Here is a 57,671-nt window from a genome sequence, read left to right on the forward strand (position 1 = left end):
GTCCCGGCGGAGCGCCGCTCGCTGGAGGACATCGCCACCCCGCTGTCCACCGTGGACCCCGCGGACGCCTGATCCGCTGGTCGCGTGCGCGGGGCGCCCCCCTCTTCGCGTCCGTCCGGCCGGACCGGCGCCGGGCGGGGCACCGGCGGACGGGGAGAGCGGGGCGCCGGGGTGGTGAAGGGGGCCAGGAAGGGCGGGCGGAACGGCGTCACGACGGCTCGCCGAACGTGCCGTACTCGGGAACGCCGGCCGGCCGGTAGACGCTGACGACCACACCGGTGCCGGTGGTGTCGCTCCGCACCAGCCGCAGCGCGGCAGGCGCCGCGCCCTCGGGGAACAGGCGGCGGCCCGCGCCCAGCACCACCGGGTACGTCAGCAGCCGGTACTCGTCGATCAGGTCGTGCCGCATCAGGGTGTGCGCCAGGTCGCCGCTGCCGTGCACCTGGAGCTCCCGGCCGGGCTGCCGCTTCAGTTCGGCCACGCGGCCGGGCAGGTCCTCGGCGACGACCGTGGTGCCGGCCCAGTCGGCGTGGTCCAGGGTGCGCGAGGCCACGTACTTCGGCAGCCGGTTCAGCGGCCCGGCGATCGGGTCGTCGGGGTCGGTGGCCCGCGGCCAGTAGGCGGCGAAGATCTCGTAGGTGCGGCGGCCGAGGAGGAAGGCGTCCGCCTCGGCGAACCAGGTGGTGACGGCCTTCCCCATGTCGTCGTCGGCGTAGGGGACCAGCCATCCGCCCTGCTCGAAACCGCCGCTGCGGTCCTCGTCGGGCGCGCCGGGGGCCTGCATGACGCCGTCCAGGCTCACGAAGGTGGTCAGGGTCAGTCGCATCGGTGTGCTCCTCCCGTCTCGCGGGCCCGCCGGGGGTGCGGTCCCTCACCGAGTACGACGGCAGCCGCGCCCGGAACTCATCGCTCCGGGACGCCACGGCGACGGGAGGAGCAGCGGTCCCGCCGGCGTCAGTAGACGGCGAGACCGTAGGTGCTGAGCACCTCGTGCACGGGCAGGTGGTACGCGCTGCCGCCGGCGGCGCAGTTCGAGCCGCCGAGGACGAGCCCGAGCGCCACCGTGCCGCTGAAGCCGGGCGCGCCCGCGTCGCCGGGCTCGGCACAGTCGGTGGCCCGGAAGGCGCCGTACACGATGCCGTCCGGGAACTGGATGGTGACGTTCACGGCCTGCACCACGCCGCAGCGCAGGCCGCTGGTACGGCCGGCGTGGCACACGTTCTGCCCCACGCGCGGGGCGGCGGAGCCGGTGATGTCGACGTGGTCGCCTCCGACGGTGATCTCGCCGGGGAAGGACACCTCGGGGTTGGTGTACCGGATCAGCGCGGCCGTGCCGGGCCCGGGGAGGCCTCCGCCCGCGGTGCCCACCTCGACCGTGCGGCCCGCGTCGGCATACCAGGTCGAGGCGCCCTCGGCACAGGCGCCGAGCACGATGCCGTAGCGGGTGCCGCTCGACGAACGGGCGTTGAACCCGACCTGGCACGCGCCGCCGTGATCGCCGTACACCGTGTCGCCGCCCCGTACGGCGTACTGCTGGACGGCGTTCTGGTCCTGCGCGGCGCTCGGCCCGGCCGACAGGGCCAGTGCGCCCAAGGCGGCCAGCAGCGCCGTCACGATCCGTCCGTGTCCTCTTCCGCTTCTCATCCGCGCCTCCACTCGATTCCGGTCACCCGGGCATTGTGGAGGGCGGGGCCGCATCCGCCCAGAGCGCGGCGGGCCGAACCCGCCCTGCTGGAAGGGGACTTGCCCGGCAGGCGGCCGCTACGACCGCCGGTCGGCGGCTCGCCGCAGGTCGTCCCAGAGGCGGCGGACCCGGGGTTCCAGCTCCTGAAGCGGCCCGTCGTTGTCGAGGACGACGTCGGCGACGGCGCGCCGGTCCTCCCGGGTGGCCTGGGCGGCCATCCGGGCGCGGGCGTCGGACTCCGGCATGCCGCGCAGCCGGACGAGCCGGTCCAGCTGCGTCTCCGGCGACGCGTCCACGACCACCACCGTGTCGTAGAGCGGGGCCAGTCCGTTCTCGGCCAGCAGCGGCACGTCGTGCACGACGACCGCGTCGTCCCCGGCCGCGGCCTCCAGTTCGGCGGAACGCGCGGCGACCAGGGGGTGGACGATGGCGTTGAGGGCGGCGCGCCGTCCGGCGTCGGCGAACACGAGGGCGCCGAGCTTCGGACGGTCCAGTGTGCCGTCCGCGGCCAGCACGTCCGGGCCGAACTCGGCGACCACGGCGTCGAGTCCGGGGGTGCCGGGCTCCACGACCTCCCGCGCGATGCGGTCGGCGTCGACGAGCACCGCCCCGTAGGACCGCAGCAGCCGCGACACCTCGCTCTTGCCCGCTCCGATCCCGCCGGTCAGTCCCACCTTCAGCATGCGGGCCAGGCTATACGGCGCGCGGCGCCAGCTCCGCCGTCAGGTCTCCCACGGTGACCCGGTCAAGGCCGGAGTCGTCCGCCGGACCGGGGAAGAGCCGGTACGCCGTGCCGGCCGCGTCCGCGGGCAGGCCGGGCACGTCCGCGTGCACCAGGGCGCAGAACAGGCGAGCGCCGGCGGCCACCGCCAGCGCGGGCGCCTGCCGTGCGCCCGCGGCGACGGCGTCGGGGGCCCACCGCTGCCGGACCCGGTCGGCGAAGGCGTGCACCGTCTCCCCGGCCCGGCGCCGGTAGACGTGGTGCGCCGTACCGTCCCGCACCACCACCTCACCGCCGTCCCGGAGGCGGGCGGCGGCCCGCCAGCAGGCCAGGTCCCACAGCGTGACCCGGGAGCCGTCGCCGAACACGTCGTCCAGCGCGCGGGCCAGGGCGCCGAGCCGGTCGCGGTGGCGCCACACGTCGTCCCCGGGGCCCTGGCCGGCCAGGGTCACGTCCGTCCAGCGCGCGGTCCGCTTCTCCACGTCGACGGTCATCGGCATGCTGATCTTCGCGTCGCCGTCGAGGTCGAAGCGCTGCCGCACGGCGCGCGGGTCGTACCGGGCGTTCTGCGGAGCGGACGCCGCGGCCCGCGTGCGGCTGCGGCGGGTGCGCCGGGGGGTCCCCGCGGACTGGTCGTCGGCGGCTTCGAGGCGCATGAACCCGGCGAACGCGTCGGGGAGTTCGTGGAACGGCGTGTCGGTGAACGAGAACACCACGACGACCAGATGGCGGGCGCCTGCCCGGGCGAGCCGCGGCAGGTCCAGGTCCACGTACTCGGTCGCGCCGTGCGGGGCGGGGGCCGAGGTGAAGTCGCCGGAGTGCAGGGCGGCGGCCCCCGCGTAGGAGAGGTGGGTGTAGTCGCAGAGGCCGAGGAAACGCCGCTCCGCGTCGTAGACCGCCACGGACAGGTCGAGGTCGACCCGCAGACCGCGCGGCTGCGTCCAGTGCAGGAACAGCCGCACGCGTTCGCCGTGGCCGGGCATCGCGAGTGCGCTGCCCCGCGGGATGTCCACCAGGGCCGCGGAGCCGCCCCTGGTGGCGGACGGCAGCGGGACGCGGTCGAGGGCGGCGTCCAGCACGGCCGTGTCGTAGTGGGCGTCGGCGCCGGTGCCGACGGTGTCCGCGGCGGCGAGGCGGTCGAGGAGTTCCCCTTCGAGGAGCGCGCACAGGTCGCCGGCCATGCCGGGGTCGAGCGGCAGCCGCCGGTCGGGCGCGGTGTACGCCTTGGCGACGCTGCCGCGCGGGAAGTACACCCGGCGCGGCGCCTCGTCGGGCGCCGCCGGCCCTACGGTGGTGCCGTCCGTGTCGCGGGCGCGGCGCAGCTCGCCCAGGGCGCCCAGCAGCGGCCCGGGTTCGGCACGCGGCAGGGCGGTGGCGAGGGCGTCCACGAGAGCGTCGGGGACCGAGCCGGCGGTGAACGTCGCGATCTGCAGCAGATGCCGCAGACGGCGCAGAAGTTCGCCGGGCCGCGCGGCGAGCAGCCGCGCGGCCCGCTCGACGTCGTACAGGGCGAGCGCCGCCTCGACCCGGCCGGCCCAGGTGACCGGGCGCAGCCGGTCGCCGACGCGGCGGACGTGCCGGGGATGGGCGGCGGCCTCGGCCAGCAGCACGTCGGCCAGCGGGTCGCCGTCGCGGAGCACGGTGCCGCGCAGCGTGGCGAAGGCGAGAGCGCCGCGAGGGTGGCGCGCGGCGTACTCGAAAGGGTGCAGCGACTCGGCCGCGCGCTTCCAGAGCCGGGGGTGCCGGCCGAGGTCCTCGACGAGCGAGGCGAGGGGCAGCCCGTCGAGGACGGAGAGCAGCAGGCGCCGCAGCGGGCGCGGCAGGGAACGCATCCGCAGCGGCGGCGCGAGCAGGTCGGGGTCGGCACACGACCGCACGCACAGCAGCCTCAGCACGTCGGTCGCCGTGTCGAGATGGGCGCGCAGGAGGGGTGCGAGGCCGGTGGGGTCGTGGGCGCCCGTCAGCAGGGCGTCCAGCGCGAGGGCCTTGCTCTCCCGGAGCGGTATCGCGCCGGGCATCCAGGACGTGTCGCCGTCGCCGGCGGCCATGGCCAGCAGCAGGCGGAGGTCGTCGTGGTCCTGCGGCGTGAGCGGAGTCCGGCGGGCGAGAAGACCCGCCAGCTCCTCGCGCGCGGCGGCCTCGCGCGACGGCGCGTGGTGCAGCACCCGCAGGACGGCAGGCGGGCCGGCGGCGTCCGGCAGGGCGACGGCGCGCGGGTCGGTGGGGGTGCCGGTGGGCGTGACCTGCAGGCAGACGGGGCAGCAGAACCACTCGCAGCACTCCTCGCAGCAGGCGGATCCCTGCGTCCGCCAGCAGCGGTCGCACACCAGATGGCCGCAACCGAGGAGGGAGGAGACGCCGGGCACGACGGCCGCGCAGGCCATGCAGGGCTGGTCGGGCAGAGCGGCGAGATGGGCGCGCACCCGGCGGGTGAACAGGCCGTGCGCCTCACCGCGCGGCGGCCCGTGGGGGAAGTCGCTGAAGAGCGGGCGGTGGGTGCGGTCGGCGCCGAGCAGGGCGTCGACGCCGGCGAGGAGCCGTCCCCCGGTGTCGGCGAGCGGGGTCTCCGGGAGGCGGGACAGCGCACGGCGCAGCGCGGCCGTCAGCACGTGGCCGCGCTCGGCGAGGTCCGCCTCGAGCGCGGTGAGACCCTCGGCCCGCCGCCGCTCCGGCGCGTCGGGTACGGCGGGCGCGTCCGGCGCGGCGGGTACGTCCGGCGCCGCCGGTGCGTCCGGCGCGGCGTGGGCGGGAGCGCGGTCGCCCCCGGCCGCGACGACCACGGCGCCCCGGCGGCGCAGCAGCAGTGTGTCGATGTCCTCGGCGCTCACGGCCGGCCCCCGTCCCTCGGCGTGCGAGGCGCGGGGACGGAGAGTGGGTGCGCTGGATTCCTTACCGATGGGATGAAGAAGGAAGCACACCGCGGAGCCGTCCCCGCGCAGGTCCCGACTATGCCGCGGGAACCACCGGGCCCGCATCCGGTTTTCGTACACGGAGGCGGCCGGGGGCGCGGGGGATCAGGCCTCGCCGGGGCCGGGGTCGTCGTGCCGGCCGGGTCCGCCGCTCGCGTCGTGCTCGGCGAGGAAACGTTCGAAGACCTCGCCGAGTTCGTCGGCGGAGGGCAGATCGGACGGCTCGGCGACCAGGTTGCCGCGCGTCTCGGCGCCGGCGACCGCGTCGTACTGCTGCTCCAGGCCGCGCACCACGGACACGAGTTCCTCGTCGCCCTCGGCGAGCTGACGCTCGATCTCGTTCTGCGTGCTGAGCGCGTCACCGCGCAGCGCGTGCGCGAGGTCGGGCAGGACCAGGCCCGTCGCGGAGGTGAGGGCCTCGACCACGACCAGCGCGGCGTCCGGGTAGGGCGAACGGGCGATGTAGTGCGGCACGTGCGCGGCGACGCCGAGCACGTCGTGGCCCGCCTCGCCCAGCCGGTACTCCAGCAGCGCGGCGGCGCTGCCGGGGACCTGCGCCTCCTCGAAGAACGGCTCCGGGCGGGCCGGGACCAGGTCGGTGCGGTTGCCGTGCGGGGTGAGGCCGACCGGCCGAGTGTGCGGCACGCCCATCGGGATGCCGTGGAAGGTGACGGCGAGGCGCACCCCGACCCGGGCGACGATCTCGCGCACGGCCTCGGTGAAGGTCTCCCACAGCACGTCCGGTTCGGGACCGGACAGCAGCAGGAACGGCGCACCGGTGCCGTCCCGCAGCAGCTTAAGTTCCAGGGTGGGCCTCTCGTACGCGACCCACCTGTCGCGCCGGAAGGTCATCGCCGGACGGCGCGAGCGGTAGTCGGTGAGGCGGTCGGCGTCGAAGCGGGCCACAGTGAGGGGCTGCTGCTCGTCCAGCAGCCGCTCGGTGATCTGCCCGCCGGTGTCGCCGGCGTCGATGAAGCCCTCGAAGTGGTAGAGGAGGACAAGCCCGGAGGTGTCCCCGCCGCCGATGATCTCGTCCACGGCGCGGAGGCCGTCCGGCTCCCACTCGTACAGGCCCTTGGGTTCCAGCACGCTCAGCTCCTTGTCGACTACGTCCGTGCCAACGCGTGGCGGCACGTGGTCATTCCCGAAAGGGCCGGGACCTCGGGGCGACCGAAAGCGGCGTGGCCCGCACCTCCCGGGGGAGGTGCGGGCCACGCCGTGCGACGTGCGCGTCAGCGGCGCGCGATCAGCTCTGGCCGCCGGCCAGCTTCTCGCGGAGGGCCGCCAGGGCCTCGTCCGAGGCGAGGGCGCCGGCGTCGTCGGTCGACTCCGAGGAGTACGAACCGCCGCCACCCTGGCCACCGCCCTGCGGGGTGGGGGCGCCGCCGGCAGCGGCCTCGGCCGCGGCCTGCTCGTCCGCCTCGCGGGACTTGATGACCTGCGCCTGGTGCTGCTCGAAGCGGGTCTGGGCCTGGGCGTACTGGCCCTCCCACTCCTCGCGCTGCTTCTCGTACCCCTCGAGCCAGTCGTTGGCCTCGGGGTCGAAGCCCTCGGGGTAGATGTAGTTGCCCTGGTCGTCGTACGACGCGGCCATGCCGTACAGCGTCGGGTCGAACTCGACCGCGGTCGGGTCGCCGCCGAAGGCCTCGTTGGCCTGCTTCAGCGAGAGGCTGATGCGACGGCGCTCGAGGTCGATGTCGATGACCTTGACGAAGATCTCGTCGTTGACCTGGACGACCTGCTCCGGGATCTCGACGTGGCGCTCGGCCAGCTCCGAGATGTGGACCAGGCCCTCGATGCCCTCGTCGACCCGGACGAACGCACCGAACGGCACCAGCTTGGTGACCTTGCCGGGCACGACCTGGCCGATCTGGTGCGTGCGGGCGAACTGCTGCCACGGGTCTTCCTGTGTCGCCTTGAGCGACAGGGACACGCGCTCGCGGTCCATGTCGACGTCCAGGACCTCGACCGTGACCTCCTGGCCGACCTCGACGACCTCGGAGGGGTGGTCGATGTGCTTCCAGGACAGCTCGGAGACGTGGACCAGACCGTCGACGCCGCCGAGGTCCACGAAGGCGCCGAAGTTGACGATCGAGGAGACGACGCCGGAGCGCACCTGGCCCTTCTGGAGGGTGGTGAGGAAGGTCTGGCGGACCTCGCTCTGGGTCTGCTCCAGCCAGGCACGGCGGGACAGGACCACGTTGTTGCGGTTCTTGTCCAGCTCGATGATCTTGGCCTCGAGCTCCTTGCCGACGTACGGCTGGAGGTCGCGGACGCGGCGCATCTCGACCAGGGAGGCGGGAAGGAAGCCGCGCAGGCCGATGTCGAGGATGAGACCACCCTTGACGACCTCGATGACGGTACCGGTGACGATGCCGTCCTCTTCCTTGATCTTCTCGATGGTGCCCCAGGCACGCTCGTACTGGGCGCGCTTCTTCGAGAGGATCAGTCGGCCTTCCTTGTCCTCCTTCTGGAGGACGAGGGCCTCGATCTCGTCGCCGACGGCGACGACCTCGTTCGGGTCGACGTCGTGCTTGATCGACAGCTCGCGCGAGGGGATGACGCCCTCGGTCTTGTAGCCGATGTCGAGCAGGACCTCGTCCCGGTCGACCTTCACGATGACGCCGTCGACGATGTCGCCGTCGTTGAAGTACTTGATCGTCTCGTCGATCGCGGCGAGGAAGGCTTCCTCGGAACCGATGTCGTTAACCGCAACCTGCGGGGTGGTCACGGTGGCTTCGGTGCTGCTCGTCATGTGGAAAAGGGCTCCGGTACGGACAGTGAGTCGTAGGTACTGCTACGCCGAGAGCCCGTATCGCACCGCATGCAAGCCAGCCGGACAGCCAATGAAGGACCTATGTACCGAGGGGACATACAACAGATGCGAGCGCGACCTGCTCCGTCTGAGGTCCGCAGGCCCGCAGCGCAACTTGTAGCATACGGGCGCCGCCGGGCATGGTCAATGCGCGAACGAGTACACCCGGGGCCTAACGGACCAATCCGGCGCACACCCGTCACGGCCCGCGCCGGAACGGCGTCGCACCGCCCGCTCCGGGACCGTTCCCGGACGGCTTCCGCAGCACACTACGACGACGGACACGATGATCCAAGAGAACGAACCCGAGGCGATCCGGCGCGTCGCCGGCGCCGGCGAGAGCAGCCGCGCCAGCCGCGGCTGGTGGGACGACAACGCCGACGACTACCAGCGCGAGCACGGCGGCTTCCTCGGCGACCAGCAGTTCGTGTGGGGCCCGGAGGGCCTGGAAGAGGCCGACGCGCGGCTCCTCGGCCCGGCGGGCGCGCTGCGCGGCCGTGCGGTGCTCGAGATCGGCGCGGGCGCGGCGCAGTGCTCGCGCTGGCTGGCCGCCCAGGGTGCCCGGCCGGTCGCGCTGGACCTCTCTCACCGCCAGCTCCAGCACGCGCTGCGCCTCGGCGGCGCGGCCTCCGCCGCGGGGAACGGCATGCCCGTTCCTCCGGCGGTCCCCCTGGTCGAGGCCGACGCAGCCGCCCTGCCGTTCGCGGACGGGAGCTTCGACCTGGCCTGCTCGGCCTACGGCGCGCTGCCGTTCACCGCCGAGCCGGTACGGGTGCTGCGCGAGACACGGAGGGTGCTGCGCCCCGGCGGACGGTTCGTCTTCTCCGTCACCCATCCCGTGCGCTGGGCGTTCCCCGACGAGCCGGGCCCGGAGGGCCTGACCGCGACGTCCTCCTACTTCGACCGCACGCCCTACGTCGAGCAGGACGCTCACGGCCGCGCCGTGTACGTCGAGCACCACCGGACGCTGGGCGACCGGGTGCGGGACGTCGTGGCGGCCGGCTTCCGGCTCACGGACCTGGTGGAACCCGAGTGGCCGCCGGGGAACCGGCAGGAGTGGGGCGGCTGGTCCCCGCTGCGCGGGCGGCTGCTGCCCGGCACGGCGGTCTTCGTCTGCCACCGCGACGACGACTGAACGGCCGCGGAACCGCCCCGGGAACCGGGGCAGCAAGGGCGCTGCGCGGAGGACCGGGAGGGCGCTGGGAGACTGGGGCACGTGCTGCGTACCGACGCCCTCGACCGCCTTCCCGTGCGGGACTGCCTGCCCGCCCTGACCGACGCGCTGGACGGCCACGGCACGGCGGTGCTCTGCGCACCCCCCGGCACCGGCAAGACCACGCTCGTGCCGCTGCACCTCGCGGGGCTCCTCGGACCCGCCGGCGCGCACCCGCCCGCCCGGCGAGTGCTGGTCGCCGAACCGCGCCGGCTGGCCGCCCGGTCCGCGGCCCGCCGGATGGCGTGGCTGCTCGGCGAGGAGCCGGGCGGCACCGTCGGGTACACCGTGCGCGGGGACCGGCGCGCCGGGCGCCGTACCCGGGTGGAGGTCGTCACCACCGGCGTACTCCTGCAACGCCTCCAGCGCGACCAGGAACTCGGCGGGGTGGACGTCGTGCTGCTCGACGAGTGCCACGAACGGCACCTGGACGCCGACACCGCGCTGGCCTTCCTGCTCGACGTGCGGGCCGCGCTGCGGCCCGGGCTGCGGATCGTGGCCGCGTCCGCGACCCAGGACAGCGACGCCTGGGCGCGGCTGCTCGCCACCCACGACGAGGCGACGGACGCGCCGGTGGTGCAGGGCGCCGGCCGCCCCTTCCCCGTCGAGGCGCGGCACGCCGCGCCGCCCGCCGCCGTCCGGCCGTCGCACGGCACCTGGGTCGACCCGGCCCTGCTGCGGCACGTCGCGGCCACCGTGCGGCGGGCGCTGACCGAGGTCGAGGCGGGCGACGTGCTGTGCTTCCTCCCCGGTCTCGGGGAGATCGGCCGCGTCGCCGGGCTGCTGGAGGGCTGCGGGGCCGAGGTGCTGCAACTGCACGGGCGGGCGCCGGCCTCGGTGCAGGACGCGGTGCTGCGCGGGGGCGGCACCGGCGGCGCGGACGGCGGTACCGGCGGCGCTGCGGAGCGGCGCGTCATCCTCGCCACGTCGGTCGCGGAGTCCAGCCTGACCGTGCCGGGCGTGCGGAGCGTGGTCGACTCCGGGCTGGCCCGCGAGTCGCGCACGGACCACGCGCGCGGCCTGGGCGCCCTCACGACCGTGCGGGTCTCACGGGCGGCGTCCGCTCAGCGGCAGGGCCGGGCGGGCCGCGAGGCGCCCGGCGTCGTGTACCGCTGCTGGGCGCCCGCCGAGGACGCGGGGCGCCCGAAATGGCCCTCGCCGGAGATCGCCGTCGCCGACCTGACGGCCTTCGCGCTGCACGCCGCCGCCTGGGGAGAGCCGGACGCCGCCGGCCTGGCGCTGCCCGACGCACCGCCCCCCGGGGCGATGGCGGCGGCCCGCGAGACGCTGCGCGCCGTCGGCGCCGCCGGCGAGGACGGCCGGGTCACCGAACGCGGCACGCGCATGGCCCGGATGGGAGTGCACCCGCGCCTGGCACGGGCGCTGCTCGACGGCGCCCCGCGGGTCGGAGTCCGGGCAGCGGCCGAGGCGGTGGCGCTTCTCAGCGAGGAGCCGCCGCGCGACTACGGCGACGACCTCGCGGACGCGCTGCGCACGGCCCGCCGGGGGCGCGACGCATACGGCGCACGCTGGGCGGCGGAGGTGCGGCGCCTGCGTGCCGCGCTGCGAGCGGCGGACGGCACGGACGGGCGGGACGCGGGCCCGGAGGCGGACCACGAGCAGGGCGGTCCCGTCGACCCGCGGCAGGCGGCCGGTCTGATCGCGGCGCTCGCGCACCCCGAACGGGTGGCGGCGGCGCGCGGCGGACGCAGCTGGCTGATGGCGGGCGGCACCCGCGCGGAATGCCCGGACGGCTCACCGCTGCGCGGCGCCGGCTGGCTCGCGGTCGCGGTGGCCGACCGGCCCGTCGGCTCGCCGGCGGCCCGGGTCCGGCTGGCGGCCGCCATCGACGAGGCGACGGCGCGCGAGGCGGCGGCCGCGCTGCGGCAGGAGAGCGAGGAGGTCCGCTGGGACCCCGACCGCGGCGACGTGGTGGCGGCGCGGACCGAACGGCTGGGCGCCCTCGAACTCTCCGTCCGCCCGCTGGAGCGACCCGGCCCGCAGGCGCTGCGGGCCGCCGTGCTGGACGGTCTGCGCCGCGAAGGCACCGGCCTGCTGCGGTGGACGCGGGACTCCCGCGCCCTCCGCGAACGGCTGGCCTTCCTGCACCGCGAGCTGGGCGCCCCGTGGCCCGAGGTGTCCGAACGCGCGCTGCTCGCACGCGCCGACGAGTGGCTGGGCGCGGTGGCGAACCGCGCCGGCCTGGCCCGCACCGACGCGGGCGACGTGCTGCGCGGGCTGCTGCCGTGGGCGGAAGGGGAGGCCGCGCGCCTCGACGCACTCGCCCCCGAACGGGTGGAGGTCCCCTCCGGGTCCCGGGTGCGGGTCGACTACGCGGCGGAGCAGCCGGTGCTGGCGGTGAAGCTCCAGGAACTCTTCGGCTGGCAGGAGACGCCGCGCATCGCGGACGGGCGCGTGCCGCTGCTGGTGCACCTGCTGTCGCCGGCGGGGCGGCCGGCCGCCGTCACGGGTGACCTGGCGGGATTCTGGCGCGAGGGATACCGGGCGGTGCGGGCGGAACTGCGGGGGCGCTACCCGCGGCACGCCTGGCCCGAGGACCCCCTCTCCGCCCTGCCCACCCGTCGCGTCAACCCCCGCCGCTGACCCCTGGCGGGAGCGCGGCGGCACGGTCGACGCCGTCCCCGCCCTCCCCGCGACGTCACGGGGAGAGGCGGGGCACGCCGCTACGGTGCGGAGGACGAGGGCGTCGGCGTGGGCGTCGGCGTCGGGGTGGACGGGGCGGCGGTCACCTTGACGGTGACCACCAGGGAACCGCCGCCGGGAGTGGTGAGCCGCAGGCGGTAGTCGGCGGGCTGCTCCCCGGCGTGCAGGTCGGGCAGCATGACCCGTCCCTCCGCGTCGGTACGCACCTCGAGCGTGTGCAGCTCGGCCTCGCCCTCACCGGCGAAGTACGGGCCGGTGCCGGCCGGGAGGGGCTTGCCGGCGGCGTCGAGCACCGTGGCGGTGACGGTCACCCCGGCGGCGGCTTCGCCCCCGTACGTGGCCTGGAGCTGTACGGCCGGGCAGACCGTGCCCGCCGGGGCCTGTACCGGGCCGCCCTCGCCGACGCGCTGCAGCGTGTCCGCCTCGGGTTCGGGCGCGGGCGCGACGGTCGTGGTGAACTCGGCGGCGCGCACGTCGCCGTGGCCGACCACCGTCGCGACGACCGTGAACTTTCCGGCGCGGTCGCCGGCCAGGAGGGCGGGCGCGGCCGCGGCGCCCTCCTCGTCCGTCCGCACCTCGACGATCCGGGCGCCGCGCGGGAAGCGGGCCGCGGTGTCGCCGACGATCTCGTAGCGCACCCGGGCCTGGGCGACGGGGTCGCCGTCCTCGGCCGTGACGCGCACCGGGTATCCACCGGTGTGCTGTCCGCCCGCGGTGACCGTGACCTCCGCCGCGCCGACACGCTCCAGCGCGGCCGGCACGTCCTCGGCGGGTTCCGTCGGGTCCGTCGGGTCGGTCGGCTCGCCCGGTTCGGAGGGGTCGTCCGAGGGGTCGTCGCTCGGGTCCGGGTCCGGGTCCGGGGACTCCGATCCCCCGGAGGGGTCGGGGGACGGCTTGCCCGTCCCGGAGCCGCCCGAGGACGGGCCGTCGTCACCGCCCGCGCCGGGCGACGTGGGCAGCGGGCCGGCGCCGTCGGGCACCTCGTGGACGCCGTCGCGGTAGAACTCCAGCCAGGACAGGACCGTACGCAGGTAGGCGCTCGAGTTGTTGTAGCTGAGGATCGCCCGGTCCAGGTCGGCCTTGACGGCGAGGTCCCGTTCGCCGGCGCAGAGGTAACCGCCCGCGGCCAGCGCCGCATCGTAGATGTTGTTGGGGTCGGAGCGGCCGTCGCCGTTGCCGTCCGCGCGCCACTTCGCCCACGTGGAGGGGATGAACTGCATGGGGCCGACGGCGCGGTCATAGGCCGCGTCGCCGTCGTGGACGCCGTTGTCCGTGTCGCGGATCTCCGCGAAGCCCTCGCCGTTGAGCTGGGGGCCGAGGATGGGGTCGAAGGTGGTACCGGCCTCGTCGACCGCGCCGCCGCGGGCCTGACCGGATTCCACCTTGCCTATCGCGGCGAGGAGTTGCCACGGCAGGTTGCAGGCGGGGTCGGAGCCGGATATCGCGCGCTCGGCCTTCTTGTACGCGGCGAGCACCGTCGCGGGGATGCCGGACTGGTCCGGGCCGACCTCGCCGCCCTCCTCGGGCGGCGCGGGAGTGGCGAGCGGCGGCAACTCCGTGTGGTACGAGTCGTCGCCGGGGCCGGCGTCGGGCGCCGAGCCGGAGGGGACGTCGCCCTCGGCGCCGCCGCCCTGCGCGAGTCCGATGCCGGGCGCCTGGGAGGCGGTGAGCGCGGCCATGGCCGCGGCCGCGATCGCCGCGCTGCTCACCCCTCTGCGGAGTCGCGCGGAGCCGAAGTCGGTCTGCTTGGCGGCTGCGTGCCTGCCCCGGTATCGCCCCATGCTCAGGACACCCCTCTCCCCCGGCGACTCACGTCGACAGGTGACCACATCGACACGTGACCCTACGGCATTCCGCTGTCCGCGTCAGCGGGCCCCGGCATCGAAACGGGGCCCGTCCGCCGCTGCGGCCCCCGCCGTCCCGCGGCGCCTCAGTGCGCCGCGGACTCCCAGTCGGCGCCGGACCCGACGGACACCGCGAGCGGGGCGCGCAGCGAGACCGCGCCGGTCATCTCCCGGCGCACCAGCTCCTCGCACACCTCCCGCTCCCCCGGTGCCACTTCGAGCACGATCTCGTCGTGCACCTGGAGCAGCATCCGGGAGGACAGGCGCTCCGCGCGCAGCGCCTCGTCGACGCGCAGCATGGCGACCTTCACGATGTCGGCTGCGGTGCCCTGGATGGGCGCGTTGAGGGCCATGCGTTCGGCCATCTCCCGGCGCTGCCGGTTGTCGCTGGTGAGGTCGGGCAGGTAGCGGCGGCGGCCCATGATGGTCTCGGTGTAGCCCGTGGCGCGGGCCTCGTCCACGGTGCGGCGCAGGTAGTCGCGCACGCCGCCGAACCGTTCGAAGTAGTCGTCCATCAGCCTGCGGGCCTCGTCGGGGGCGATCCCGAGCTGCTGCGACAGACCGAACGCGGACAGGCCGTACGCCAGGCCGTAGCTCATCGCCTTGATCTTGCGGCGCATCTCGGGGTCGACCTGACCGGTGGGGACGGCGAAGACGTGCGAGGCGACCGTGTCGTGCAGGTCCTCGCCGCCGGTGAACGCCTCGATCAGTCCCGCGTCCTCGGAGAGATGGGCCATCACGCGCAGTTCGATCTGGCTGTAGTCGGCGGTGAGCAGCGAGGCGTACCCGTCGCCGACGCGGAAGCCGCGGCGGATCGCGCGACCCTCGTCCGTGCGCACCGGGATGTTCTGGAGGTTGGGGTCCGTGGAGGACAGCCGCCCGGTCGCGGCGACCGTCTGGTTGTAGGTGGTGTGGATGCGGCCGTCCGCGGAGACCGTCTTGATCAGGCCCTCGACGGTGCTGCGCAGCTTCTGCTGCTCGCGGTAGCGCAGCATCTGCACCGGCAACTCGTGCTCGGTCTGCCCGGCGAGCCAGGCCAGCGCGTCGGCGTCGGTGGTCCAGCCGGTCTTGGTCTTCTTCGTCTTGGGCAGGCCCAGCTCGCCGAAGAGAACCTCCTGGAGCTGCTTGGGGGAGCCGAGGTTGAACTCGTGTCCCACCGAGGCGTGCGCGGCGGCCACGGCCTGCTCCACCGCGTCGGCGAACTGCCGCTCCATCTGCGACAGCCAGTCGCGGTCGGCGCAGATCCCGGCACGTTCCATCCGGGCCAGCAGTTCGGAGGTGGGCAGCTCCAGGTCGCGCATCAGCTCGGCGGCGCCGACCTCCTCCAGCCGGCGCCCGAGCGCCTCGCCGAGATCGAGGACGGTGCGGGCCTTGCTCATCAGCGCGTCGGCCTCGGCCTGCTCGTCGGTGCCGAAGGCGAGCTGCCCGCCGCCCTCGGCGGCCGCCGGAGCCAGCTCCCGGCCCAGGTACTCCACCGACAGGCCGTCCAGGGCGAACGAGCGGCGGCCGGGGGTGACCAGGTAGGCGGCGAGGGCGGTGTCGACCCGGACGCCGGCGATCCGCCAGCCGTGGTCGGCGAACACGCGCATCGCGGACTTCGCGTCGTGCAGGACCTTGGGGCGTTCCGCGTCGGCGGTCCAGGCGGCGAACGCCTTCTCGTCGGCCTCGTCGAGCTGCGCGGGGTCGAACCAGGCGGCCGGGCCCTCCGCCGTCGCCAGGGCGACCTCGCTCACGCTGCCGGTGCCCTGTTTCCACGCCGCGACGACGGCCATGCCCAGCGGCCCGCCGGAGCCGTGCTCCGCGAGCCACCCGGCCAGCTCGCCGTCGCCGAGGACGGTGCCGTCGACCGTGATGCCCTCCGCCGGTTCGACCTCCTCCGCCACTGCTCCCGGGTCGACGGCGAACAGCCGCTCCCGGAAGTTGGGGTGGCGGAACTCCAGCGCGTCCAGCACGACCTGCAGGGCCTCGGTGTCGTAGGGCTGCCGCACGAGGCCGGCGGGGCCCTCGTCCAGCTCCACCTCCCGCTCCAGCTCCGTCAGCCGCCGGTTCAGCTTCACCGACTCAAGGTGGTCGCGGAGGTTCTGGCCGGCCTTGCCCTTGACCTCCTCGGCACGCTCCACCAGCTCGGCGAACGAGCCGAACTGGTTGATCCACTTCGCCGCCGTCTTCTCGCCCACCCCCGGGATGCCGGGCAGGTTGTCCGAGGGGTCGCCGCGCAGCGCGGCGAAGTCCGGGTACTGGCTCGGCGACAGGCCGTACTTCTCCTGCACCTTCGCCGGCGTGAAGCGGGTGAGCTCGGAGACGCCCTTCGTGGGGTAGAGGACGGTCACGTCATCGGTGACGAGCTGGAGGCAGTCCCGGTCGCCGGTGACGATCGACACCGTGAAGCCGTCCGCGGCCGCACGCGTGGCCAGCGTGGCGATCACGTCGTCCGCCTCGAAGCCCTCGACGGCGAACCGCTTGACCCGCATCGCGTCCAGCAGCTCCCCGAGCAGCTCCACCTGGCCGCGGAACTCGTCCGGCGTCTTGGAGCGGTTCGCCTTGTACTCCGCGAACTCCTCCGACCGCCACGTCTTCCGCGACACGTCGAACGCCACCGCGAAATGCGTCGGCGCCTCGTCACGCAGGGTGTTCGCCAGCATGGAGGTGAAGCCGTAGATCGCGTTCGTCTGCTGACCCGTGGAGGTGGAGAAGTTCTCCGCGGGCAGCGCGAAGAACGCGCGGTAGGCGAGCGAGTGCCCGTCCATGAGGAGCAGGCGCGGTGCGGTGTCTTCAGGTGCTGTCTTGGCCACGCACCCGATACTCCCACGCCCCGCCGACAACGCCGTCCGGACGTGCCGGGGCCCATCACCGGGGCGCTGTCGCACCGGCATGCGACGATCGGTACATGACGCGAGAACCGCCCGCCGAGGACCCGGTACAGGACGCCCCGCAGGCCGACGGCCCGCAGCGCGCCGCCGCCGGCCTGCCCGCCGTGGGCCACTCGCTGCGGCACGCCACGGCGCAGATGGGCGTGCGGCGCACCGCGCTCACCCTGCTCCGCGTCAACCAGCCCGACGGCTTCGACTGCCCCGGCTGCGCCTGGCCCGAGCCGGAGCGCACCCACCGGGCGGAGTTCTGCGAGAACGGCGCCAAGGCCGTCGCCGAAGAGGCCACGCTCCGCCGCGTCACCCCCGACTTCTTCGCCCGGCATCCCCTCGACGACCTCGCCGGCCGCTCCGGCTACTGGCTCGGCCAGCAGGGCCGGCTGACCACCCCGATGTACCTTCCCGAGGGCGCCGACCGGTACGAGCCGGTGTCCTGGGACCGCGCGCTCGACATCGTCGCGGGCGAACTGCGCGCCCTGGACTCCCCCGACGAGGCCGTGTTCTACACCTCCGGCCGCACCAGCAACGAGGCCGCGTTCCTCTACCAGCTCTTCGCCCGCGAGTTCGGCACCAACAACCTGCCCGACTGCTCCAACATGTGCCACGAGTCGTCCGGCTCCGCACTCACCGAGACCCTCGGCGTCGGCAAGGGCAGCGTGCACCTGGAGGACCTGCACAAGGCCGAACTGATCATCGTCGCCGGGCAGAACCCGGGCACCAACCACCCCCGCATGCTGTCCGCGCTGGAGGAGGCCAAGCGGGCCGGGGCGCGGATCCTCACCGTCAACCCGCTGCCCGAGGCGGGCCTGGCCCGGTTCCGCAACCCGCAGACCGCCCGCGGCCTCGCCGGGCGGGGCACCCGCCTGACCGACCTCTTCCTCCAGATCCGCATCGGCGGCGACCAGGCCCTCTTCCGCGCCCTGGCCCGCCTGGTCCTCGAAGCCGAGGCGACCGACGACGCGTTCATCGCCGAGCACACCCACGGCTTCGACACGTACGCGGCCACCGCCCGCGCCGCCTCCTGGGACGAGACGCTGCGGGCCACCGGCCTCACCCGCGAGGAGATCGAACGGGCCGGCCGCATGGTGCTGGCCTCCCGCCGCACCGTGGTGTGCTGGGCCATGGGCCTCACCCAGCACAAGCACGCGGTGCCCACCATCCGCGAGATCGTCAACCTGCTCCTGCTCCGCGGCGACGTGGGGCGCCCCGGCTCCGGCGTCTGCCCCGTCCGCGGCCACAGCAACGTGCAGGGCGACCGCACGATGGGCATCTTCGAACGCCCGGCGCCCGCCTTCCTCGACGCACTGGAGGCCGAGTTCGGCTTCGCACCGCCCCGCCGGCACGGCTACGACGTGGTGCGCGCGATCCGCGCCCTGCGCGACGGGAACGCCAAGGTCTTCCTCGCCATGGGCGGCAACTTCGTCGCCGCGAGCCCCGACACCGCCGTCACCGAGGACGCCATGCGCCGCGCCCGCCTCACCGTGCACGTGTCGACCAAGCTCAACCGCTCCCACTGCGTCACCGGAGCCCGCGCCCTCATCCTGCCGACTCTGGGCCGCACCGAACGCGACAACCAGGCCGGCGGCGACCAGTTCGTCACCGTCGAGGACTCCATGGGGAAGGTGCACGCCTCACGCGGCCGCCTCGACCCCGCCGACCCCGCCCTGCTGTCCGAACCGGCCATCGTCTGCCGCCTCGCCCGCCGTGTCCTGGGCGACGGATCGGCCACGCCCTGGGAGGAGTTCGAGCGGGACTACGCCCGCATCCGGGACCGCATCGCCCGCGTCGTGCCCGGCTTCGAGGACTTCGACGCCCGCGCCGCCCGCCCAGGCGGTTTCACCCTCCCCCACGCCCCGCGGGACGAACGCCGCTTCCCCACCGCCACCGGCCGGGCCACCTTCACCTCCGCGCCGGTGGAGTACCCGCACGTGCCCGAGGGGCGGCTGCTGCTCCAGACCCTGCGCTCGCACGACCAGTACAACACCACCGTCTACGGCCTCGACGACCGCTACCGCGGCATCACCGGCGGCCGCCGCGTCGTCTTCCTGCACCCCGACGACGCCGCCGAACGCGGCCTGCCCGACGGCGCCTACGCCGACCTCACCAGCGAATGGCGCGACGGCGTCCGCCGCACCGCGCCCGGCTTCCGTGTCGTCCACTACCCCACCGCCCGCGGCTGCGCCGCCGCCTACTACCCCGAGACCAACGTGCTGGTGCCGCTGGACGCCACCGCCGACGTGAGCAACACCCCGGCCAGCAAGTCCGTGGTGGTCACGGTCACCCCCGCCGCCGGACGGTCCGGGGCCGATGATAGGAACGAGGCGGACACCCCACGCCCGGCCCGCGGCGGCCGGCGCAGCTGATCGGAGCCGTTGAGCATGGGCGAGCAGACCGCGACGAAGTTCCCGTCGGAGATCCTCGAACAGTGGACCGGCGTAGGCGTCGATCTCCCGTCGCTGTTCTCCGCAGGCCACCTCGGCGACCGCATGGGCGTCACCGTCGTCGAGGCCGCCCCCGACAGGGTCGTCGGCACCCTCCCCGTCGAGGGCAACACACAGCCGTACGGACTGCTGCACGGCGGCGCCTCCGCCGTCCTCGCCGAGACCCTCGGCTCCGTCGGCGCCATGCTGCACGGCGGCCCGGCGAAGATCGCCGTCGGCGTCGACCTCAACTGCACCCACCACCGCGGCGTCCGCTCCGGCATCGTCACCGGCACCGCCACCCCGGTGCACCGAGGCCGCTCCACCGCCACCTACGAGGTCGTCATCACCGAGGAGAACGGCAAGCGGGTGTGCAGCGCCCGCCTCACCTGCCTGCTCCGCGACGCCGGACCGGCCGCCGACGGCAGGTGAGGCCGCGGGTGACCCAGCGTCACCCACCCGATCCCCGCCCCACAGCACCCGCGTCCGGGCCCCGGACCGGCGCCGCCCCTCTCCGCGGGCGGAACATCCCGGTACGTGCCCCTGCGGGCGGATCCTCACGCTCGCCCCGGATACCGCCCCCGCACTCACACAGCGTCACCTCACCCGTCGAGAGAACCACCGGACGGAGTGACGTGTGCCACACCCGGCCCCCTCCCGCGCCGGACGCGTACGGAATGCGGACTCCCCCACGGCCCGCACCCGCGCGACACGCGAGGGAACTGCAGCTTCGCCGTCCGCCAGGCGTACCTTTCGTGCGCAGGGCATCTATCTCGCGCCACGATGACGTCCGTCATGACGCGCGTCATAACAAGAAAGTCACATCCTTCTCGACACCTCTCCCCCGCCGCCAGCCCTCCCCTTAGAGTCACCGCCAGTCACCGCGCCGCCGGGCGCGAACTGTCAGAGCACGGATCCAGTACCAGCCCCCAGTACGGCCCGGCGCGCTACACGGCCACTCACCTGAGTGCGCCGCGCCAGGGGAAAGGACTGATCGTGCGCCAGCGATCCCTCATCATGCTCACCACCGCGGTCACCACCGGAGCACTCGTGCTGACCGCGTGCGGCTCCCGCGACGACTCCAACGGCGGCGACAAGGGCGGCGAACGCGTCGTCCAGATCGGCCTCGACGCCCCGCTCACCGGCAACCTCTCCGCCATCGGCATCGGCATCAAGAACTCCGCCGAACTCGCGGTCAAGACCGCGAACAAGGAGAACACCGTCGACGGCGTCACCTTCAAGCTCGTCTCCAAGGACGACGTCGCCCAGACCACGCAGGGCCAGCAGAACGCCACCGAGTTCGTCGGCAACACCGACATGATCGGCGCCATCGGCCCGCTCAACTCCGACGTCGGCCAGTCCATGGCCCCCGTCTTCGCCAAGGCCGACATGGTCCAGGTGTCCCCCGCCAACACCAACCCCGCCCTCACCCAGGGCGTGGACTGGCAGAAGGGCGACAAGCAGCGCCCCCACGACACCTACTTCCGCACCTCCACCACCGACGCCATCCAGGGTCCGTACATGGCCGAGTACATGTACAACGACCAGGACCTGAAGAACGTCTACGTCATCGACGACAAGAAGACCTACGGCGCCGGCCTCGCCGGCACCTTCGCCGACCACTTCAAGGAGATCGGCGGCAAGGTCGTCGGCACCGACCACGTCAACCCGGAGGACAAGGACTTCACGGCCATCGCCACGAAGGTCTCCAACTCCAAGGCCGACTTCGTCTACTACGGCGGCGAGTACCCCGCCGGCGCCCCCCTCGCCGACCAGATCAAGCGCGCCGGCGCCGACATCCCCGTCGTCGGCGGCGACGCCCTCTTCAGCGAGGAGTACGTCAAGATCGCCGGCAAGAACGCCGAAGGCGACCTCGCCAGCTCCGTGGGCGCGCCCCTCGAGACGCTCGACACCGCCAAGGCCTTCATCGACAACTACAAGAAGGCCGGCTACGAGCAGACCTACGGCCCCTACGGCGGCTACGCCTACGACAGCACCTGGGCCGTCATCCTCGCCGTGAAGGAAGCCGCCGAGAAGAACGACGGCCAGCTTCCCGACGAGATCGACGACGCACGCGCACAGGTCACCGAGGCCATGCAGAACATCACCTTCGACGGCGTCACCGGCTCCGTCGGCTTCGACGAGTTCGGCGACAACACCAACCGCCAGCTGTCCATCTACGAGGTGAAGGACGGGAAGCACGTGCCCGCCAAGACCGGCACGTTCGAGGGCTGAGCCCCGGCACACCACAGGCCCACGGGCCCGTAACCCACCACCCACAGGCTCCGCGGGGGCGTCTCGGCGCCCCCGCGAAGCCGTCTGAACACCCATCCCCTCCGGAGGCTCCGCGGTGAACGATCTGCCGCAGCAACTCGCCAACGGCCTGCTACTCGGCGGGCTGTACGGACTCATCGCAGTCGGCTACACGATGGTCTACGGCATCATCCAGCTGCTCAACTTCGCCCACGGCGAGATATTCATGATCGGCGGCTTCGGCGCCCTCACCGCCTGGCTCTGGCTACCCGAAGGCACCAGCCTGCTGATCGCACTCCCCCTCATGCTCCTCCTCGCCATGGCGTTCTCCGTCATCGTCGGCGTCGGAGCAGAGCGGCTCGCCTACCGGCCCCTCCGCGGCGGCCCACGGCTCTCCTACCTCATCACCGCCATCGGCCTCTCCATCGCCCTCCAGCAGCTGGTCTGGGCCTTCTACCCCGACGGCCACAAGTCGCGCTCCTTCCCCCAGTTCTCCGGAGGCGGCTTCGACATCAGCGGCGTCAGCTTCGGCGGCGCCGACGTCTACATCCTCATCGCCGCCCCCGTCAGCATGATCGCCCTCGGCTTCTTCGTGTCCAAGACCCGCAGCGGCCGCGCCATGCAGGCCACCTCGCAGGACCCCGACACCGCCAAGCTGATGGGCATCAACACCGACCGCATCATCGTCACCGCCTTCGCCATCGGCTCCGCGTTCGCTGCCATCGCCGCCATCGCCCACGGCCTCAAGTACGGCGAAGTCAACTTCAAGATGGGCTTCATCGCCGGCCTCAAGGCCTTCACCGCAGCCGTCCTCGGAGGCATCGGCAACATCTACGGCGCCATGATCGGCGGTCTCGTCCTCGGCGTCGCCGAAGCCCTGGCCACCGCATACATCGAACTCCTCCCCGGCATGTCCTCCTTCGGCAGCGGCTGGAAGGACGTATGGGCCTTCGTCCTGCTCATCCTCGTCCTCCTCCTCCGTCCCCAGGGCCTGCTCGGCGAACGCGTCGCGGATCGGGCGTGATAACCATGACGACCACCACCACAACCACACCCGTGCCCGACAACGCAGGCACCGGCGCCCCCACACCCGGCACCCTCCCCCTGGGAGCGACCCCCGCACGGGTCCTCACCGCCGCCGGCGCCACGGCCACCCTCGCCAGCACCTTCCTCGCCTGGACCTGGACCCAGGCCTTCCCCGGCAACCTCACCGTCTACGGCTACCCCGGCGGCCTCCAGGTCCTCACCCTCATCGGCGCACTCCTCACCCTCGCCTTCCTCCTCGCCGGACTCGGCGTCAAGGCACTGCGCTGGCTCACCCCCGGCGGCAGCAACAGCCCCGTGCTGCTGCTCGCCCTCGGCACCTTCGCCGTCACCTGGTACGCCGCCGGCGCCGTCGCCGTGACCCTCGGCGGCCTCGTCAACCTCGAACCCGGCGGCATCATCGCCGCAGCGGCCTCCCTCATCACCGTCATCGGCGCCCTCGGCCTCCCCGCCGACACCGCGCACGACCCGCACAACCCACCCACCACCCCGCTGCACCGGTTCCTCCACAGCTTCAAAGCACCCGCGCCCGCAGCGGCCAAGGCACTGCCTCCCTGGGTGGAGATCCTCATCATCAGCGCGGCCGTCGCCATCGGCCTCTGGGTCTTCTCCTACGGCATCGCCACCCCGTACGGCGAACTCTTCATCGGCTTCCTGCTGCTCAGCGCAGCGGCCATCACCGCCGTCACCCGCGCCGGGCTCAACCGCCGGCTGGCCGCCGTCACCGCGAAGCACCGCAACATCACCGTCGCCGCGGCCTTCATCGCCGCCGTCGCCTTCCCCCTGACCCAGTCCAGCGAGGCCTACGCCAGCCTCGGCGCCTACATCCTCATCTTCGCCACCGTCGCGCTGGGCCTGAACATCGTCGTCGGACTCGCCGGGCTCCTCGACCTCGGCTACGTCGCCTTCCTCGGCGTCGGCGCCTACGCCGCGGCCCTGGTCTCCGGCACCCCCTTCTCGCCCTTCGACATCCACTTCCCGTTCTGGCTCGCCGTCCTCACCGGCATCAGCGCCTCGCTGGTCTTCGGCGTCCTCATCGGCGCCCCCACCCTGCGACTCCGCGGCGACTACCTCGCCATCGTCACCCTCGGCTTCGGCGAGATCTTCCGCATCGGCATGCAGAACCTCGACGGCACCTCCGGACCCGACATCACCAACGGGCCCTCGGGCATCCCCGACATCCCCGACCTCGTGATCTTCGGCTTCAACCTCGGCGAAGAACACACCTTCCTCGGCTTCGAAATCGGCCGCTTCGCCAACTACTACCTGCTGATGCTCCTCTTCACGGCCATCGTCGTGATGGTCTTCAAGCGCTCCGACAACTCACGCATCGGCCGCGCCTGGGTCGCGATCCGCGAGGACGAGACCGCGGCACAGGCCATGGGCATCAACACCTTCCGCACCAAGCTGGTCGCCTTCGCGCTCGGCGCCGCACTCGCCGGCATGGCCGGCACCGTCCAGGCGCACGTGACCTACACCGTCAGCCCCACGCAGTACAAATTCGTCGAAGCCGTCCCGCCCAACTCGGCCTTCCTCCTCGCCGCCGTCATCCTCGGCGGCATGGGAACCGTCAGCGGCCCCCTCATCGGCGCCGCCCTGCTCTACCTCATCCCCGAGAAGCTCGAGTTCATGGCCGAATACCAGCTCCTGCTGTTCGGCCTGGCCCTCATCCTGCTCATGCGCTTCCGCCCCGAAGGCCTCGTCGCCGACCGGCGCAAGAAGCTCGAGTTCCACGAAACGGGCCAGCTCGACATCCCGAAACAGACCGGCCTCAGCAAGGCGGAGGCGTGACACCCATGACCACCACCACGAAGACCGCGCCCCCGCCCGCCGCACCCGGCACCGGCGGCAACGTGCTCCACGCCTCCGGCGTCACCATGCGCTTCGGCGGACTCACCGCCGTCCGCGACGTCGAACTCACCGTCGACAGCGGCGAGATCGTCGGCCTGATCGGCCCCAACGGCGCCGGCAAGACCACCTTCTTCAACTGCCTCACCGGGCTCTACGTCCCCACCGAGGGAACGGTCTCCTACAAGGGCAAGGTGCTGCCCCCCAAGTCGCACCTCGTCACCAAGGCCGGCGTCGCCCGCACCTTCCAGAACATCCGGCTCTTCGCCAACATGACCGTCCTGGAGAACGTCCTCGTCGGCCGCCACACCCGCACCAAGGAAGGCCTCTGGTCCGCCCTCCTGCGCGGACCCGGCTTCCGCAAGGCCGAAAGCGACTCCGAGGCCCGCGCCATGGAACTCCTCGAGTTCACCGGCCTCGCCGCCAAACGCGACCACCTCGCACGCAACCTCCCCTACGGCGAACAGCGCAAGCTCGAGATCGCCCGCGCACTCGCCTCCGAACCCGGCCTCCTGCTCCTCGACGAGCCCACCGCCGGCATGAACCCGCAGGAGACCCAGGCCACCCAGGAACTGGTCTTCGCCGTCCGCGACCAGGGCATCGCCGTCCTCGTCATCGAGCACGACATGCGGTTCATCTTCAACCTGTGCGACCGCGTCGCCGTCCTCGTCCAGGGCGAGAAGATCGTCGAAGGCACCCCCGAGGTCGTCCAGAGCGACGACCGCGTCGTCGCCGCCTACCTCGGCACCCCCTTCGAGGGCGAACCCGGCGAGGCGGAGGCCCAGGAGGTCGCCGCCGCCGAAGCCCACCACGACACCGACACCCCCGCCCCCGCCCCCGTCCCCGACACGACCGGCGGCACCGACGGGACCGGCGGCACCGCCAGCACCACCGGCACGGACGACGACACCGGCCCCGGCGGAGGCACCGAAGGGCCCGCCGCCGACCAGGCCGGAACCACCCGCGCCGAAGAAGAGGGTGAGAAGAAGTGACCGCACTCCTCGAAGTCGAAGACCTCCGCGTCGCCTACGGCAAGATCGAAGCCGTCAAGGGCATCTCGTTCACGGTCGAAGCAGGCCAGGTCGTCACCCTCATCGGCACCAACGGCGCCGGCAAGACCACCACCCTGCGCACCCTCTCCGGCCTCCTCAAGCCCGCAAGCGGCAAGATCATGTTCGACGGCGAAGCCCTCGACGGCGTCAGCGCACACAAGATCGTCGCCAAAGGCATCGCCCACTCCCCCGAAGGCCGCCGCCTCTTCCCCCGCCTCACCATCGCCGAGAACCTCCAACTCGGCGCCTTCCTTCGACGCGACGCAGCCGGCGTCGAAAAAGACGTCCAACGCGTCTACGACCGCTTCCCCATCCTCGGAGAACGCCGCAAACAGGCCTCCGGAACACTCTCCGGCGGCGAACAGCAGATGCTCGCCATGGGCCGCGCCCTCATGTCCCGGCCCAAACTGCTCATGCTCGACGAACCCTCCATGGGCCTCTCCCCGATCATGATGCAGAAGATCATGGAGACCATCAACGAACTCAAGAACTCCGGCACCACCATCCTGCTCGTCGAACAGAACGCCCAAGCCGCGCTCTCCCTCGCCGACCAGGGCCACGTCATGGAGGTCGGCTCCATCGTCCTCTCCGGCACCGGACAGGAACTCATGCACGACGAATCCGTCCGCAAGGCCTACCTCGGCGAAGACTGAACCCGGCACACGGCGAAGGCGCCCGCCCCCGGAAAGGGGGCGGGCGCCTTCGCCGCACCGGAAACCGCGACGCCTACTGCTGCCGCTTCTTCTCCTCCGCGTTCTCGATCACGGCCTCCGCCACCTGCCGCATCGAGAGCCGCCGATCCATCGACGTCTTCTGAATCCACCGGAACGCCGCCGGCTCCGACAACCCGTACTGCGTCTGCAGCACACTCTTCGCCCGGTCCACCAGCTTCCGCGTCTCCAGCCGCTGCTCCAGGTCCACGACCTCCTGCGACAGCACCCGCAACTCCGTGAACCGCGACACCGCCATCTCGATCGCCGGCACGATGTCGCTCTTGCTGAACGGCTTCACCAGGTACGCCATCGCACCCGCGTCCCGCGCCCGCTCCACCAGCTCCCGCTGCGAGAACGCCGTCAGCATCAGCACCGGCGCGATCGCCTCCTCCGCGATCCGCTCCGCGGCGGAGATACCGTCCAGCACCGGCATCTTCACATCCAGGATGCACAGGTCCGGACGGTGCTCACGGGCCAGATCGATCGCCGACTGCCCGTCGCCGGCCTCGCCGACGACGGAGTACCCCTCCTCCTCCAGCATCTCCTTGAGATCCATCCGGATCAGCGCCTCGTCCTCCGCGATGACGACACGTGTCGTCTCCGGCGGCACGTGGGCGCTCGCCGCTTCGGCGTCGGCGGGTTCGGTGGGCTCGGGGGCGTCCGCGGTGCTCACTGGGCTCCTCGTTTCCGCACGGTGGGACCCCCGAGCCTACCCATCCACCAAAGCTCATCGGCACGCGGTATGCTCTCCGTGCGCCGCTCGGCCGGGTTGATGGAACGGGCAGACATGATCGACTCAAACTCGATTGCTCGAAAGAGCGTGCGGGTTCGAATCCCGCACCCGGCACCGACAGGGCCGCTTCGTCACCCTTTCAGGTGACGAAGCGGCCCTTTTCGCCTTTCCACATCGTAAAACTGCAACGTTTCGTTCATGGAACAGCACCTTTCTTCGACTCGCGAAGAGGCGCTCACACTGCTACGCCGGGGCACTCCCAACCGTGAGGTCTCAGATCTCCTCGGTGTGCCTCGCGGAACAGTCGGGTGGTGGCGGTACGAGGACCGGAGGGCACTAGGAGAACTCTTCGAGCGCACCCATGACTGTCCTCGCTGTTCGACTCAAGAAGTCGACGGGCCTTGGTACGCCTACCTGCTCGGCCTGTACCTCGGCGACGGCCATATCATCCGCAAACCGAAGCAGAACCACCTATCGGTCTTCTGCGACCTCAAGTGGCCGGGCTTGATCGACGCAGCCGAGGAAGCGATGCGCTGTGTGATGAGGATGCCCAGCATTCACCGCAGGGTCCGGAACGGCTGCGCCGAGGTGAAGTCGGTGTCTACTCACTGGCCGTGTCTCTTTCCGCAGCACGGGCCCGGGAAGAAGCATGACCGGCTCATAGCGCTGGAGCCGTGGCAGCAGGAGATCGTGGACGCGCATCCGTGGGAGCTGATCCGGGGGTTGATCCACTCCGACGGGTGCCGGATCACGAACTGGACGACGCGCATGGTCGGTGGGGAGAGGAAGCGGTACGAGTACCCCCGGTACTTCTTCACCAACAAGTCCGACGACATCAGGCGCATCTTCACCGACACGCTGCGCAGGGTCGGCGTGGAGTGGACGGTCCTGGCCCGCGGTCACGACCCGTTCAACGTGTCGATCGCCCGCAGGGCGTCCGTGGCGTTGATGGACGCGCACGTCGGGCCGAAGTACTGACCTGGTCGAAAGGTCCGTGCGATGGGGACGGTGCGTGCGGCAGCATGGGCGCATGTCCCCTTTGACGCGCGACGAGGCGCAGCAGCGAGCCGGGTTCCTGGACGTCCACGAGTACGTGATCGATCTTGATGTGACGGGTGGGGAGGAGAGTTTCGGGTCCACGTCGACGGTGTGGTTCGCGGCGAGATCGGGGGGCCGGACGTTTCTGGACGTGCGGCCGGTGGTGTTGCGGCGGGTGGTGCTGGACGGTGTGGAGCTGGATGCGGGGCTGTTGTCGGAGGGCCGGTTTCCGCTGGAGCTGGGTGCGGGTGAGCACGAGCTGCGGGTGGAGGCGGAGATGCCGTATTCGCGGACGGGTGAGGGCATGCACCGGTTCACGGATCCGGCGGACGGGCTGACGTATCTGTATTCGCAGTGCTTCCTGGATGATGCGCCGCGTGTGTTCGGGTGTTTCGACCAGCCGGATCTGAAGGCGACGTTCGCGGTGTCGGTGTCGGCGCCAGCGGAGTGGACGGTGCTGGGGAACGGGGTGGCCGAGCGGGTCGGTGAGGGTCGCTGGGTGTGTGCGGTGACGCCGCGGATTTCGACGTATCTGGTGGCGGTGGTGGCGGGTCCGTACCACTCGGTGCGGGCGGAGCATGCGGGGTTGCCGTTCGGGTTGCATGTGCGGGCTTCGCTGGCGGAGTTCCTGGAGCGGGATGCGGAGGAGTTGCTGGAGGTCACGCGGCGGTGCTTCGACCGGTATCACGAGATCTTCGAGGAGCCGTATCCGTTCGACTCCTATGACCAGGCGTTCGTGCCGGAGTTCAATGCGGGGGCGATGGAGAACCCGGGTCTGGTGACGTTCCGGGACGAGAAGATCTTCCGTGCTGCGGCGACGGAGACGGAGGTGCAGGATCGTGCGGTGACGGTGGCGCACGAGATGGCGCACATGTGGTTCGGGGATCTGGTGACGTTGCGGTGGTGGGACGACGTCTGGCTGAACGAGTCGTTCGCGGACTACATGGGGTATCAGGTGCTGGCGGATGCGACGCGGTACCGGGAGGTGTGGACGGATTTCGGTGCGGCGCGGAAGGGCTGGGGGTACGACGCGGATCAGCGGGGGTCGACGCATCCGGTGGCGCCGGAGCCGGAGTCGGTGCCGGACACGGCGACGGCGTTGCTGAACTTCGACGGGATCAGTTATGCGAAGGGCGCGAGTGCGCTGCGGCAGCTGGTGGCGTGGCTGGGTGAGAAGGCGTTTCTGGCGGGGGTGAACGAGCATTTCGCGCGGCATCGGTTCGGGAACGCGACGCTGGCGGATTTCGTGGATTCGATGGCGCGGGCGTCGGCGGACCGGGATGTGCATGCGTGGGCGGATGCGTGGCTGCGGACGACGGGTGTGGACACGTTGACGCCGGTGGTGTCGGAGGGGGCCGGCGGGTGGCGTGCGGAGGTGGGGCATGTGGGGATGCGGCCGCACCGGTTGGCTGTGGGGTTGTACGACCGTGTGGCGGGTGACCGTGCGCGGCTGGTGCTGCGGGAGCGGGTGGAGCGTGATGTGTCGGGGGACGGTGTGGGGTTCTCGGTGTCGGGTGAGGGGCCTCGGCCGGATCTGCTGTTGCTGAACGACGGCGACTTGTCGTACGCGAAGGTGCGGCTGGACGAGGGGTCGTGGGAGGCGGTGCGGACGTCGTTGTCGGGGTTGCCGGAGGGGTTGTCGCGTGCGGTGGTGTGGAACGCGGCGCGGGACATGGTGCGGGACGGTCAGCTGGCTCCGGAGGTGTATCTGGAGGCGGTGCGGGCGCATCTGCCGCTGGAGGCGGACGAGTCGGTGGTGCAGGCGGTGCTGGCGTTCTCGCGGGGGGCGGTGGCGGATCGGTTCCTGGTGGGGCGGGAGCGTGCGGGGGCGTTGGAGCTGCTGGTGGGTGTGTGTCGTGCGCTGTTGGAGCGGACGGAGGCCGGTGGGGAGCCGGGGGTGCGGTTGACGGCGGTGCGGTGTCTGCTGCGGAGTTCGTCGGATGTGGCGGAGTTGCTGGGGTGGCGGTCGGCGGGTTCGGTGCCGGGTGGTCCGGAGTTGGATGCGGAGTTGGGGTGGTTGCTGTTGCAGCGGTTGTCGGTGCTGGGTGCGGTGGGTGAGCGGGAGATCGCGGCGGCGCTGGCTGAGGACCGGAGTGCGTCGGGTGAGCAGGGGGCGGCGTGGTGCCGGGCGGCGTTGCCGGAGGCGGGGGCGAAGGCGGTTGCCTGGGAGGCGTTGTTCGGTGGTGGGGATGCGTTGTCGAACCGGTTGTTCCGGGCGACGGCGGAGGGGTTCTGGCAGCCGGAGCAGGTGGAGTTGTTGGAGCCGTATGCGCCGGGGTTCTTCGATGCGGCGGTGGCGGTGTCGGAGCGGCGGGGTGCGGAGATCGCGCGGGTGACGGGGGTTGCGGCGTTTCCGCATGCGGTGGCGGGTGACGAGGTGTTGCGGCTGGGTGAGGAGTTGTTGCGGTCGCGGGAGGTGATTCCGGCGTTGGGTCGGGTGCTGGCGGATCAGCTGGATGATCTGCGGCGGGTGCTGGCGGTGCGTGGGGCGGGGTGATCGGGGGTTCCGGGGGGAGGCCGGGGCTCGGTTCCGTGTGGCGGGGCCGGGCCCCGGCTGGTGCTGTGTGTACCCCCTTCGGGGGAACGTGTGCTGTGTGTGGTGGCGGGGTGGCGTTCCGCGCATAGGTTAGGTCGGCCTTACCTCTTTGTGGTGTCGATTGCGAGAGAGTTCTGCCGATGTCTGTTTCTGCCGCGTCTGTCGTTGTTTCTGCGCGGGGTGCTGCGCGGGGTGCCGTGCGGGATGCCGGGTTGCTCGCGGGTGGGTCCGGGGGGCCTGCCGCGTTGCGTCCGCTGGTCGGGACGGTGCTGGACGCGTTGGCGGTGGGGGCGGGTGAGCGGTGCGGGCCGTTGCCGCGTGGGGGTCCGGAGGTGGTGGCGGGGCGGGTGCGTGCGGCGGTGGGTGAGGTGCTGCCGGAGTACGGGGTGGGTTCGGGGGCGGCGTTGGGTGTGTTGGTGCGGGCGTTGGCGGAGGGGGCGGCGGATCCGGCGGATCCGCTGTGTGCGGCGCATCTGCATTGTCCGCCGTTGGCGGTGGCGGCTGCGGCGGATCTGGCGGCGAGTGCGTTGAATCCGTCGTTGGATTCGTGGGATCAGGCGCCGGCGGCTTCGGAGTTGGAGGCGCTGGTGTGCGGGGAGTTGGCGGGGCTGGTGTTCGGGGGCCGGGTGCCGGCGCGGGGCGGGGGGCGGCCGGATGCGCTGGTGACGACGGGTGGTACGGAGTCGAACCAGTTGGGTGTGCTGATGGCGCGGGAGCGGTTCGGGCGGGGGGTGCGGGTGGTGTGCGGGGAGAACGCGCATCACAGTGTGCACCGGTCGGCGTGGTTGCTGGGGCTTGGGGAGCCGGTCACGGTGGCGGCGCCGCGGGGGGTGCTGGATCCGGCTGCGGTGGAGGAGGCGCTGGCGGGTGTGGGGGGTCGTGCGCTGGTGGTGGCGACGGCGGGGACGACGGATGCGGGGGTGGTGGATCCGTTGCCGGAGGTGGCGGAGGTGGTGGCGCGGTGTGGGGCGCGGCTGCATGTCGATGCGGCGTACGGGGGTCCGTTGTTGTTCAGTGAGGGGCTGCGGGGCCGGTTGGCGGGGTTGGAGCGGGCGGATTCGGTGTCGGTGGATCTGCACAAGCTGGGGTGGCAGCCGGTGGCGGCGGGGTTGTTCGTGGTGCCGGATGCTGCGGAGCTGGGCGTACTGGATCACCGGGCGGATTATCTGAATGCGGATGATGATGCGGCGGCGGGCCTGCCGGATCTTCTGGGGCGGTCGCTGCGGACGACGCGGCGGCCGGATGTGCTGAAGGTGGCGGTGACGTTGCGGGCGCTGGGGCGTCGGGGGCTGGCGGAGTTGGTGGAGCACGCGTGTGCGGCGGCGGGTGTGCTGGCGGGGCTGGTGCGGGAGGAGCGGGGGTTGGAGCTGCGTGGGTGGCCGGAGTTGTCGACGGTGCTGTTCCGTCCGGTGGGGGCGTCGGACGAGGTGGTGGCCGAGGTGCGGCGGCGGCTGCTGGAGGAGGGTCGGGCGGTGCTGGGGCGGGCGTCCCTGGACGGCCGGTTGTGGTGGAAGGTGACGGTGCTGCATCCGCGGGTGGAGCGGGGGGAGCTGGCGGAGTTGGTGAAGCTGGTGCGGGATGCGGCGGCGGACGTGGCGGCGGGTGCCGGGGTGGCGTGCGGCGCGGAGGTGGGCGCGTGAGCGGCGGGGTGCGGGAGTCGGAGGGGCCGCTGGACGTCGCGGGTGTGGGGTGCGGGCCGTTCAACCTGTCGCTGGGGGCGCTGGCGGACGGGGTTCCGGGGTTGCGGTGGGCGGTGTTCGAGCAGCGGCGGTCGTTCTCGTGGCATCCGGGTCTGCTGGTGGACGGTGCGACGTTGCAGGTGCCGTTCCTGGCGGATCTGGTGTCGTTGGCCGATCCGTCGAGCCGCTGGTCGTTCCTGAGTCATCTGCGGGCGCGGGAGCGGCTGTTCCCGTTCTACTTCGCGGAGCGGTTCCACATCGAGCGGGTGGAGTACGACGCGTATTGCCGGTGGGTGTGCGACGGTCTGGCGGCGGACGGTCCGGGCGGCGATGGCGTGGGGGGCGGGCTGCGTTTCGGGCATCAGGTGGACGCGGTGCGGTGGAACGGCGAGCGGGCGTTGTTCGAGGTGGATTTCACCCGGCTGGACGAGGCGGGTGAGGCGGAGGCGCTGGGGCGGGCGTATGCGCGGAACGTGGTCCTGGGTATCGGCACGGCTCCGCATGTCCCGGAGCAGTTGCGGCCGTTGGCGGGTGCGCCGTCGCTGCCGGTGGTGCATGCGGCGGACTATCTGGCGCACCGGGACAGGCTGGTGGCCGCGGGGCACGTGACGGTGGTGGGTTCGGGGCAGTCGGGGGCGGAGGTGTTCCTGGATCTGCTGCGGGCGCGGCCGGTGGGGGGTGAGGGGCTGCGGTGGCTGACGCGGAGTCCGGCGTTCGCGCCGATGGAGTACAGCAAGCTGGGGCTGGAGCATTTCACGCCGGACTACACGCGGTACTTCCACGGTCTGCCGGAGCGGGTGCGGGACGGGCTGGTGCCGCGGCAGTGGCAGCTGCACAAGGCGGTGGATCACGAGACGCTGGCGGCGGTGCACGACGAGTTGTACCGGCGGGCGGTGCGTTGCGGCTGGCCGGATGTGGTGCTGACGCCGGGTGTGGCGGTGCGGACGGCGGGGCGGCTGGGGTCGTCGCAGCTGGAGTTGCATCTGGAGCACGCGGAGCAGGGTGAGCGGTCGCCGCTGGTGACGGACGCGGTGGTGCTGGCGACGGGGTACCGGGAGCGGCCGGCGGAGCGGTTGCTGGCGGCGCTGGCGCCGCTGGTGCGGCGGGACGCGGCGGGTCGCCCGCTGATCGACGGCGGGTTCCGGATGGGGCTGGATCCGTCGGTGACGGGTGGGGTGTACGTGCAGAACGGTGAGCGGCATTCGCACGGGGTGGGGGCGCCGGATCTGGGGCTGGGGGCCTATCGCAGTGCGGTGATCCTGAACGGGGTGTCGGGGGAGGAGCCGTTTGTGCTGCCGGGGCGGACGGCGTTCACGTCGTTCGGCCTGCGGGGCGGGGCGTCGGGCTCGTCCGGGTCGTCGGGGCCGCTCATCGGAGCGGGGCGGCGCGCAGATTCGGGAGTTGTCAACGGGGTGTTCCCCTCGGGGTGTTGAGGTGGCGCCGGAGGGCCGCTCTCTACCCGCCGGTAGGTCGTAGGCTCGGTGCATGCGCCGCGCGAAGATCGTCAGCACCCTGGGTCCCGCCTCCGACTCGTATGAGGTGATCAGGGCGCTCGTCGAGGCGGGGACGGACATGGTGCGGCTGTCTCCGGGCGACGGTTCGCACGTCGAGCTGGAGGGCCGGTACGCGCGGCTGCGGAGGGCGTCGGCGGACGTCGGGAGGAGCGTCGGCGTACTGGCGGACCTTCAGGGCCCGAAGGTTCGGCTGGGCCGGTTCCGCGAGGGGCCTGTGCTTCTTGAACGCGGGGACGCGTTCCGGCTGTTCTCGGCGGAGGCCGAGGGGGACCACGAGGGGTGCGGCACCACGCACGAGGGGCTGGCCGACGACGTGCGGCCGGGCTCGGAGGTCCTTGTCGACGAGGGCCGGGTGGTGCTGGAGGTGTCCGGCGTGTCGGGCGGGGTGGTGACGACGCGGGTGGTCCGTGGCGGCCTGGTCTCCGACCACAAGGGCGTGAACCTGCCGGGGGTGCCGTCGCCGGGCTCGGCGCTGGGCGGGAAGGTCGTCGAGGATCTGCGGTGGGCGCTGCGGCTGGGCGTGGACGTGGTCGCGCTGTCGTCGGTGCGCGGTGCGGAGGACGCGGTGGAGGCGCGGCGGGTGATGGCCGAGGAGGGTCACCGGGTGCCGGTGATCGCGAAGATCGAGAAGCCGCATGCGGTGGAGGCGCTGGAGGCCCTGGTCGACGCTTTCGACGGCATCATGGTGGCGCGTGGCGAGCTGGGCGTGGAGATGGCGCTGGAGTCGGTTCCGCTGGTGCAGAAGCGGGCGGTGAAGCTGGCGAGGCGGATGGCGAAGCCGGCGATCGTGACGACGCAGATGCTCGATTCGATGGTGGAGGCGTCGCGTCCGACGCGTGCGGAGGCCTCGGACGTCGCGAACGCCGTGATGGACGGCGCGGACGCGCTGATGCTGTCGGAGGAGACGAGCGTGGGCTCGCATCCGGTGGAGGCGGTGCGCACCATGGGCCGGATCGTGGCGGCCGCGGAGGAGGACATGCTGGCGGAGGGGCTGCGTCCGCTGGCGGAGGAGGACAAGCCGCGGACGCAGGGCGGTTCGGTGGCGCGGGCGGCGGCGGAGATCGGCGATTTCCTGGGCGCCCGCGGTCTGGTGGCGTTCACGCAGTCCGGGGACACGGTGCGGCGGCTGTCGCGGTACCGGTCGCCGATTCCGGTGCTGGCGTTCACCCCGGAGCCGGCGACGCGGGCGCAGCTCGGCCTGTCGTGGGGGGTGGAGGCGTTCTGCGTGCCGGTGGTGCGCACCACGGACGAGATGGTGGCGCAGGTCGACGAGGAGCTGCTGCGGCTGGGGCGCTGTTCCCGCGGCGATCTGGTGGTGATCACGGCCGGTTCTCCGCCGGGTGTGCCGGGGACGACGAACCTGGTCCGGGTGCACCGCATCGGCGAGGCCGGGTAGCGGGCCTTCCCCGTGCGGGGCGCGGCAGGCCGGGCCGGGGAGGGTGCGTCCCGTGCGTCCCGGTGCGGGTCAGGTCTTCTTGCCGCCGGGGGCGCTGCCGGCGATGGTCTCGTGGTGGCGGATCACCTCGGCGATGATGAAGTTGAGGAGCTTCTCCGCGAAGGCCGGGTCCAGTTTCGCGTTTTCGGCGAGCTCGCGAAGGCGGGCGATCTGGCGGGACTCCCGGTCGGGGTCGGCGGGCGGCAGGTGGTGGTCGGCCTTGAGGCGGCCGACGCGCTGGGTGCATTTGAAGCGCTCGGCGAGCATGTGCACCACGGCCGCGTCGATGTTGTCGATGCTGTCCCGCAGCTCGAGGAGCTGGGCGGCGGCGGACTCGTCGATCCGGTCGGTCTCGTTCATGATCCCTCCAGCCTATGGGGGCGCGGGCCGGCGGCGCAGCGGGTGCCCGCATGCCGGTCGGGCGTGGCGCGGTCGCGGGGTGGGTCCGGCGTGCGGTGGGACCATGGCGGGTGGGGGTGATGTGGTGATGAGCACGGTGGCGGGCCGGGCGGCGGACCCGGTGGAGCGCGGCTTTCCCCACCTGCCGACGGTGCGGTCGGCGGTCACGGCGCTGTACCGGCGGCTGTCGGCGGACACGGTGGACCAGTTCGGGGTGAGCGTGGCGCCGGCGGATGTGGCGTTCGGGGACGGGGACGACCTGCATCTGGGGGCGCAGCGGGTGGCGGGGGCGCTGGTGCGGCATCTGCGGCTTCCGCAGGCGCGGATCATCGTGTCGTTCCGGTCGATGGATCACGCGGCGAGCGTGGAGCTGGCTGCGGGCCCGGAGTACTTCGTGGAGCTGAACGAGCGGTTCCGCACGCATCGGCGGGACGTGGGGGCGGCGCTCGCGCACGAGGTGATGCACGTGTACCTGCATCGTCTGGACCTGGCCTTTCGTGGGGTGCCGGCGAACGAGATCCTCACCGACACGGCCGCGGCGTTCCTGGGGTCGGGCTGGCTGTTGCTGGACGCGTTCCGGCAGGACGGGGTGTCGTCGCAGAAGCTGGGCTATCTGACTCCCGAGGAGTTCGGTTACGTGCTGGCGAAGCGCGCGGCGGCGTTCGGGGAGGATCCGTCGCCGTGGTTCACCAGTCCGCAGGCGTACGAGGCGTATGTGGCGGGCCGGGCCAGGGCGCGGCGGGACGTGGAGCGGCCGCCGCTGGCGGGCGCGGGCCGGGTGGCGCGCCGGGCGTACGTGCGGGACCGGCGCTGGGCTCGGCGCTGGGGCCGGCCGGCGGGGCGGGGCGCGCTGTCCGACGGTGAGGGGTACGTGTTCGAGCCGGGCGGGACGGGCGAGCCGGGTGGTCCACGTGGGACGGGCGCGCAGGCCGGGGCGGACGGCGGGGCGGGGGCGGACGGGATGCGGGTGGCGTTCGCCTGCCCGACGTGCTTCCAGCGCCTCCGTGTGCCGGTGCGGGGCCCGGTGCGGGCGCGCTGCGGGCTGTGCCGGTCGGTACTGGACTGTGACACCTGAGCGGTGCGCCGCCGCGGGCGCGGGGCGTGCCGGTGGTCGTGCGCGGGGCGGCTTTGCGCATAGGCTCCGCGGCATGAGTCCTTCGATCGCGACGAACACCACGGTGGGCCGGGCCGACCTGCTGGACTTCGTGCGTCCACGGCACCGGTCCCTGCTGATCACGCGGCGTTCCGACGGTTCGGTGCAGGCGTCGCCGGTGACGTGCGGGGTGGACGGGGCGGGCCGGATCGTGGTGTCGAGCTATCCGGAGCGCGCCAAGGTGCACAACGCCCGCCGGGAGCCGGCGGTGAGCGTGGTGGTGCTGTCGGACGAGTGGGACGGCCCGTGGGTGCAGGTGGACGGCGACGCCGAGGTGGTCGACGCGCCGGACTCGGTGGAGCCGCTGGTGGAGTACTTCCGCTGCATCTCCGGTGAGCATCCGGACTGGGACGAGTACCGGGCGGCGATGCTGCGGCAGGGCAAGTCGATCGTGCGGGTCACGCCGCGGCGCTGGGGGCCGGTGGCGACCGGCGGGTTCCCGGCGCGGCTGGCGGACGCCGCGGAGTAGTCCCCTCCGGGGGCTGCGTACGTCGGCGGCGTGGGGGTGAAGGGGCTGCGGGGGCAGGACGGGGCGGCGGCGGGGCTCGCTGCGGCGGGTGTGCTGTGCGTGGCGACGGGGCTGCTGGACGTGGGCGCGGCGGAGGCGGCGCTGGTGCGGCTGGCGCCGCTGCTGGCGTTCCTGGCGTCGGTGATCGTGCTGGCGGAGCTGACCGGTGCGGCCGGTGTTTTCGACGCGGTGGCGGCAGGGGTGGCGCGGGCCGCGCGGGGGCGGTACGCGGTGCTGTTCGTGCTGTGCTCGGTGTTCGTGTCGGTGACGACGATCGCGCTGAACCTGGACACCACGGCGGTGCTGCTGACGCCGGTGATGCTGGCGCTGGCGGGGCGGGTGGGGGTCGCCGCGCTGCCGCCGGCCATGACGACGATCTGGCTGGCGAACACCGCGAGTCTGCTGCTGCCGGTGTCGAACCTGACGAACCTGCTGGCCGCCGACCGGCTGGGCCTGTCGCCGCAGGGCATGGCGGTGCTGATGTGGGCGCCGCAGCTCGCGGCGGTCGCGGTGACGATGCTGTGCCTGTGGGTGTTCTACTGGCGGCCGGCGCGGCCGGAGGGGGGTGTGCTCGCCTCGCCGGAGCCGTTCCGGGTCGCGGACCGGGTGCTGTTCGCCGTGTCGGCGGTGGCGACGGCGGGGTTCCTGGCGGCGATTTTGGGGGCGGAGGTGCCGCTGTGGGCGGCGTCGGGGGCGGCGGCGCTGGTGGTGGTGGGGGCGTTCGCGGTGCGGCGGCCGGGGGTGCTGCGGCCGTCGCTGGTCCCGTGGCGGCTGCTGGTGCTGGTGCCGGGGCTTTTTCTGGTGGTGGAGACGGTCACGGTGCACGGCCTGCACGGGTGGCTGGTGGCGGCGATGGGCGCGGACGGGGGCGTGGTGGGGATGTTCCGTTCCGCGGCCGTCGGCGCGGGGCTGTCGAACGTGCTGAACAACCTGCCGGTGTACCTGGCGGGTGAGGGCGCGGTGCCGGTGGACCAGCCGCAGCGCCTCGCGGCGCTGCTGATCGGCACGAACGTGGGGGCGCTGGTGGTGCCGTGGGCGTCGCTGGCGACGCTGCTGTGCCTGGAGCGGTGCAGGCGGCACGGGACGCGGGTGCCCGCGGGCCGGTTCGTGGTGACCGGGCTGGTGCTGTCGGTGGCCGCGACGGCGGCGGCGACGGGGGCGCTGGCGCTCGGGCGGTGACCGGCGGCGGGGCGGGACGCGGGGTCCGGCCGGCTGTGCACAGGTCGGCGCCCGCCTCCCGGTCGGGGGTGGGAGACGGGCGCCACGGGACCTGTTGCGTCCCGCGTCCGCACGACGTTGTGCGGGACGGGTGGGGACGGCCGCTACACGGTGAGCGCGCGGTCCGTCGGCTTGATCGGCGCGTGCAGCGTGCTGGCCGCGCCGGTGAGGTAGCGGTCCACGCCGCGGGCTGCGGAGCGGCCCTCGGCGATGGCCCACACGATGAGGGACTGGCCGCGGCCGGCGTCGCCGGCGACGAACACGCCGTCGACGTTGGTGGCGTAGTCGGCGTCGCGGGCGACGTTGCCGCGTTCGTCGAGTTCCACGCCGAACTGCTCGACCAGGCCGTTCTCCCGGTCGACGCCGGTGAAGCCCATGGCGAGGGTGACCAGCTGCGCCGGGATCTTCTTCTCGGTGCCCGGCTTCTGCTCGAGCTTGCCGTCCTTCATCTCCACCTCGATGAGGTGCAGCCACTGGACGTCGCCGTTCTCGTCGCCCTCGAAGTGGGTGGTGGAGACCGAGTACACGCGGTCGCCGCCCTCCTCGTGCGCGCTGGTGACCTTGTAGAGCAGGGGGAACGTCGGCCACGGCTGGTGGGAGGCGCGCTCCTCGCCCGGCCGGGGCATGATCTCGAGCTGGGTGACGGACGCGGCGCCCTGGCGGTGGGCGGTGCCGACGCAGTCGGCACCGGTGTCGCCGCCGCCGATGACGACGACGTGCTTGCCCTCGGCGGAGATCGGGGAGACCGTCAGGTCGCCCTCCTGCACCTTGTTGGACAGCGGCAGGTACTCCATCGCCTGGTGCACGCCGTTCAGCTCGCGCCCGGGGACGGGCAGGTCGCGGGCGGTGGTGGCGCCGGCGGCGATGACGACCGCGTCGTAGCGCTTGCGCAGCTTCTTCGCGTCGACGTCCACGCCGATCTCGGTCTCGGTGCGGAACTTGGTGCCCTCGGCCCGCATCTGCTCGATCCGGCGGTTGATGTGCCGCTTCTCCATCTTGAACTCGGGGATGCCGTACCGCAGCAGGCCGCCGATGCGGTCGGCGCGCTCGTAGACGGCGACGGTGTGGCCGGCGCGGGTGAGCTGCTGCGCGGCGGCGAGCCCGGCCGGTCCGGAGCCGATGACGGCGACGGTCTTGCCGGACAGCCGCTCCGGGGGCTGCGGGGTGACGTCGCCGGCGTCCCACGCCTTGTCGATGATGGTGACCTCGACGTTCTTGATGGTCACCGCCGGCTGGTTGATGCCCAGCACACAGGCCGACTCGCACGGCGCGGGGCAGAGCCGGCCGGTGAACTCGGGGAAGTTGTTGGTGGCGTGCAGCCGCTCGCTGGCGGCGGCCCAGTCCTCGCGGTAGGCGTAGTCGTTCCACTCGGGGATGAGGTTCCCGAGCGGGCAGCCGTTGTGGCAGAACGGGATGCCGCAGTCCATGCAGCGCCCGGCCTGCTTGCCGATGATGGGGAGCAGCGAACCGGGGACGTAGACCTCGTTCCAGTCCTGCACGCGTTCGGAGACCGGCCGGGTCTCGGCGACCTCGCGGCCGGTGGTCAGGAAGCCCTTGGGGTCAGCCATTGAGCGCCGCCTCCATCATCTTCTCGTGGGTCTCGGACTCGGGGAGTCCGGCTCGCTCGGCGGCTTCCTTGGCGGCGAGCACTGCCTGGTACTGCGGGGGAACGATCTTGGTGAAGCGGTCGGCTGCGGCGTCCCAGTCCGCGAGGAGCTTCTCGGCGACGGTGGAGCCGGTCTCCTCCTGGTGGCGGCGCACCACGTCGTGCAGCCACTGCCGGTCGGTGTCGTCCAGGGGGTTGAGCGCGGGGCGGAGCGCGACGTTGACGTTCGCCGGGTCGAGGTCGATGACGTAGGCGAAGCCGCCGGACATGCCGGCGCCGAAGTTCCGTCCGGTGTCGCCGAGGACGACGGCCGCGCCGCCGGTCATGTACTCGCAGCCGTGGTCGCCGACGCCTTCGGAGACCACGGTGGCGCCGGAGTTGCGGACGCAGAAGCGTTCGCCGACGCGGCCCCGGAGGTACATCTCGCCGCCGGTGGCGCCGTAGGCGAGGGTGTTGCCGGCGATGGTGGAGTACTCGGCCAGGTGGTCGGCGCCCCGTTCGGGGCGCACGACGACGCGGCCGCCGGACAGGCCCTTGCCGACGTAGTCGTTGGCGTCGCCCTCCAGGCGCAGCGTGATGCCGCGCGGCAGGAACGCGCCGAAGGACTGGCCGGCGGAGCCGGTGAAGGTGACGTCGATGGTGTCGTCGGGCAGGCCGGCGCCACCGAACCGCTTGGTGACCTCGTGGCCGAGCATGGTGCCGACCGTGCGGTTGATGTTGCGGATGTCGAGGCGGGCGCGGACCGGCTGGGCGGCCTCGACGGACTCGGCGCTCAGCGCGTCCGCGGACAGCTTGATGAGCTGGTTGTCCAGCGCCTTGGCCAGTCCGTGGTCCTGTTCGACGACCTGGTGCCGGACGGCGCCCTCGGGCAGGTCGGGCACGTGCAGCAGCGGCCCGAGGTCGAGGCCGGCGGCCTTCCAGTGGTCCACGGCGCGGCTGACGTCGAGGAGTTCGGCGTGGCCGACGGCCTCGTCCAGGCTGCGGAAGCCCAGTTCGGCGAGGAGTTCGCGGACCTCCTCGGCGATGAACTCGAAGAAGTTGACGACGTGGTCGGCCTTGCCGGCGTAGCGCTCGCGCAGCACCGGGTTCTGGGTGGCGATGCCGACCGGGCAGGTGTCCAGGTGGCACACGCGCATCATCACGCAGCCGGACACGACCAGCGGCGCGGTGGCGAAGCCGAACTCCTCGGCGCCGAGGAGCGCGGCGATCAGCACGTCGCGGCCGGTCTTGAGCTGGCCGTCGGTCTGCACGACGATGCGGTCGCGCAGGCCGTTGAGCAGCAGCGTCTGCTGGGTCTCGGCCAGGCCCAGTTCCCAGGGTCCGCCGGCGTGCTTGAGGGAGGTCAGCGGGGAGGCGCCGGTGCCGCCGTCGTGGCCGGAGATCAGCACCACGTCGGCGTGCGCCTTGGACACGCCCGCGGCGACGGTGCCGACGCCGACCTCGGAGACCAGCTTCACGTGGATGCGGGCCGCCGGGTTGGCGTTCTTCAGGTCGTGGATGAGCTGGGCGAGGTCCTCGATGGAGTAGATGTCGTGGTGCGGGGGCGGCGAGATGAGGCCGACGCCGGGCGTGGAGTGCCGGGTCTTCGCCACCCACGGGTACACCTTGTGGCCGGGCAGCTGGCCGCCCTCGCCGGGCTTGGCGCCCTGCGCCATCTTGATCTGGATGTCGTCGGAGTTGACCAGGTACTCGCTGGTCACGCCGAACCGGCCGGAGGCGACCTGCTTGATCGCGGAGCGGCGCTGCGGGTCGTACAGCCGCTCCGGGTCCTCGCCGCCCTCGCCGGTGTTGGACTTGCCGCCGAGGCGGTTCATGGCGATGGCCAGGGTCTCGTGCGCCTCCTGGGAGATGGAGCCGTAGGACATGGCGCCGGTGGAGAACCGCTTGACGATCTCGGACACCGGCTCGACCTCGTCGATCGGCACCGGCTGCCGCTCGCCCTCCTTCATGCGGAACAGGCCGCGCAGCGTCATCAGGCGCTCGGCCTGCTCGTCGACGCGCCGGGTGTACTGCTTGAAGATGTCGTAGCGGCGCTCACGGGTGGAGTGCTGGAGCCGGAAGACGGTGTCCGGGTCGAAGAGGTGCGGTTCGCCCTCGCGGCGCCACTGGTACTCGCCGCCGATGTCGAGGGCGCGGTGCGCGGGGGCGATGCCGGTGGCCGGGTACGCCTTGGCGTGCCGGGCTCCGACCTCCTTGGCGACGACGTCCAGGCCGGCGCCGCCGATCTTGGTGGTGGTGCCGTGGAAGTAGGTGTCGACGAACGACTCGTCCAGGCCGACGGCCTCGAAGACCTGCGCGCCGCGGTAGGAGGCGACGGTGGAGATGCCCATCTTGGACATCACCTTCAGGACGCCCTTGCCGAGGGCCTTGATGAGGTTGCCGATGGCGTCCTCGGGGGCCATCTCGTCGGCGCCCGGCAGGAAGGTGCCGGCCCGGACCAGGTCCTCCACGGACTCCATGGCCAGGTACGGGTTGACGGCGGCGGCGCCGTAGCCGATGAGCAGGGCGACGTGGTGCACCTCGCGCACGTCGCCGGCCTCGATCAGGAGTCCCACCTGGGTGCGCTGCTTGGTGCGGATCAGGTGGTGGTGCACGGCCGAGGTCAGCAGCAGCGACGGGATGGGCGCGTGCTCGGCGTCGGAGTGCCGGTCGGAGAGCACGACGAGGCGGGCGCCGGCCGCTATGGCCGCGTCGGCCTCCTTGCAGATCTCCTTGATGCGGGCCGCCAGGCCCTCTCCCCCGTCGTGCACCCGGTACAGGCCGGACAGGGTCGTGGACTTGAAGCCGGGCAGGTCGCCGTCGGCGTTGATGTGGATGAGCTTGGCGAGCTCGTCGTTGTCGATCACCGGGAACGGCAGGGTGACGCTGCGGCAGGACGCCGAGGAGGGGTCCAGGAGGTTGCCCTGCGGGCCGAGCGGCGAGATCAGCGAGGTGACGAGCTCCTCGCGGATGGCGTCCAGCGGGGGGTTGGTGACCTGCGCGAACAGCTGGGTGAAGTAGTCGAAGATGAGCCGGGGCCGGGTGGACAGCGCGGCGATCGGGGAGTCGGTGCCCATGGAGCCGATCGGTTCGGCGCCGGTCTGGGCCATCGGCGCGAGGATGACGCGGAGCTCCTCCTCGGTGTAGCCGAAGGTCTGCTGACGCCGGGTCACCGAGCGGTGGGTATGCACGATGTGCTCGCGCTCGGGCAGGTCGGCCAGCTCGATCAGACCGGCCTCCAGCCACTCCTCGTAGGGGTGTTCGGCGGCCAGCGTGGCCTTGATCTCGTCGTCCTCGATGATGCGGTGCTCCGCGGTGTCGACGAGGAACATCCGGCCGGGCTGGAGCCGGCCCTTGCGCACCACCCTGGACGGGTCGATGTCGAGGACGCCGACCTCCGAGCCGAGGACGACCAGGCCGTCGTCGGTGACCCAGTAGCGGCCGGGGCGCAGGCCGTTGCGGTCGAGCACGGCGCCGACCTGGGTGCCGTCGGTGAAGGTGACGCACGCCGGGCCGTCCCAGGGCTCCATCATGGTGGAGTGGTACTGGTAGAAGGCGCGCCGGGCCGGGTCCATGGAATCGTGGTTCTCCCACGCCTCGGGGACCATCATCAGCACCGAGTGCGGCAGCGAGCGCCCGCCCAGGTGCAGGAGTTCCAGCACCTCGTCGAAGGTCGCGGAGTCCGACGCGCCGGGCGTGCAGACGGGGAAGATCCGGTCCAGCTTGGCGTCGTCGCCGAACAGGTCCGAGACCAGCTGCGATTCGCGGGCGCGCATCCAGTTGCGGTTGCCCTGCACGGTGTTGATCTCGCCGTTGTGCGCGACGAAGCGGTAGGGGTGGGCCAGCGGCCAGGAGGGGAAGGTGTTGGTGGAGAACCGGGAGTGCACCAGGGCGACGGCGCTGGTGAGCCGCCGGTCCGACAGGTCGGGGAAGAACGGCTCCAGCTGCCCGGTGGTCAGCATGCCCTTGTAGACCAGCGTGCGGGCGGACAGCGAGGGGAAGTAGGTGCCGGCCTCGCGCTCGGCCCGCTTGCGGGCGACGAACGCGATCCGGTCCAGGGCGACGCCGGTGCGCTCGCCCGCCGCGTCGGCGAGGAACAGCTGCCGGAACGTGGGCATGGTCTCGCGGGCGCCCTCGCCCAGCAACTGCGGGGCGACCGGCACCTCACGCCAGCCGAGGACGTCGAGGCCCTCCTCCGCCGCGATCTCAGCGATCCGCGTGACGGCCTCCTCCTCGGCGGCCGGCTCGGCGGGGAGGAACGCCAGGCCGACGGCGTAGCCGCCGGCGGCGGGCAGGTCGAAGGGGACCTCGTCGCGCAGGAAGGCGTCGGGGACCTGGAGGAGGATTCCGGCGCCGTCGCCGGTGTCCGGGTCGGAACCGGTGGCACCGCGGTGCTCGAGGTTGCGCAGGACCGTCAGCGCCTGCTGCACCAGCTCGTGGCTGGGAACGCCGGTGAGTGTGGCCACGAAGCCGACGCCGCAGGCGTCGTGCTCGTACCGGGGGTCGTACATCCCCTGCCTGGCAGGGTGGGCCGCCTCGAATGCCGCACGCATCGGCTCTCCCGTCGTCGTCATGGCATGTGCTTTCGCCGAGGGACGACGTCGGCCCTGGCTGAACAGATTTTCGTGCAGGTTACAGGATGACGCATCTTCCCAGCAGGCGGATTCCTCGATCCAGCATGCGGACGGCTCGCGCTGCGGCCGCAGCGCGGCGAAGGCCCCTGAGGCCGGAAACATGCAGGCCGACGCGGGCCTCGTTGCTCGCGGGCTTTCCAGCTTGTGCCCCGGAAGGCGGACGCTGAAACCGTCCGGTAACACGTGGATCATGCCCCGCCCGGAGCGTCACACACCGTGTCCCGGGCCACACCGGCCACAGCGGGCCCCGCCGGCGTCGCGCAGCGCGACGCGGTCGGCCTCCGCCGCGTGATGAGCTTCTTCCGCGACGGGCTGGGCCCCGACGCACGAGCGCAAGCCGGGCGCCCGGCCGGACAGGGAGTGGTGGCCCCCGCACACGCGGGGATGGTCCCGCCGCTGGCCCCCTGCGCCGATCGCGACCCCGACTTCCTCGACGCGGCAGCCGACGCCGCCATCAACGCTGCGAGTCCGCTCAGCACCCACCGCTGCGCCGGCACCCACACACCGGACCCGGCGCGCGCCGAGCGCGCCCTGACGTCCGCGGCCCGGGCGCTCCCGGGGCGGGCAGACCAGCAGGGTCCACCTCGCCGCCGACCGCAGGTGCGCCCGCCGGCGTTCGTGCTGACCGCAGGCCGGGCGGCGGACGCCCCACGGTTCGCCTTTCGGTGGCCTGCTGCCGGGGAGCGGGGATCGTGCGCCGCCGGCGCGGTGTCGGCCCGCGTGCTCAGGCGAGGGCGGCGGTCAGCAGGGTGAAGGCGGCGATGATGACGGCGACGCGGACGTAGTGGAAGCGGTCCCAGCGGTTCATCTGCTCCTTCCAGTCGGCGGGCCGATGCTCGGGGGTCCAGGTCTTGCCCCGGTTGTTGATCGGGACGAGCAGCAGGAGCGACATGATCACGCTGACAATCAGCAGCGCGCCGGCGGTGACGGCGAGGCCGGCGCCGTCGTGGTGCCATTCGGCGACGGCCCAGACCGCGACGAGGACGAGCGAGCCGATGTACCAAACCGGCATGACGGCGCCGAGCATCCGGCCCCCGTGGGCGCGGCCCAGTTGGCCACTGTCGCCGGGGAGGGCGTTGAGGATCGGGTTGATGACGAAGGCGACGGAGAACTCCACCCCCACCATCAGGCCGACGACCACGGTGGTGAACACCTGGAGTGCGTTGAGCATGATTCCCCTTCATGAGATCTAGCACCGCTAGATGATGAATCAATGCTAGTACTGCTGTCGCTCGCTTGTCTAGCAACGCTAGAATCGGATCATGTCGGTACAGGAACGCAAGGAGCGCGAGCGGGCGGCCCGCGAGCGCCTCATCGTGGCCACGGCCCGCGAACTCGCCGAGCAGCAGGGCTGGGACGCGGTCACCACCCGCCGGCTCGCCGAGCGCATCGAATACAGCCAACCCGTCCTCTACAGCCATTTCCACAACAAACGCGAGATCATCGGCGCCGTCGCCCTCGAGGGCGCAGCCGAGACGGCCGCGGCACTGCGGGCCGCGACCTCCGCCGCAGACGGTCCGCGCGCCCGGGTCACCGCGCTCGCCCGCGCCTACCTCGACTTCGCCGAACGCAACCCGGCGGTCTACGACGCCATGTTCCAGCTCGACGGCGGCCTGGCGTTCGCGCACGAGGACACCCCCAAGCCGCTGCAGGACGCCTTCGCCGCCCTGAGGGAGAACCTCGGCGAGGTTGCCGGGGACGGCGTCCACCCAGCGCTGTTCACCGAGGTGTTCTGGGCGGCCCTGCACGGGCTGGCCACTCTCACCCGGACGCGACGGCTCCCGCCGGAGGACACCGAGCGCAGGGTGGAGTTGCTGGTGGACCGGCTTTCCATGCTCTGACGCACCGTCCCGGCGGGCACGCCGTCGGGGTCCTCGGACCCCGTCGCCTGCCTGCGGCATCGCTTCCGGTCGCTCGCGCCCACACGGCGCAGCCGCAGGGGGGACCGGGTGGGTTGGTGCGGAGAACCGGCCTCAGCCCACGGCCACGCCGAAGACGGTGCCCAGCGCGTAGGTCACCGCGGCCGCCGCGCCGCCCAGCAGCATCTGCCGCAGGCCGCTGTACCACCAGGACCGTGCGGTCACCCTCGCCACGACCGCGCCGCACAGGAACAGCCCGAGCAGCGCCACCACGACGGCCGGCCACAGGGCTCCGGCGCCGAAGAGGTACGGCAGCACGGGCACGGCCGCGCCGACGGAGAAGGAGCCGAACGACGACACGGCGGCGACCGTCGGGGAGGGCAGGTCACCGGGGTCGACGCCCAGCTCCTCGCGGGCGTGCACGTCCAGCGCCTGCTCGGGGTCGCGGGACATCTGCTCGGCGACCTGCGCGGCCAGTTCCGGTTCCACGCCACGTGCCTCGTAGGCGGCCGCCAGTTCCCGCATCTCGTCCCGCGGGTTGCGCCGCAGTTCGCGCCGCTCCACGTCCAGCTCGGCCTGCACCAGCTCGCGCTGCGAGGCCACGGAGGTGTACTCCCCGGCCGCCATGGAGAAGGCTCCGGCGGCGAGACCGGCCAGGCCGGCGATGACCACGGCCTGCTGGGAGGCCGAGGAACCGGCGACGCCGGTCATCAGGCCGAGGTTGGAGACGAGGCCGTCCATCGCGCCGAACACCGCGGGACGCAGCCAGCCGCCGCTGACGTCGCGGTGACCGTGCGGTTCCGCGTCCGCGCCGGGGGCCTGCGTCTCTTCCAGGGCGCTGGTCATGGGGCGCGCCGTCCTTCCTTCGCGACCGTCGGGTGCTTCGACCGTAGGCACGCGTGCGCGCTCCGCGCCAGCAAGGAAGGCCGTACTTACCCCTCTGACCTGGGCTTTTCCCGCGCCCTCTGTCTTCACGCGGGCTCCGGGGGCGCGGCCCCGGAGCCCGGCGAGGCGCCCCCGTCCCGGACACGCGGGGAGAGGGGGGCGGTTCAGGTGCGGCGGCCCGGCTGCTCGCTGGGGGCCGCCGGAGCGTCGTCGGCGGCCGGGCCGGACGCCGGGCGCTCGGTGCCCTCGTCGCTGCCCGCGCTCTCCGCTGCCGCGTCGCTCTGCGCGTCCGTCTCGCTCTGCACACCCTCGTCGCTCTGCGCCGATGCCGACGGCCTGCCGTCGCCGTCGGCGGCGCCCGGTTCGACGACCTCCTCGCGCCCGGGCGACACCCGGTGGGAGATCACGATGTAGGCCACCGCGAGCAGGAACACCCCGAGCGCCGTCCAGTTGTTCAGCCGCAGCCCCAGTACCTGGTGGGCGTCGTCGATGCGCAGGTACTCGATCCAGAAGCGCCCCGCGGTGTACGCGGCGACGTACAGTGCGAACGCCCGCCCGTGGCCCATACGGAAGCGCCGGTCGGCCCAGATGACCAGGAAGGCCACGCCGATGCACCACAGCGACTCGTACAGGAAAGTCGGGTGGTAGGTGGCGACGTCGAGGGATTCGACGGGCCGGTGGGCGCGGTCGATCTCCACGGCCCACGGAAGGTCGGTGGGGCGCCCGTACAGCTCCTGGTTGAACCAGTTCCCCCAGCGCCCGACAGCCTGGGCCAGCGCGATACCGGGTGCGACGGCGTCCGCGTAGGCGGGCAGCGGAATGCCGCGGCGGCGGCAGCCGATCCACGCGCCGACGGCACCCAGCGCGATCGCGCCCCAGATACCCAGGCCGCCGTCCCAGATGCGGAAGGCGTCCACCCAGTTGCGGCCCTCGCCGAAGTACAGCTGGTAGTCGGTGATCACGTGGTAGAGCCGGCCGCCCACCAGCCCGAAGGGCACCGCCCAGACGGCGATGTCGGCGACCGTCCCGGTGCGGCCGCCACGGGCCGTCCATCGCCGGTTGCCGAGCCAGACGGCGAGGAAGACGCCGATGATGATGCAGAACGCGTAGCCGCGCAGCGGGACCGGACCGAGATGGATCTCTCCGGTCGAGGGGCTGGGAATGAAGGCAAGGGTGTTCATGGCTCCCCCGACGCTACCGTGCCCGGCCGCCGGGGGCCGCCGCCCGGCACAACGGCTGGATAACGCTGCCCGGGACGCACCGGAGGAACGCCGCGCAAAGGTGCCGGAAAGGGCACCGGAGAGGCGCGGCCGCCGGCGCCGGCGGCGGGTACGGAACAGTCCACGGCCGCGGTCAGGCCTTCTTCTCCACGATCTGCCGCAGCTTCTGCGGCGTCAGCGGGTCGGCCGGGTCGGCACCGGCCGGCTTGCCGTCGATGAGGACGGTGGGGGTCTGGTTGATGCCCGCGTCGAGGAACGCGTTGTTCGTGCGGGCTACGCGGTCGGCGTTGTGACCGTCCTGCACGCACGTCTCGAACTCGGCGGTCGACAGCCCCTCGACCTGGCGTGCCAGCCGCAGCAGGTACTTCCTGTCGCCGAAGGCGTCCTTCTGCTCGGGCGGCTGGTTCGTGTACAGCAGGTCGTGGTATGGGACGAACTTCCCGGCGTCGTTCGCGCACATCGCCGCCTCGGCGGCGTACAGGGAGCCCTGGCCCCCGAGGTTGTCGTCGATGAGGGTGACGAGGTGGTACTCCACCCGCAGCTTGCCCGCGTCGCGCAGGTCGTTGATCGTCTCCCGGTACTGCGACTCGAACGCCTCGCAGCCGGGGCAGCGGAAGTCCTCGTACACCGTCATGGTCACCGGAGCCCCGGCCGGACCCGTGGTCACGGGGCGGGCCTCCCCCGACGCACTGTCGCCCTTGCCGGTCACGGACACCGCCACGGCGACCAGCGCCGCGACCGCGAGCACGAGGACGACCAGGCCGGCCATCTTCACCGTGCGCAGCCGCTTGGCTGACTGGCGCTCGCGTTCCCGCTCCACGCGCAGGCGCTCGCGGGCGCTCGCGGCTCCCGGGCGCTTGTCGTCGGTCATCACACTGTCGCGATCCATCTGACTCGTCACGTCCTGCTGCAACGAGCCGGGGGCGTCGCGGCATGCGCCCCGGAGCGGGAGTTCCCCCGAAAGAGGTCCCCGCACCCGGTGCGCTCCGGTGCGGGGACCCCTCACGGGGCGGGATGCCGTCCCGTCAGGCTCCCGCCGCCCGGCGCACGCCGGAGGCGAGTTCACCGGCCAGGGTCCGCACGTCGGCCAGGCCGGCCTCCAGGTCGTCCGCGGCGGCGAGCAGGCGCTTGACGAAGGCCGAGCCGACGATCACGCCGTCGGCGAAGGTGGCGACCTCCGCCGCGTGCGCCGCGCTGGACACGCCGAGGCCGACGCAGACCGGGAGCTCGGTGGCCGCCCGGGTGCGGGCGACCAGGTCCTTCGCCTCCAGCCCGACGGATTCCCGGGTGCCGGTGACGCCCATCAGGGACGCCGCGTAGACGAAGCCGCTGCCGGCCGCGGTGATCTTGGCCAGCCGCTCGTCCCGGCTGGAGGGCGCGACGACGTAGACCGTGGCCAGGGAGTGCTGCTCGGCGGCCTTCGTCCACGCGCCGGCCTCCTCGACCGGGAGGTCGGGGAGGATGCAGCCGGCGCCGCCCGCGTCGGCGAGCTCGGCGGCGAATCGCTCCACGCCGTAACGGTCGACCGGGTTCCAGTACGTCATGACCAGGACCGGCGCACCCGTCGCGGCGTGCGCCTCCCGGACGGTGCGGAGCACGTCGGCGATGCGGACGCCGCCGCGCAGGGCGATGTCGTCGGCGGTCTGGATGACGGGGCCGTCCAGGACCGGGTCACTGTGGGGCAGACCGACCTCGACGACGTCGCAGCCGCCCTCCAGCAGGGCGGTGCAGGCGCGGATGCCGCCGTCCACAGTGGGGAAGCCGGCCGGGAGGTAGCCGATCAGTGCGGCCCGGTTCTCGTTCCGGGCGCGGGCCAGGGTGGCGTTCAGGAGTTCGATGTTGCCGCTCACCGGTCGCTCCCGGGGGTCTCGGTGTCGCCCGGCTGTCCGCCCGGCTGGTCGTCGTAGAGCCCGAAGTAGCGGGCGGCGGTGTCCATGTCCTTGTCGCCGCGTCCGGAGAGGTTGACCAGGATCAGCCCGTCGGTGCCGAGTTCGCGGCCGAGATCGAGGGCGCCGGCCAGGGCGTGGGCGCTCTCGATGGCCGGGATGATCCCCTCCGTCTCGGAGAGCAGGCGCAGCGCGCGCATCGCCTCGTCGTCGGTGACGGGCCGGTACTCCCCGCGCCCGCTGTCCTTGAGGTAGGCGTGCTCGGGTCCGATGCCGGGGTAGTCCAGTCCGGCCGAGATCGAGTACGGCTCGGTGATCTGGCCCTCGTCGTCCTGGAGGAGGTAGCTGCGGGAGCCGTGCAGGATGCCCGGCTCCCCGGCCGTGAGGGTCGCCGCGTGCTCGCCCGAGGCGACGCCGTGGCCCGCGGCCTCGCAGCCGACCAGCCTGACGCCGGGGTCGTCGAGGAAGGCGTGGAACAGGCCGATCGCGTTGGAGCCGCCGCCGACGCAGGCCACGGCGGCGTCCGGCAGCCGGTCGGTGCGCTCCTGGATCTGGCGCCGTGCCTCGACGCCGATCACCCGGTGGAAGTCCCGCACCAGTGCCGGGAAGGGGTGCGGGCCGGCTGCGGTGCCGAAGAGGTAGTGGGTGCGGTCGACGTTCGCGACCCAGTCGCGGAACGCCTCGTTGATCGCGTCCTTGAGCGTACGGCTGCCGGAGGTCACCGGTACGACCTCGGCTCCGAGCATGCGCATACGGGCCACGTTCAGCGCCTGCCGCTCGGTGTCGACCTCGCCCATGTAGACGGTGCACTCGAGGCCGAACAGCGCGCAGGCCGTCGCGGTGGCGACGCCGTGCTGGCCGGCGCCGGTCTCCGCGATGACCCGGGTCTTGCCCATGCGGCGGGTGAGCAGCGCCTGCCCCAGCACGTTGTTGATCTTGTGTGAGCCGGTGTGGTTGAGGTCCTCGCGCTTGAGGAAGACGCGGGCGCCGCCGGCGTGTTCCGCGAAGCGCGGCACCTCGGTGAGGGCGCTGGGGCGTCCGGTGTAGTGGACCAGCAGGTCCTCGAGCTCCGCGGTGAAGGCGGGATCCGCCTTGGCCTTGTCGTACTCGATGGCGACCTCGTCGACGGCGGCGACGAGGGCCTCCGGGATGAACTTGCCGCCGAAGGCCCCGAAGTAGCCCTCGGGTGTGGGCACCCGGCCCTCCGGGTCGGGGATGAAGAAGCGGGACATGTGCGTGGTGCTCCTTGCGGTTCGTCGTCTGAAGGGGGGAGCGCCGTGTGGGCGCGGGGCCGGCTCCAGCCTCCTGCGGGGCCCGGGCGCCACGGCGGGGACGCGCCGACGGCAGGCCACGGCCCGCCTGCTCGGCGGTGCGGGGCGTGGACGGCGCCGGAGCGCGGGCCGCACGCGCGGCGCCGTGGCAGGGCGGCGGAGGCCCCGCCGGCAGCGGTACCCCCCGGTCCGGGTGCCGTCGGCGTCCCACCGTCACGAGGGACGGGACGGCGCCCGTGGCGGGCGGGATCCCGGGCGGCGCGGTGCCACGCGGCGTACACGGCGGGCCGGTCGGCCGGTCGGGGGAGGTGCGGGATCGGGAGCAGGTGCGGTCAGGCCGTCGCCGCGGCGGCGGGCCATCGCCGTCCGTTGACCTGGCCGGGCTCGCAGCCGATGTGGTAGCGGACGCGACGCCCGTGCACCCTCCGCGCCGGGGCGCGGCACCCGCGGGGGCGGCAGCCGCGGCGCAGGCGCGCGTACGGGTCGCGCGGCGCGGCGGCGTGGCGCGGTCGCCGGTCCACCGGGGTCAGCCCTTCCCGTGGCGCAGCGCGGGGTGTGCGCCCGCGGCGACGAGGTCGGCGACGGCGCTCTTGGGGTCCTTGCCGGTGACCAGGGACTCGCCGACGAGGACGGCGTCGGCGCCCTCGTTGGCGTAGGCGATCAGGTCGTGCGGCCCGCGTACGCCCGATTCGGCGACCTTGACGATGTGGTCGGGGATCTCGGGTGCGACGCGCTCGAAGGTGCCGCGGTCGACCTCGAGGGTCTTCAGGTTGCGGGCGTTGATGCCGATGATGCGCGCGCCGGCGTCGACGGCGCGGGCGGTCTCCTCCTCGTCGTGGACCTCGACGAGCGGGGTGAGGCCGAGGGACTCGGCGCGTTCGACGAGGGAGACGAGAGCCTGCTGTTCCAGGGCGGCGACGATGAGCAGCACGATGTCGGCGCCGTAGGCTCTGGCCTCCCAGAGCTGGTAGGACGTGACGACGAAGTCCTTGCGGAGCACGGGGATGTCGACCTTGGCGCGGACGGCCTCGAGGTCGGCGAGGGAGCCGCCGAAGCGGCGCTGCTCGGTGAGGACGGAGATGACGGACGCGCCCCCGGCCTCGTAGTCGGCGGCGAGGCCGGCGGGGTCGGCGATGGCGGCGAGCGCGCCCTTGGACGGGCTGGACCGCTTGACCTCGCAGATGACCCGGACGCTGTCGCCCTTGAGCGCCGCGACCCCGTCCTTGGCGTGGGGGGCGGCCGCGGCGCGCTGCTTGAGGTCGTCGAGGCTGATCCGCGCCTGCCGTTCGGCGAGGTCTTCGCGGACGCCGTCGATGATCTCGTCAAGCACACTCACGCGAGCGGCCCCCTTCGTGGCTGGGTTCGTGGCTGAGGGATGTCGATGGTCGGGCACTGCGATGGTATCCGGCCATGAACGGAGGGCCCGCATCCGGTTACCCCAAATCCCACATTGCGGACAGTTCCCGCGAAACTCAGGGGGCGAGCGCCGCCCCGAAGGGGAGGTTGCGGACCACCGTGAAGACCAGGACCAGCCCGGTGCCGAGCCACAGGTGCACGGGGCGCACGGGCACGGTGACGGGCCGGGCCCGGATCACCCTGACGCACCAGTGGAGCAGGAAGAGGGCGGCCAGGGCCATGCCGGCCAGCGCGAGTGCGTTGGCGCCGAGGGCCGCGGCCAGGTCGCCGTGGGCGACGGCGTGGGCGGTGCGCAGACCGCCGCAGCCGGGGCAGAGGATGCCGGTGAGCTGCAGCAGCGGGCAGGCCGGGTAGTGGCCGGGCGCGTTGGGGTCGTGAGCGGCGACGTACGCGAAGGCCCCGACGACGGCGGCCAGCGCGCTCAGCGGGGCGGCGAGCCGGGTGAGGGTGCCTGGGGTGCGGGCTCCGGCGGGGGTGGGGGCGTGGGTCACCGTCCCAGCCTGTCCGGTGCGGGCGGGCGGCGCCAGCGCCTTTCCGGAGGAGTGTCCGGCCGGGCGGACGCCGGAGCGGTCCCGGCGTGCCGCGCGCGGCGCACGGAGTGTGCGCCGCACGGGCGGGGACGTCGCTGGCTGGCAGCCGTCGTGGAGGTCAGTGGGGGGCGTTCGGGTTCGGGTCGTGGCCGAGTCCCATGGAGCGCATCACCAGGCCGGCCACGCCGCCGAGGCCCACCACGACCAGGCCGGCCACCACGCCGATCGGCTGGGCCGTCACGGTGAAGGCACCGCCGATGCAGAAGCCGATGAAGGCGATGATGACGCCGGTCCAGGCCGCCGGGCTGTTTCCGTGGTGGTAGTGCTTCGCCATGGGTTGCTGCTCCTCGTCGTTTCCCTCGGTGGGCGGGCGCGCCGCCCGCACCATTGTGTCCGTTCGCCGTTCGCGGTGGATCAGGGGGTGCCGTGCGTGGGGTCCTCGCCGCGGTCGAGGGCCTTCCACAGGTCCTCGGGCCGGTCGGGGTCGACGGGCGGCGGAGTGTCGCGCCGGGCGGCGCGGGTGCCGCGCTCGTACCGGCCGGTGCCCGCCATGGAGGGCCAGCGCCGCCCGTACACCAGGGCCAGCAGTCCGGCGAGCAGCAGCAGGGCTCCGCCCGCGGTGGAGATCCACGGCCAGGCGCTGACCTGCACGGCGTCGATGGCGCCTTCGGTGAGGCCGCTGGCCCGGGCGGCCTTCTCGGTGAGCGCGGCGTGGTCGCGGGCACCGGCCACGGCGGCGACGACGGTGCCGGCGCCGCTGAGGGCGAGCAGGCCGGCGACGACGACGCGGACCGCGCGGCGGACGGCGAAGACGGCGACCAGGGCCGCGAGGCCGGCGAGGGCGAAGGCGCTGGGCAGGCCGGTGATGTCGCTGCCGGTGGCGGTCACCGGAAGGGTGCCGCCGGCGAACGTGGTGGTGGTCTCGCTCCACACCTGCCCGGCGGCGATCAGTGCCAGTGCCGCGCCGAGCGGGCCGCTCAGCAGCGCCGCCGCGAGGGCGCGCCGGGGTGTGCGGGAGGTGCGGGGCGGTGGCGCGGAAGTCACGGGCCCACGCTACCGCCGGGGCCCGGGGCCCGGGTGGCGCCCCCGAGGTGTGCGGCGGTGTGCACGGCCCGCAGCACGGCGGCGGCCTTGTTCCGGCACTCGGTGTCCTCGGCGGCGGGGTCGGAGTCGGCGACGACGCCGGCTCCGGCCTGCACGTAGGCGGTGCCGTCGCGGAGGACGGCGGTCCGGATGGCGATGGCGGTGTCGGCGTCGCCGGCGAAGTCGAGGTAGCCGACGCAGCCGCCGTAGACGCCGCGGCGGGTGGTCTCGAGTTCCTCGATGATCTGGAGCGCGCGGGGCTTGGGGGCGCCGGAGAGGGTGCCGGCGGGAAAGCAGGCGGTGAGGGCGTCGAAGGCGGTGCGGTCGGGGGCGAGGCGGCCGGTGACGGTGGACACGATGTGCATGACGTGGCTGTACCGCTCGATGGACATGAAGTCGACGACCTCGACGCTGCCCGGCCGGCAGACGCGGCCGAGGTCGTTGCGGCCGAGGTCGACGAGCATGAGGTGTTCGGCGCGTTCCTTGGGGTCGGCGAGGAGTTCGTCGGCGAGTGCGGTGTCGCGCTGCGGGGTGGCGCCTCGCGGCCGGGTGCCGGCGATGGGGTGCATCAGGGCCTGCCCGTCCTCGACCTTGACCAGCGCCTCCGGGCTGGAGCCGACGACGTCGAAGCCGCCCGCGGCCCCGTCGTCCGCCTCTCCGGCGAAGCGGAACAGGTACATGTACGGGCTGGGGTTGGTGGTGCGCAGGGCGCGGTAGACGTCGAGGGCGGGGGCCTGGCAGGGGGTCTCGAAGCGCTGCGAGGGGACGACCTGGAAGGCCTCCCCGGCGCGGATGCGTTCCTTGATGTCCTCCACGGCCGCGCGGTAGGCGGCGCCTCCGCCGGTGCGGGAGACCTGCTCGGGAAGGGCGGAGGGCGGAAGGGCCGCGGCGCCCGCGGGTCCGGGGCGGTCGAGGTCGGCGGCCATCGTGTCGAGGCGGGCGACGGCGTCGCGGTAGGCCTCGTCGACGCCGGTGTCGAGGTCGTTGTGGTTGATGGCGTTGGCGATGAGCAGCACGGTGCCGTCGCGGTGGTCGAGCACGGCGAGGTCGGAGGCGAGCTGCATGGTGAGCTCGGGGAGGCGCAGGTCGTCGCGGGTGCTGTCGCCGATCCGCTCCAGACGGCGTACGACGTCATAGCCGAGGTAGCCGACCATGCCGCCCGTGAACGGCGGGAGTTCGCCGCTCTCGTGGAGGTCGCGCGGGGTGTGCAGGGCTTCGACGGTGGCGCGCAGCGCGTGCAGCGGGTCGCCGTCGGTGGGGACGCCGGCGGGCGGGTCGCCGAGCCAGTGGGCGCGGCCGTCGCGGACGGTGAGGGTGGCGGCGCTGCGGACGCCGACGAAGGAGTACCGGGACCAGGTGCGGCCGTTCTCGGCGGACTCCAGGAGGAAGGTGCCGGCGCGTTCGCCGGCGAGCTTGCGGTACAGGCCGACGGGCGTGTCGCCGTCGGCGAGGAGCCGGCGGGTGACGGGGATGACGCGGCGGTCCTTGGCGAGCCGGCGGAAGGTGTCGAGGTCCGGAGTGGTCATGTGGGCCTTGGGTCCTGTTCCTGGGGTCCGTGACGGGTGCGTGGCGGCGGGGCCGGGTGCGTGCCGGCGGTCAGCCGTCGGCGGTGACGGGCAGGGGCGCGGCGTCGAAGCAGGTGTGGTCGCCGGTGTGGCAGGCGGCGCCGGTCTGGTCGACCCTGACCAGGACGGTATCGCCGTCGCAGTCCAGGGCCACGGACTTGACGTGCTGGACGTGGCCCGAGGTGTCGCCCTTGACCCAGTACTCCCCGCGGCTGCGCGACCAGTAGGTGCAGCGGCCGGTGGTGAGGGTGCGGTGCAGGGCCTCGTCGTCCATCCAGCCGAGCATCAGCACCTCGCCGGTGTCGTACTGCTGGGCGATGGCGGGGACCAGCCCGTCGGCGTTGCGGCGGAGGCGAGCGGCCACGGCGGGGTCGAGTGCGGAGGAGTCTGCGGGGACGCGGGTCATGGGTCCATTCTGCCGCCGCGTGCGGTGCGGTGCGCAACGCCGCTCGGGGTGCCGGTGTGGCGTGCGGGGCAGGCGTGATCGGGCATGTACCGGACATTCTCCCCCGCGGTCCCGGATGTCCGTGCGATGCGGCATCCTTGCGCCATGAGTCTTCCCCCGCCGCCGCAGGACCCGCAGGCGCACGGCAGTTCAGGATCGTCGGGCTTCGGGCCGCCGCAGGGATTCGGGCCCGCGCCCGGCGGGCCGGCTCCCCAGGGGCAGCCGGCCGGCGGCGGCTTCGGCCCGCCCGGCAGCGGAGCGGGGACGGGGCCGGGCGGCGGGTTCCCGCCCCCTCCGGGGTACGGCACACCGCACGGGCAGCCCGGCTTTCCCGGCCCGCCGTACGGGATACCCCCGCAGCCGCCCGGCGGCGGCAATCGCGGTGCCAAGGTCGCGGCGATCGTGGTGGGCTCGGTGCTGGCGGCTGCGGTCGCGGTGGGCGGCGTGGTGCTGCTGGTCGGGGGCGACGGCGGCAGCAGCAGGGCCGAGGCCACCGGAGAGAGTTCACCCGGCGCGGAGGAGGAGCCCGGCGCGGGCGGCGCCGACCCCTCCAGTGCCCCGGACGTTCCGGCCCCGGGCGCCTCGCAGGAGCCGGACTCCTCCCTGCCGACGTCCCCGGGGCAGGATCTGGTGCCGTTCGTCGTGCTGGAGCCCGGTCAGTGCTTCGACCACCCGGCGCTGAGCAGCGACGTCTCCCTGGTGGAGACGCGGTCGTGCGACGAGTCGCACGACGGCGAGGTCATCACCAACGACACGCTCACCGGCACCTTCGCGGACGAGCAGGCGCTGCGCACGAAGGTGATGGAGCTGTGCCACTCCGACGTGAACACCCGGCTGAACTCGATGCCCAAGGACGGCCGGATGTACTACTACTACGCGATCTACCCGGCGCTGCCGACGTACCAGCTGGGCGACGACGACACGATCTCCTGCGCGATCACCCTGAGCGACACACTGGACGGCCCGAAACTCACCGCTCCGCTCCCGGACTGAGGAACCGCACGGGCGTACGCTGACGGCATGTCGACTCAT

General features: G+C 72.9%; 46 protein-coding genes and 1 tRNA gene (2 of these 47 cut by a window edge). 22 read left to right on the forward strand and 25 right to left on the reverse strand.

The window, feature by feature from the left end:
• Nucleotides 1–72, forward strand: the 3' end of a protein-coding gene (locus tag RM572_RS14295; protein WP_311673702.1) for an MFS transporter. It extends 1,440 nt beyond the left edge of the window; 72 of the gene's 1,512 nt are visible here — the last part of the coding sequence; its start codon lies beyond the left edge, outside the window; its stop codon occupies nt 70–72.
• Nucleotides 73–208: 136 nt separating this feature from the next.
• Here the strand turns inward: RM572_RS14295 and RM572_RS14300 are convergent, their stop codons facing one another.
• From RM572_RS14300 to rpsA, 6 genes are all read right to left on the reverse strand, one after another.
• Nucleotides 209–826 (reverse strand): dihydrofolate reductase family protein, encoded by a 618-nt coding sequence (locus RM572_RS14300; protein WP_311673703.1) that lies wholly within the window; start codon nt 824–826, stop codon nt 209–211.
• Nucleotides 827–954: 128 nt separating this feature from the next.
• On the reverse strand, nt 955–1,644 hold the full coding sequence (locus tag RM572_RS14305) for a S1 family peptidase (protein ID WP_311673704.1): 690 nt from the start codon (nt 1,642–1,644) through the stop codon (nt 955–957).
• A 117-nt stretch (nt 1,645–1,761) separates the two neighbouring features.
• Nucleotides 1,762–2,367, reverse strand: coding sequence for a dephospho-CoA kinase (gene coaE, locus RM572_RS14310; protein ID WP_311673705.1), 606 nt, complete (start codon nt 2,365–2,367; stop codon nt 1,762–1,764).
• Between the two features lie 10 nt (nt 2,368–2,377).
• Nucleotides 2,378–5,233 carry an MXAN_6230/SCO0854 family RING domain-containing protein gene (locus tag RM572_RS14315; protein WP_311673706.1) on the reverse strand — a complete coding sequence of 952 codons (2,856 nt, stop codon included), beginning with the start codon at nt 5,231–5,233 and terminating at the stop codon, nt 2,378–2,380.
• A gap of 186 nt (nt 5,234–5,419) precedes the next feature.
• Nucleotides 5,420–6,403: a PAC2 family protein gene (locus tag RM572_RS14320; protein WP_311673707.1), complete on the reverse strand. Its 984-nt coding sequence runs from the start codon at nt 6,401–6,403 to the stop codon at nt 5,420–5,422.
• A gap of 157 nt (nt 6,404–6,560) precedes the next feature.
• Complete coding sequence (gene rpsA / locus RM572_RS14325) at nt 6,561–8,069, reverse strand: 30S ribosomal protein S1 (protein WP_311673708.1); 1,509 nt, start codon at nt 8,067–8,069, stop codon at nt 6,561–6,563.
• Nucleotides 8,070–8,415: 346 nt separating this feature from the next.
• Here rpsA and RM572_RS14330 point away from each other — a divergent pair, with 346 nt between their 5' ends.
• Nucleotides 8,416–9,264, forward strand: coding sequence for a class I SAM-dependent methyltransferase (locus tag RM572_RS14330; RefSeq protein WP_311673709.1), 849 nt, complete (start codon nt 8,416–8,418; stop codon nt 9,262–9,264).
• Between the two features lie 81 nt (nt 9,265–9,345).
• Nucleotides 9,346–11,946, forward strand: a complete 2,601-nt coding sequence (gene hrpB, locus RM572_RS14335) for an ATP-dependent helicase HrpB (protein ID WP_311673710.1) — start codon at nt 9,346–9,348, stop codon at nt 11,944–11,946.
• Between the two features lie 80 nt (nt 11,947–12,026).
• On the opposite strand, the gene RM572_RS14340 is transcribed toward hrpB, so the two are convergent.
• A complete protein-coding gene (locus RM572_RS14340; RefSeq protein ID WP_311673711.1) occupies nt 12,027–13,787 on the reverse strand; it encodes a lytic transglycosylase domain-containing protein in 1,761 nt (586 codons plus the stop codon).
• 149 nt (nt 13,788–13,936) lie between these two features.
• Nucleotides 13,937–16,597 (reverse strand): DNA polymerase I, encoded by a 2,661-nt coding sequence (gene polA, locus RM572_RS14345; RefSeq protein WP_311673766.1) that lies wholly within the window; start codon nt 16,595–16,597, stop codon nt 13,937–13,939.
• A gap of 140 nt (nt 16,598–16,737) precedes the next feature.
• On the opposite strand from polA, the gene RM572_RS14350 reads away from it, so the two are divergent.
• From RM572_RS14350 to RM572_RS14380, 7 genes are all read left to right on the forward strand, one after another.
• Entirely contained in the window at nt 16,738–19,080 is a 2,343-nt protein-coding gene (locus RM572_RS14350; RefSeq protein ID WP_311673712.1) for an FdhF/YdeP family oxidoreductase, read from the forward strand.
• 15 nt (nt 19,081–19,095) lie between these two features.
• Entirely contained in the window at nt 19,096–19,569 is a 474-nt protein-coding gene (locus RM572_RS14355; RefSeq protein ID WP_311673713.1) for a PaaI family thioesterase, read from the forward strand.
• Nucleotides 19,570–20,133: 564 nt separating this feature from the next.
• Complete coding sequence (locus RM572_RS14360) at nt 20,134–21,372, forward strand: branched-chain amino acid ABC transporter substrate-binding protein (RefSeq protein WP_311673714.1); 1,239 nt, start codon at nt 20,134–20,136, stop codon at nt 21,370–21,372.
• A 115-nt stretch (nt 21,373–21,487) separates the two neighbouring features.
• Complete coding sequence (locus RM572_RS14365; protein ID WP_027762473.1) at nt 21,488–22,414, forward strand: branched-chain amino acid ABC transporter permease; 927 nt, start codon at nt 21,488–21,490, stop codon at nt 22,412–22,414.
• Between the two features lie 5 nt (nt 22,415–22,419).
• Nucleotides 22,420–24,225: a branched-chain amino acid ABC transporter permease gene (locus tag RM572_RS14370; protein WP_311673715.1), complete on the forward strand. Its 1,806-nt coding sequence runs from the start codon at nt 22,420–22,422 to the stop codon at nt 24,223–24,225.
• A 5-nt stretch (nt 24,226–24,230) separates the two neighbouring features.
• Nucleotides 24,231–25,274: an ABC transporter ATP-binding protein gene (locus tag RM572_RS14375; RefSeq protein ID WP_311673716.1), complete on the forward strand. Its 1,044-nt coding sequence runs from the start codon at nt 24,231–24,233 to the stop codon at nt 25,272–25,274.
• On the forward strand, nt 25,271–25,987 hold the full coding sequence (locus RM572_RS14380) for an ABC transporter ATP-binding protein (RefSeq protein WP_027762475.1): 717 nt from the start codon (nt 25,271–25,273) through the stop codon (nt 25,985–25,987). Before RM572_RS14375 ends, RM572_RS14380 begins: the two co-directional genes overlap by 4 nt.
• A 73-nt stretch (nt 25,988–26,060) precedes the next feature.
• Here the strand turns inward: RM572_RS14380 and RM572_RS14385 are convergent, their stop codons facing one another.
• The gene (locus tag RM572_RS14385; protein ID WP_311673717.1) at nt 26,061–26,720 is read right to left on the reverse strand and encodes an ANTAR domain-containing response regulator; all 660 of its coding nucleotides are present in this window, start codon (nt 26,718–26,720) and stop codon (nt 26,061–26,063) included.
• A 90-nt stretch (nt 26,721–26,810) separates the two neighbouring features.
• Here RM572_RS14385 and RM572_RS14390 point away from each other — a divergent pair.
• The 6 genes from RM572_RS14390 to pyk all read left to right on the forward strand — a co-directional run bounded on the left by RM572_RS14390 (nt 26,811) and on the right by pyk (nt 34,943).
• Nucleotides 26,811–26,894, forward strand: a tRNA-Leu gene (locus RM572_RS14390).
• A gap of 84 nt (nt 26,895–26,978) precedes the next feature.
• On the forward strand, nt 26,979–27,758 hold the full coding sequence (locus tag RM572_RS14395; RefSeq protein ID WP_311673718.1) for a helix-turn-helix domain-containing protein: 780 nt from the start codon (nt 26,979–26,981) through the stop codon (nt 27,756–27,758).
• 52 nt (nt 27,759–27,810) lie between these two features.
• Nucleotides 27,811–30,315, forward strand: coding sequence for an aminopeptidase N (gene pepN / locus RM572_RS14400; protein ID WP_311673719.1), 2,505 nt, complete (start codon nt 27,811–27,813; stop codon nt 30,313–30,315).
• Between the two features lie 398 nt (nt 30,316–30,713).
• Nucleotides 30,714–31,994 carry a pyridoxal phosphate-dependent decarboxylase family protein gene (locus RM572_RS14405; RefSeq protein WP_449657218.1) on the forward strand — a complete coding sequence of 427 codons (1,281 nt, stop codon included), beginning with the start codon at nt 30,714–30,716 and terminating at the stop codon, nt 31,992–31,994.
• Nucleotides 31,991–33,466 carry a lysine N(6)-hydroxylase/L-ornithine N(5)-oxygenase family protein gene (locus tag RM572_RS14410; RefSeq protein ID WP_311673721.1) on the forward strand — a complete coding sequence of 492 codons (1,476 nt, stop codon included), beginning with the start codon at nt 31,991–31,993 and terminating at the stop codon, nt 33,464–33,466. The genes RM572_RS14405 and RM572_RS14410 overlap by 4 nt, the downstream gene beginning before the upstream one ends.
• Nucleotides 33,467–33,518: 52 nt before the next feature.
• Nucleotides 33,519–34,943 (forward strand): pyruvate kinase, encoded by a 1,425-nt coding sequence (pyk, locus tag RM572_RS14415; RefSeq protein WP_311673723.1) that lies wholly within the window; start codon nt 33,519–33,521, stop codon nt 34,941–34,943.
• A gap of 69 nt (nt 34,944–35,012) precedes the next feature.
• Here the strand turns inward: pyk and RM572_RS14420 are convergent, their stop codons facing one another.
• On the reverse strand, nt 35,013–35,342 hold the full coding sequence (locus RM572_RS14420) for a chorismate mutase (RefSeq protein ID WP_311673724.1): 330 nt from the start codon (nt 35,340–35,342) through the stop codon (nt 35,013–35,015).
• A 127-nt stretch (nt 35,343–35,469) separates the two neighbouring features.
• Between RM572_RS14420 and RM572_RS14425 the strand changes: the two genes are divergently transcribed.
• The 3 genes from RM572_RS14425 (at nt 35,470) to RM572_RS14435 (ending at nt 38,221) form a co-directional block, all read left to right on the forward strand.
• The gene (locus RM572_RS14425; RefSeq protein WP_311673725.1) at nt 35,470–36,456 is read left to right on the forward strand and encodes a hypothetical protein; all 987 of its coding nucleotides are present in this window, start codon (nt 35,470–35,472) and stop codon (nt 36,454–36,456) included.
• A gap of 73 nt (nt 36,457–36,529) precedes the next feature.
• A complete protein-coding gene (locus tag RM572_RS14430) occupies nt 36,530–37,003 on the forward strand; it encodes a PPOX class F420-dependent oxidoreductase (protein WP_311673726.1) in 474 nt (157 codons plus the stop codon).
• A 30-nt stretch (nt 37,004–37,033) separates the two neighbouring features.
• On the forward strand, nt 37,034–38,221 hold the full coding sequence (locus RM572_RS14435; protein WP_311673727.1) for an ArsB/NhaD family transporter: 1,188 nt from the start codon (nt 37,034–37,036) through the stop codon (nt 38,219–38,221).
• A 143-nt stretch (nt 38,222–38,364) separates the two neighbouring features.
• Here RM572_RS14435 and RM572_RS14440 read toward each other — a convergent pair whose 3' ends face one another.
• The 3 genes from RM572_RS14440 to RM572_RS14455 form a co-directional block, all read right to left on the reverse strand.
• Nucleotides 38,365–39,828, reverse strand: coding sequence for a glutamate synthase subunit beta (locus tag RM572_RS14440; RefSeq protein ID WP_311673728.1), 1,464 nt, complete (start codon nt 39,826–39,828; stop codon nt 38,365–38,367).
• Entirely contained in the window at nt 39,821–44,356 is a 4,536-nt protein-coding gene (gene gltB / locus RM572_RS14445; RefSeq protein ID WP_311673767.1) for a glutamate synthase large subunit, read from the reverse strand. Before gltB ends, RM572_RS14440 begins: the two co-directional genes overlap by 8 nt.
• An 847-nt stretch (nt 44,357–45,203) precedes the next feature.
• Nucleotides 45,204–45,650, reverse strand: a complete 447-nt coding sequence (locus tag RM572_RS14455; protein WP_311673729.1) for a DUF1772 domain-containing protein — start codon at nt 45,648–45,650, stop codon at nt 45,204–45,206.
• A 91-nt stretch (nt 45,651–45,741) separates the two neighbouring features.
• On the opposite strand from RM572_RS14455, the gene RM572_RS14460 reads away from it, so the two are divergent.
• A complete protein-coding gene (locus RM572_RS14460; RefSeq protein ID WP_311673730.1) occupies nt 45,742–46,320 on the forward strand; it encodes a TetR/AcrR family transcriptional regulator in 579 nt (192 codons plus the stop codon).
• A gap of 132 nt (nt 46,321–46,452) precedes the next feature.
• On the opposite strand, the gene RM572_RS14465 is transcribed toward RM572_RS14460, so the two are convergent.
• The 12 genes from RM572_RS14465 to hisI form a co-directional block, all read right to left on the reverse strand.
• The gene (locus RM572_RS14465) at nt 46,453–47,184 is read right to left on the reverse strand and encodes a VIT1/CCC1 transporter family protein (protein WP_311673731.1); all 732 of its coding nucleotides are present in this window, start codon (nt 47,182–47,184) and stop codon (nt 46,453–46,455) included.
• A 203-nt stretch (nt 47,185–47,387) separates the two neighbouring features.
• Nucleotides 47,388–48,404 carry a prolipoprotein diacylglyceryl transferase gene (lgt, locus tag RM572_RS14470; protein ID WP_311673732.1) on the reverse strand — a complete coding sequence of 339 codons (1,017 nt, stop codon included), beginning with the start codon at nt 48,402–48,404 and terminating at the stop codon, nt 47,388–47,390.
• Between the two features lie 172 nt (nt 48,405–48,576).
• Complete coding sequence (locus tag RM572_RS14475; protein ID WP_311673733.1) at nt 48,577–49,314, reverse strand: DsbA family protein; 738 nt, start codon at nt 49,312–49,314, stop codon at nt 48,577–48,579.
• 154 nt (nt 49,315–49,468) lie between these two features.
• Nucleotides 49,469–50,293, reverse strand: a complete 825-nt coding sequence (gene trpA, locus RM572_RS14480) for a tryptophan synthase subunit alpha (protein ID WP_311673734.1) — start codon at nt 50,291–50,293, stop codon at nt 49,469–49,471.
• Nucleotides 50,290–51,561: a tryptophan synthase subunit beta gene (gene trpB / locus RM572_RS14485; protein WP_311673735.1), complete on the reverse strand. Its 1,272-nt coding sequence runs from the start codon at nt 51,559–51,561 to the stop codon at nt 50,290–50,292. The genes trpA and trpB overlap by 4 nt, the downstream gene beginning before the upstream one ends.
• A 371-nt stretch (nt 51,562–51,932) precedes the next feature.
• A complete protein-coding gene (gene trpM / locus RM572_RS14490) occupies nt 51,933–52,130 on the reverse strand; it encodes a tryptophan biosynthesis modulator TrpM (RefSeq protein WP_311673768.1) in 198 nt (65 codons plus the stop codon).
• Complete coding sequence (gene trpC / locus RM572_RS14495) at nt 52,127–52,936, reverse strand: indole-3-glycerol phosphate synthase TrpC (protein ID WP_311673736.1); 810 nt, start codon at nt 52,934–52,936, stop codon at nt 52,127–52,129. The genes trpM and trpC overlap by 4 nt, the downstream gene beginning before the upstream one ends.
• Nucleotides 52,937–53,072: 136 nt before the next feature.
• A complete protein-coding gene (locus RM572_RS14500; protein WP_311673737.1) occupies nt 53,073–53,507 on the reverse strand; it encodes a DUF2752 domain-containing protein in 435 nt (144 codons plus the stop codon).
• Between the two features lie 157 nt (nt 53,508–53,664).
• Entirely contained in the window at nt 53,665–53,880 is a 216-nt protein-coding gene (locus tag RM572_RS14505) for an HGxxPAAW family protein (protein ID WP_037789062.1), read from the reverse strand.
• 80 nt (nt 53,881–53,960) lie between these two features.
• A complete protein-coding gene (locus tag RM572_RS14510; RefSeq protein WP_311673738.1) occupies nt 53,961–54,590 on the reverse strand; it encodes a TIGR02234 family membrane protein in 630 nt (209 codons plus the stop codon).
• On the reverse strand, nt 54,587–56,155 hold the full coding sequence (locus tag RM572_RS14515) for an anthranilate synthase component I (protein WP_311673739.1): 1,569 nt from the start codon (nt 56,153–56,155) through the stop codon (nt 54,587–54,589). The genes RM572_RS14510 and RM572_RS14515 overlap by 4 nt, the downstream gene beginning before the upstream one ends.
• A 70-nt stretch (nt 56,156–56,225) precedes the next feature.
• On the reverse strand, nt 56,226–56,600 hold the full coding sequence (gene hisI, locus RM572_RS14520) for a phosphoribosyl-AMP cyclohydrolase (protein ID WP_311673740.1): 375 nt from the start codon (nt 56,598–56,600) through the stop codon (nt 56,226–56,228).
• 144 nt (nt 56,601–56,744) lie between these two features.
• On the opposite strand from hisI, the gene RM572_RS14525 reads away from it, so the two are divergent.
• Nucleotides 56,745–57,632, forward strand: a complete 888-nt coding sequence (locus RM572_RS14525) for a hypothetical protein (protein ID WP_311673741.1) — start codon at nt 56,745–56,747, stop codon at nt 57,630–57,632.
• 27 nt (nt 57,633–57,659) lie between these two features.
• Nucleotides 57,660–57,671: the beginning of a TIGR03085 family metal-binding protein gene (locus RM572_RS14530; protein WP_311673742.1), read on the forward strand. The gene runs 636 nt beyond the window's last position; the window shows 12 of its 648 coding nt (coding positions 1–12); the start codon lies at nt 57,660–57,662; the stop codon falls past the right edge of the window.

Source organism: Streptomyces hazeniae (genome assembly GCF_031845485.1).
Classification (GTDB): Bacteria; Actinomycetota; Actinomycetes; order Streptomycetales; family Streptomycetaceae; genus Streptomyces; species Streptomyces hazeniae.

Coding starts and splice junctions, on each gene's coding strand:
- polA (WP_311673766.1), bottom strand. CDS start 16,597: ATGGACGGGCACTCGCTCGCCTACCGCGCGTTCTTCGCGCTGCCCGCG.
- coaE (WP_311673705.1), bottom strand. CDS start 2,367: ATGCTGAAGGTGGGACTGACCGGCGGGATCGGAGCGGGCAAGAGCGAG.
- RM572_RS14525 (WP_311673741.1), top strand. CDS start 56,745: ATGAGTCTTCCCCCGCCGCCGCAGGACCCGCAGGCGCACGGCAGTTCA.
- RM572_RS14430 (WP_311673726.1), top strand. CDS start 36,530: ATGAGTCCTTCGATCGCGACGAACACCACGGTGGGCCGGGCCGACCTG.
- rpsA (WP_311673708.1), bottom strand. CDS start 8,069: ATGACGAGCAGCACCGAAGCCACCGTGACCACCCCGCAGGTTGCGGTT.
- RM572_RS14460 (WP_311673730.1), top strand. CDS start 45,742: ATGTCGGTACAGGAACGCAAGGAGCGCGAGCGGGCGGCCCGCGAGCGC.
- RM572_RS14370 (WP_311673715.1), top strand. CDS start 22,420: ATGACGACCACCACCACAACCACACCCGTGCCCGACAACGCAGGCACC.
- RM572_RS14475 (WP_311673733.1), bottom strand. CDS start 49,314: ATGACCGACGACAAGCGCCCGGGAGCCGCGAGCGCCCGCGAGCGCCTG.
- RM572_RS14350 (WP_311673712.1), top strand. CDS start 16,738: ATGACGCGAGAACCGCCCGCCGAGGACCCGGTACAGGACGCCCCGCAG.
- RM572_RS14340 (WP_311673711.1), bottom strand. CDS start 13,787: ATGGGGCGATACCGGGGCAGGCACGCAGCCGCCAAGCAGACCGACTTC.
- RM572_RS14395 (WP_311673718.1), top strand. CDS start 26,979: ATGGAACAGCACCTTTCTTCGACTCGCGAAGAGGCGCTCACACTGCTA.
- lgt (WP_311673732.1), bottom strand. CDS start 48,404: ATGAACACCCTTGCCTTCATTCCCAGCCCCTCGACCGGAGAGATCCAT.
- RM572_RS14300 (WP_311673703.1), bottom strand. CDS start 826: ATGCGACTGACCCTGACCACCTTCGTGAGCCTGGACGGCGTCATGCAG.
- RM572_RS14465 (WP_311673731.1), bottom strand. CDS start 47,184: ATGACCAGCGCCCTGGAAGAGACGCAGGCCCCCGGCGCGGACGCGGAA.
- RM572_RS14420 (WP_311673724.1), bottom strand. CDS start 35,342: ATGAACGAGACCGACCGGATCGACGAGTCCGCCGCCGCCCAGCTCCTC.
- RM572_RS14455 (WP_311673729.1), bottom strand. CDS start 45,650: ATGCTCAACGCACTCCAGGTGTTCACCACCGTGGTCGTCGGCCTGATG.
- RM572_RS14330 (WP_311673709.1), top strand. CDS start 8,416: ATGATCCAAGAGAACGAACCCGAGGCGATCCGGCGCGTCGCCGGCGCC.
- RM572_RS14355 (WP_311673713.1), top strand. CDS start 19,096: ATGGGCGAGCAGACCGCGACGAAGTTCCCGTCGGAGATCCTCGAACAG.
- trpB (WP_311673735.1), bottom strand. CDS start 51,561: ATGTCCCGCTTCTTCATCCCCGACCCGGAGGGCCGGGTGCCCACACCC.
- RM572_RS14375 (WP_311673716.1), top strand. CDS start 24,231: ATGACCACCACCACGAAGACCGCGCCCCCGCCCGCCGCACCCGGCACC.
- RM572_RS14440 (WP_311673728.1), bottom strand. CDS start 39,828: ATGGCTGACCCCAAGGGCTTCCTGACCACCGGCCGCGAGGTCGCCGAG.
- pepN (WP_311673719.1), top strand. CDS start 27,811: ATGTCCCCTTTGACGCGCGACGAGGCGCAGCAGCGAGCCGGGTTCCTG.
- RM572_RS14505 (WP_037789062.1), bottom strand. CDS start 53,880: ATGGCGAAGCACTACCACCACGGAAACAGCCCGGCGGCCTGGACCGGC.
- hisI (WP_311673740.1), bottom strand. CDS start 56,600: ATGACCCGCGTCCCCGCAGACTCCTCCGCACTCGACCCCGCCGTGGCC.
- pyk (WP_311673723.1), top strand. CDS start 33,519: ATGCGCCGCGCGAAGATCGTCAGCACCCTGGGTCCCGCCTCCGACTCG.
- RM572_RS14515 (WP_311673739.1), bottom strand. CDS start 56,155: ATGACCACTCCGGACCTCGACACCTTCCGCCGGCTCGCCAAGGACCGC.
- gltB (WP_311673767.1), bottom strand. CDS start 44,356: ATGTACGACCCCCGGTACGAGCACGACGCCTGCGGCGTCGGCTTCGTG.
- RM572_RS14425 (WP_311673725.1), top strand. CDS start 35,470: ATGAGCACGGTGGCGGGCCGGGCGGCGGACCCGGTGGAGCGCGGCTTT.
- RM572_RS14305 (WP_311673704.1), bottom strand. CDS start 1,644: ATGAGAAGCGGAAGAGGACACGGACGGATCGTGACGGCGCTGCTGGCC.